The following is a 55906-nucleotide window of genomic DNA, read 5'->3' on the forward strand; positions in this document are numbered from 1 at the left end:
GGGCCCCACCCGCTACTTGCGAACCCCCAAACCCGCCTACCGGACCAGCGACCCCGCAGGTCACACCCTCATTTCACGACCTTGCCGGATCCCTGCCCCCTGCCCCCCGCAGAAACTGGCGAGAATTCCGCGCCCCCAGAGGCTCAAGGTGACCAGGGCGGGGACAGTGGTATGGATGCGGAGGGAGACGGTACCGGTGAGGGCGCAGCGAGCAAGCCCACACGGTTGGAAGGGCGTAGAGACTACGTCGTCGACGATCCGGCCGTGCCCGGTAGGACGATCACTGATATCGACTGCATCGAAGACGGGGTGCTGTGGGAAGAGAAAAGTGCGACCAACGCTGGCGACATCGAACGATGGGTGGCCAAGCACATTGACAAGAAGTTCTCATCTTATCTCGATGCGCGCCAGTACATGGTCGACTACGAACAAGCGCCCATCGGTTTTCGCTTCACCAGTCCCGGTGCCGATCCCTCATTTCGATCCGAGGTAGAATCGGCAGTCGAGAGGTTGCGTCAAGCGAATCCAAACGAACAGATCATGCTGGAGTGGTCATAATGGGTTACATCTTCGACATCGACGACGAGACCGTGTGGAGCCCATCACTGTGGGTCGGGCAACTGTATGTCAACCTTGCGGAAGCGATCGCCCGTACCCTAGAGCTTCCAACGGGCCTGGAGGCGGTTGCCGAAGATATGTACGACATCAACCCGTCTGTGTTTAGTGAATTTACGAGCGCCCTTGTGAAAAATTATTTTTCCACCCACCACGTCGTTGCTCAAGAGTTGCTGCGCGGTGTACTACTCACCTCCCTGGTGATGGTTCAACGAGGCGGCGTGGAGATCGCTCCCGACGGTGAGGAACAGACGTCCTTCTGGTCATCTATGCCAGAATTTGCACAAAGAATGCCGACCTGACTGCAAATGGGTGATGTCAGATCCTCTTGACGCTCCCTGTGCATCCGCCCCGTACCTCGGCGGTGCCCCGTCTCGCTGCCTCGGGGCGAGGCAGCAAGACGGGACGGACGGTGACGTGTGGCGGCCCGAGTTCCCCAGCCAGGGGCCGTGCAGCACCGCCGAGAATGAGGAACACTCTCCTAGCCCATTCCGTGGGGTCGTCCCTCCCGCGGCCTACCAGGTGCCGGGGAACATGCGGTGTCTGAGCAGGTCTTCGACCTGTTCGGCAGCGGCTTTGGTGTCGCCGCAGGGAGCCAGGTAGGCGCGCCGCCCGCGCTCGGCGTCGTGGTATCCCCATGCGCCGCCAGGAACGGCCAGGACGACCAACCCGAGCCCGACGTGATCGTCGGGGCCGCCGGCGTAGACCCATAGCAGAGGCACCGGGAACCCCTGCGGGCGGTAGAGCCGGACGAGGCGCCACCCCCGAGGCTCCAGAGCCACGGCCAACAGGCTCAGGAACGTTTCCGTCGTGGCGCGGCCCCGGTACGTCCGCCACCGCAGGACGTGCCGCTCAACCTGGACGTTCAGAGGGCGCAGATGGCCCATACGATCTTTCCGCCTTCCGTGATCGGTCGGGTTCCCCAGTCGTGCACGATCTGCGACATCAGCAGCAGGCCCCGCCCCGAGGTCGCCTCCAAGTCCTCCGGGCCGACCACCGGCAGCCCCGCTCCCTGGTCCCACACCTCGATCACCGCCAAGTCCGCGCGGACGTCGCGGAAGACACGAAGGATGATCTGACCCTCGCCGTGCCGGCACGCGTTGGTCACCAACTCGCACACCACCAGACGCGCCACGAAGTCGTCCGCGGAGCCCCACATCCGGAACTGCGCGGAAAGGAAATTCCTCGCCAACGCCGGCGCACTTTCGTTGGGGGCGAGAAGAAGAGTCGGGATTTCTGGGGCAGGTGCGGACATATCGCTACAACCTTCGGAACGTTGCCGGTTACTTCGGGTGTAAGGATGCTCGCTCTGAGCTACGCTCGCTACGTTCCGGAACCATCCGCAACAAACGGGAGAGGCCATGCTCGCGCGGGAGTCGCTCGACCCGTCAAGATCGATTTGGCACTTCATAGCGTGCCACCTGCGCCGCCACCGCAAAGCACACGGAATGTCCGGGCAGGCTCTCGGCGACCTGCTTGAGTGTGACCGTTCGACTGTTTCCCGCTACGAGTCCAACACGCTCAAGCTCAAGCGGGAACACGCGGAGATCATCGACCGTGTGTGGAACACCGACGGCATGTTCACGGCCCTGGTCGGGTTCGCCGAGCGTGCCGACGAGGGCAACTGGCTGCTGGAACTCGCCGAACTGGAGGCGCGCTCATCCAGGCTCAGGATGTGGGAGTCATCGGTCATCCCGGGGCTGTTCCAGACACCGGACTACGCGCGTGCCGCACTGAGCGCCGGAACAGCGGAGGATCTTCAAGCGACCCTTGAGCGGCGGCTGGCACGGCAGGCCACCGTATTCGGCAGGACGAAGCCACCACGAGTGACGGCCCTTCTCGGCTGGGCGGCAGTGTCACAAATCGTGGGCGGTCCGGACGTCATGCGCGGCCAACTCACTCGGCTGATCGAGCTGAGCGAGCTTCCCTTCATCAGCATCCGGATAGTGGAGAACAACGCGGGCGCGCATCCGGGCCTCGACGGCCCTTTCGTGCTCCTCACGGTCGGCGACCGGGACATCGCCTACACCGAAGCGGCGACGCGTGGCTGCTTCCTCATGGACCCGTTCGATGTGCAAGAAGTGGCAGTAAGGTACGACTTGATGAGCGACATAGCCGCCCCGGTCGGCCCAAGTCGGGCCTACCTGGAGGCCGAACTGGAGAAGTACACATGACCCAGTGGCGCAAGTCGAGCCGCAGCGGCACAGGCGGCCAGTCCAACTGCGTGGAGGTTGCGAATCTCTCTGGTGACGTCGGCGTACGCGACAGCAAGGACCCGAGCGGCCGCCACATCACCCTTCTGGCTGAGCGCTTCCGCCGACTGGCCGCCGACATCAAGCGCGGAGCACACGACCTCCCCTGACAGCCCATCATGCGATCACGACGAGAGCCCGTGAGTCGAGCGGTGCGGCGAGGGCTCTCTTACCGCAGACGGCCGAAACGTTCATGGTCGAGTTGCCCACTCGGTCATGGAGGGGCACGAAGCTGCCGGCTCATTTGGTGGGCAAGTTGGAGCCGACTAACGTCTACATCGATGTCGTCGCTCATACGGTCTGGGCAGTCCTGCAACACCGGCCCGCAATCGTCCATGACGAGCCCGGCATGCTCGGTCGGTTGCAGGATCGGGCGGCGCGGGTCCTGAACGGAGCCGCGATGTCCGTCCAGTCGCGACGGGAGTTGGAAGAGGTCCCTCTACGGTCTACGTATGGCGGACGGCCGTTAAGAGGAGGGTGAGCATGGCGAATGAGACGGAGCGGCTGGCGGGTTTCCTGTACGAGATCGGCCTTCTTAAGCGCTACAAGCGCACAGGCTGGCTCGTGGCAGGTGTGAAGGACCCCGAGAGCATCGCCGATCACTCGCTCCGTACGGCGGTCATCGCAAGCGTCCTGGCCGCGATGGAGGGCGCCAACCCCGAGCGCGCCGCGTTGCTCAGCCTCTTCCACGACACTCAGGAAACGCGCCTCACCGATATCCCTTATGTGGCCAAGCCGTACGTGAAGAAGGCACCCAACGAGCAGGTCACCGAGCGCCAGACACGCGGCCTGCCTGAGGTGGTCACGAGGATGATCTCGGGTGTAGTCGCGGAGTACGAGGGGAAGGCCAGCGCCGAAGCGATGTGCGCCCGCGACGCGGACAAGCTTGAGTGCCTCATTCAGGCCATCGAGTACCGGGAGCACGGCAATCAGAACACCGAGCCGTGGATAGACAGCTCACTTGCGCAGCTCCAGACTGCGTCTGCCAAGCGTCTCGCCGAGGAGGCGCAGAAGACCGGCTCTCTCGGCTGGTTCAAGCGAGCGTTGAACGGCGACGAGGGCGCGTAACAGCGTCCTCGTCCTGGGCATTCGATGGTGTTGCTGTACATCAGACATCCCGGGTTTGGTCGAACCTGGGAAGACCATCAGTCGAACGAGTACGGCTGCCCACCTCTTCGCAACCTACGACGGATGAAATCCCTCCCCTCGCCAGATCGACTGGACGAACCTGACACCGAGGACGTTCTCGGCGGTTCCTGTTCTTGCTGCGCAGACCGGGTAGTGGGTATTCCATCAGCAAGATGAACGGTGCGGTAGCGGCCGACAGTAAGCGTCAGAATCGGCTCGCCAATTGACATGAACTTGCCTTCGAGAACTGACGCATAATCAGGTCAATGCGGGATGCAAGATAGCTGGTAGAGCGCTACCTATTGTGGATAACTTCCGCTCGGAAGATCACACTGGCCAGGTGGGGACCGAGCGCGGTCCTTAAAGCCAGGAGCGGAGGTATATAACGACAGACAAGCGAGGCAACGGCAGGGCGGAGCCGCTGCAGCGTCGAGCGAAGCTCGGCGGTGGGCGGCGGCGAGAGCGGGAGCTGAGAATCCGTGTCAGCGACGTGGAGTATGAAGAGCTTCACGAAGCGGCGACGCGAGCCGGGCTCGCCTGCAGCGCTTTCGTCGTAAAGACCGTTCGCACTGCGATTCGCGAGCAGCGACCTGTGGACGGGGCGCTCGTGGCGTTGCATGCCGAGCTGCGGAATGCCAGCCGTCAGATCAACGCGGTCGGGGTGAACCTCAACCAGCTCGTGCGCCATGCCAATGCCTACGACGAGGTCCCGGAATCAGTGACGTGGTTGGCGGCGTACTGCTTTCAGGTGGTGCGGCGGGCGGAGGCCGTCGTCGTGGAACTCGGTAGGCGGCTGCCGTGATCGCGAAGGTCACTCGCGGCGCCGATGTCGGCAACCTCCTGCGCTACCTGTACGGGCCGGGCAAGGGCAACGAGCACGCCGACCCGCACATCGTTGCCGGGTACCCCACCCGGCCGCTTTGGAACCCACACGACGCGCGGACGGGAAGCGTGATCTCCGGCCGCTGGCCGAGGCGCTGCGCTCGCCCCTGGAGACGATGCGGCGGAGCCGGCCCGCTGAGCCGGTCTGGCAGTGCTCGCTCCGGACCGCCCCCACTGATCGTCCCCTGACCGATGAGGAGTGGGCCGACGTCGCCGAGGAGCTGATGCACCAGACCGGCATCGCACCACGCGGCGATCCCGAGGCGTGCCGGTGGATCGCCGTGCGTCACGCCGACGATCACATCCATGTCGTGGCCACACTCGCGCGAGAGGACGGCCGCAGACCCAACATCACCCGCGACTACCTCAAGGCCCGCACTGCGTGCCAGGTTGTCGAGCAGCGGTATGGGCTGTGCCGTACCGCGCCCGCGGATCGGACGGCGGCGCCGCGTCCTTCGCGTGCTGAGCTGGAACGGGCCCAGCGCGCTGGCTTGGAGGAGCCGCCGCGTGTTGCGTTGCGGCGGCACGTGGCCGCCGTTGCCGCATCGTCCGGCAGCGAGGAGGCGTTCTTCACCGGCCTGCGTGAGCGCGGGCTGGCGGTGCGGCTGAGGTTCAGCGTCCGGACGCCCGGTGAGGTGACCGGCTACGCCGTCGCGGTGCCCGACTACAACAACTCGGCGGGTGAACCGATCTTCTTCTCCGGCGGCAAGCTCGCCGCCGACCTCACCTTGCCCAAGCTGCGTCACCGATGGACGGACGGCGAGGCCCGCCGACCGACGGTCCGGTCGCGCAGGTGGACGCCGGGTTCGTCCGCCGACCACGAAGTGCGGGCCGCGGCCTACCGGGAGGCCGCCCGAGCGGCCGGGACGGCGGCCTGGCAGATGCGAACGCTCCATGATCCAAGGGCCCGCGCCGATCTCGCAGTGGCGACCGCTGACGTCCTGCACGTCACGGCGGACATCACCGGCAACCGCGAACTGGCCCGGGCCGCCGACGACTACGACCGCGCTGCCCGAGAACCGTTCGGTCGTCCGCCACCGGTCACTCCGTACGGAAGCGCCCTGCGTGCGGCAGCACGGACGCTTGCAATCGCCAACGTCGGCTGGGGAGATCGACGCGAGCAGAGAAGAGACCTCACCGTCGATCTGCTGTTCCTCATAGCGAACCTCGCCGACCTCATCGAGTCGGCGGCCGAACACCGTCTTGCCCAGCAGCGCCTCGCCCAAGCCGATGCCGCACGCCGGGCCGCAGAGAGGCTGAACGCCGTCCGACGGACGGAGCCCCGACCAGCTACCTCGGTGCCGCCGCACTCGATGCCTTCGGTCGCGCCATCCTCCACGCCCGCCACCAAGGCGCGGGATGCAGCGAGGCGGTCGACCAGGCCCGGAGCGCGATCAACCACGTTCACAGCAGCGGTCTGTCGCCCGGAGGCAGCGCAACACCGTCCCCCGCCCCCGTCGTCGAACCGGCACCTGCGGCCACGCTCCGACGAACCGAGCCACGAGCGAGACATCCCGAGAATGGGCGGCTGCGCACGAGATGGTTCGGCAACCCCCGGAGAGGGGCCGGAGCGTGAAGCAGATGAGCCAGGACGAGTTGCTTGCGCTCCCCATCACGGTCAGCGTCGAGACCGCAGCCCGTGCCATCGGGCTCGGGCGCACGCGCGCCTACCAGCTTGCCCGCCATGGACAGTTCCCCTGCAAGGTGATCCGCATCGGCGCCAGCTACCGCGTCGTGACAGTCGACCTACGGCGGCTCCTCGGCATCGAGCCGAACTAGCGAGCCGTCCAACGAACGAAGGTCCGGTTCCCGTCAGGGGGCCGGACCTTCCGTGTTGAGGGTGCCAGGTTCGTCGGCGTGCTGATCTCCGCCAGGGATGGTCAGACCATGATCACCGAGGTTCGTAGTTGAACCAGGATGCCGCCCAGACGTGCCAGATCCCAGTGAGGGTGACAAATGATCTTGAAAGAGGCACTCAAGATCGCCCCGCAGGGCTCTGACCTGGGGAAACGAGAGAGCGGGCGACGGGAATCGAACCCGCGTAGCCAGTTTGGAAGATATCGGTTCCCGATCTTGAAACCAGCCCTGATGCAGCTCGACAGCCACATCCCATGATCCGCAAGCGACCGTAGCACCCCCCTACCGACCACCCCAACGGGCACGATCAGGGCACGGCGTGGCACGTTGCGGCCACCCACTTTCGCCGAGGTGAGCGCAGTGCCACCGTTGGTGTTCTGGGGAGGTCATCATGTACGTCACCGCATGGAGCAACGGGGGAACGGGGTACGGCCTGGAGGTTCAGGAGAGCGATAGAGATCGCTACTTCGATCCCGCCTGGCAGAATGTGATTTTGGAGCTTTCCGGCCGTGGCCGAATAGACGTAAGAGTCTCGCCTTCCTTCTGGCGTGGGTGCCGTGAGCTACGGAGCGCTGAGATCGGTCGATGGCTCCATGCGCACAACCTCGCCCCCTGGCCACGGGGCCGGCGCCCTCGCGTCGTCATGGAGCATGTCACAGGCAATCAATTCGTCGTCCGCTCGCCGTCGAGTAAGTGAGGCGCAAGCACACGCGCACTTCCCTGAGCTTCCCGTCTGCCGTCGTCCCGCGCTCCGCGCTACCGGGGCTGGGCTAGGGGGCGAAGGTGGAGCGCCCCACTGGACGAACGACCTTCGCCCCCTAGCCCTGGTCTGGTAGATCTCCGATCGGGACGTCGGCAGACGGGAAGCTCAGGCTTCCTACCTCAACCCTCGGTGACCGTCACGGGCACGGCCGGGGCTTCCCAGAGTCAGAGTGCCCCCGCCGGAGGCAAAGAAGACCTCGGCCACGTGTGACGGGAGGACGGGCGGTGGCGCGACCCCGTGACCGCCGGTGGCTGGCGCACAGGGCGGGGGTGTCGCGATGCGCGGCCCGGCGCGGCCGTCCGGTGACCGGCGCCCACGCCGCACGCTCCGGGCGGCCTGGCGCGGGGCCGCGCAGCGGCCTGAGCGCTGCCGCCCCTTGATCTATAACAGCCCAATTCGGCAGAGCATCCAGTCCATAACTTGTCCTGTCCCGGACATGCTTGGTGCCTTGGTCATCAACTGCGTGACGCGTTATTGAGCTTCATTTCGGGGCAGCTCTTTACGGTAACCGTGTCCAAGTGGAGGATAAAAGTGCGACATACGCTAATTGCTTTGTCGGCAGTGGATGGCCCGAAGATTAAGGTCTCACCAATTAGACTGATGTCCATAGTCGACTTCAACTTCTTTCGAAGTTGCACGAGTTGAGTAGTTTTCCGAGCTTGAAGAGATGTCAGTCTCCCATTTCCATGTACGATCGCATTTCGGGCTTCGACTAGTGCCCTAAACTCCTGGGTCGCGCTGTCGCCTGCGATTTTAATCCCGAAACCCTTTTTGAGCCAATCTAGTCGCGTATCCCAAGTCCTAAGTATATCGTCATGCAGCTCGGCCATAAGTGCTGCACCAAGAGGGCTGGATCTTGCGTCGCTACGTGCGAGCAGCGAATCAATTAGTTGTACAACATGACTTTCAATGAGAGTCGCGCTAGAAGTCACTATCCATTCGATAGAGACGTTCTCTCTTTGTGCAACTTGCCGGGCGAGCTGGGCGAGCATGCTAAGACTGTTATCCCCGGATTCTGTCAGATAACTGAAGTCTATGGCTGTGCCCATGCTGCGGCCTCTCGATTCAAGGGATTGTCGTCCTCAATAGCGTTACGAATCTCCCTTGCCATGTTTACTTGGCGTGCGGCCGCCGCGCTGAGAGCTGGTTGGGTCATCGGTGAAGCTTTTCGGTAGAGCGACCCAAGTTCGCTGCTCGTAAGCTTGCTATCGATAGCGCGAATCCATGAAGCGTGAGCTCTCACCACCTCATGGCGGTCGGAGAGTTGAAGTGAGACCCATTCACTGATCTCAAGCGGTATATCACCCACCTTTGCGTTCAATTTCTCGATAGTATCAAGGAACCACAACTTCGCCCAGGGGCTTTGGCGTCCCATGTTGATTAGAGAGCGGAGGGTGCTCCAGTGATCCTCACTTGAACGCTCCGCTCGGCTAGCCACGTATCGACAGACATGTTCCAGTCGCTGGGGATTATGGAAAACGAAGTCCCTCAGCAATCTGTCGTCGAGGCGTTCGTCATAATTCATGCAAACAATCAGCGCTGTCAGTAGGGGGCCTTGAATAGGGTTGTTGACTTGTGTTTCTGGCTCCGACTTTTGAGCCTTCGACCACCAATCATGCAGTATCTTCCAGCAGGCCGCATGTAGTGCTTCTACGGCTCCGGGCTCAATCTCTTCCTCCTCCCATTCCGGCCCTTCATAAATTCCGCCGCCTACTGCAACGCGGATAATCTTAGTGAGTGCTCGTCTTGCATTGCGAAGATTTGCGTTTAGGAAATTAGCGTCAGCTTGCTGACGTGAGATGAGGGTTGCCTTCTTGTAAATCGCAGTCTTCTGTGATGAAAGGATCAGGCCGAGTTCTCTCGCGTACTCGGCTGCATCTTCTATTATTTGATTTGCCTGGCTCCAGCCTTCTGCGCAAACCCTAATGTCGTCAGCATAGCGAAACACTGATCGTCCGTCGCGGACCAATCGACGCTCAAGAACACTCAGGTATGCATCGGCCAAGCGATCGCTTGGATATTGCATTTGAGGCAACCCTCGCGGTCGTCCAAACAGTTCCTGTAGAAAAGCTACGGTGGCTTCGCATGTGTCCACCTTCATTGAGCGAAGTAGGAGTTCGTCCCGCAGATATGCGTGATCGATGTACTCATAGCAAGAAGCGATGTCTATCTCTGCAACGTAGTCTTGTTGGCCGTCAAGACCGAATGCCTGATATTGGTTGTACTTTGCGCCGCCACGTGAGGATTCAGGTAGGTCGTCTTCTAGATTCTTTACTAGGGCGCCGTATAGGGTCCGACTGGCCGCGGTCGTGAGAGTGACTGGGCGCGGGCCAAATCCCTTGCGAGGCATAGTTATCGTTTCGCTGATAATCGGACTTCCGGCGGCCAAAGAGGCTTTCGCGTACGAGACCAACTGCCCGGCGGCGTTCTCAAGGCACCGATCGGAGATGAGAAGGGGAAGATGATCTAAGGATGTTGTCGTCACTAGGCTGGCGCTGGTTGCAAGATCAATGTTCGCTAGCAGGCTCGGCTTAGCCTTCATCCTGGCCTCCGGTGAACGTAACCTGATCGACTTCCTCTATGGCCAAGTGCCAAGGAAAAGCATCTTTGTAGATACTGCCCATACCGGCGGGGTGGGGTTGGATCCCGTTGGGGCCCAGGAGGATGCGGACGCGCTCGGTGCGAAGTATATTAATGCTGCGTTGGAACGCGCTGCGGTCTGCTAGGGCCGTGTTGATAAAGGGAAGGACTGCAACGGGGATTCCTAGTCCTGGGGCTTCGGCGAGGATTCCTAGGGCGTAGGTGTCGCTGATGCCGTTGGCCCATTTGTTGATGGTGTTGTAGGTGGCGGGGGCCACGATGATGGCGTCTGCTTTTGGGGAGCGGGGCTCGCCTGGTTTGCGGTATTCGCTGCGGACGGGGCGGCCGGTTTGGGCTTCTAGGGCCTCGGCGTCGATGAAGTCTAGGGCTGAGGGTGTGGCGATGATCTGGACGTCCCAGCCCCGTTGGTGGGCGAGCGTGACGAGTTTTCCGACATCGCCGGCGGGGCCTGCTGCGCACACGATGACGTAGAGGACTTTGCGGCGGTCGGGCTCGTCGGTCACAGATGCACCCCGATCTCGGTGGTGAAGTCCCTGAGTTGGCGTTTGGTGCTGGGTGGGGCGGTGACCATGAGGTCGCGCAGCATGCGGTGTACGGCGGGGCGGGCCGAGATCTCTTCGGGGGCCAACTGGTGGGCGACGCGTAGGACTTCGTATGCCTTGTCGTGCTTGCCCCATTGGGTGAGGGCGCGTGAGGTGTCGATCAAGAGTGTTGCTTTGCGCTCGGTGAGGGGGATGCGGTCCAGGTCGACGGTTCGGGCTTCCTGGATGGCGGCTCCGGCGTCGCCCAGTTGGAGGGCGATGTTGACGCGGTGGAGCTGGACGTTGGTGGGGCCGAATGCCGTCCAGCGGTGGTTGAAGTCTCCGCCGAGTTCGCGGCCTGCGTCCTGGGCCTCGTCCAAGAGAGCGGCGGCGGTGTGGCGGTCGGTGCGGTGTCCGGCGGCTACGGCTCCGCGTAGGAGTAGTGCGCCGTAGACGGACAGGAAATCAGGGGTGCGCTGGTCGGTGTCGCGGCCGATGCGTTCGGCGTAAGTGCTGGCGGTCTGGGTGGCTGCGCCGTGGTGGCCGTCGTTCATCAGGGCGTGGGTGATGATGCGGGCGCTTGACCCGATGATCGTGAGGTCCTGGCTGTTGCGGGCGGCCTGCATGCTGCGATCGGCGGCGACCCATGCCAAGCCTTCCTCGTCGAGCTTGAGCAGGATGCTTGCGGCGACGTGGTGGGCCTCGGCCGAGAGTGCTTCGGCCTGGAGGCGGGTGTCTCCCTCGTGGGTGGCGCATGCGGCGCGCAAGTCTGCCAGGAGCCTGGGCAGGGAGTTGATGACGGTGGAGTATTGACAGTCTTGGTAGGTGCGTTTGGCGGCGGCTACGGCCTTGGTCAGGCGGGGCATGCTGAGCGCGGCCGGGCTGGGGTCGCTGCTGAGGGTGGGGTAGCCGGCGAGAGCGGCGGCGAATGCCTCGACGCCTTCGAGGGGTGCGCCGTCGTCGGGTAGGTCGGCGAGGATGGCGCTGAACAGGCTTGCCCCCGCCAGCTTGGTGAAGGTCCTGCGGCGCACGGGGTCCCCTTCCTCGACGTTGGGCTCTACGTCCAGGGAACCCAGGAATGAGGCCGGAACCAACCCCGCGGGCTCATCCCGCGGTGTGATGACCGTCGCGTTCGTGCTGGTCGGCGGGGTGAGGTTACGGGGTGCCAGACCGAGTGTCATACGGGCGGCGTCGGGCATCTGGAGGCCGTCGGCGATGCGCTCGAAGACTTCCAGGGTGAGGATCTGGCGGCCGCCCTTCTTCATGGTCTCGCTGACCTTGGCTTGGGTCATGCCGCATGCGATCGCTATTTGGGTCTGGCTGGCGCCTGTGTACTGGCGCAACAGGTGGAAGACGGTTCGGATGTCTCGGGTGGTCAGGGCCTGGGTCATCTGCGGGCGTTGCCACAGTGATTCCGGGATGACGATCGGGTCTGACGCCCGTCCCGACATCGGGTCTCCCTCCGCGTGACTCGTCCTTGCTGAGCGTATATCCCGTCGCGGGATACCGCCTGGGAATGGGTGCCGGACCGAAATTCTTCGATCGTGGTCGGCATGACGCAGCAGCAAGGAACAGGCAACGCGGACTGCTCCCGGTGTAACGGCCGGGGTTGGAAGTTCGTCCATCCTCGTCGGGCGGTGCTGGTGGGGATGCCGGGCGACTCCGGCCCCGAGGTGGAGCGTGCGCCGTGTCGTTGGTGTGTGCCGGTGCGTGGGGTGCGCGCGGCGTAACGGGCTGCGGGGCCGGTGGGTGTTGCGGCGGCCGGGGCGCGGTCGGTCTTGGCGTCCGGTGTTGATCGCGCCTCCGGGGGTGTGGGTCCTCCGGTGGCCGTCGCCCTACCGGCCCCGCTTTGTCTTCTCTGGGAGTGGTGATCGTGGGTCGTGTGGTGAATCGGGTTCCGCTGGGGGAGTCGTGGCGGGCTTCGGCGTTGGCGCTGGTGGCTGCGCTGGAGGCGCGCGGCCTGGTGGCCGAGGTGTGGGGCCATGGCGCGGTGCGGGCGCGCAACCCGGCCGGGGAACCCGACCCTGATGATCCGCGGGGCCAGGGGTTCGCTCCGGGGCTACGGCAAGAGGTGCTGTGCCGTCCCCGTGATGGCGGGTTGTGGTGGCTGTGGGTGTGGTCGGGGGTGACCCGTAGTTCTCCTGTGGAGTTGGAGCCGTTGTGCCCAATAGAGGAAACGACCATGGCGGCGGATCGGATCGCGCGGGTGCTGGCCGTTCCGTTCGCCGGCGCGGCGGGCTCGTCGGGCGGGTGCGGGTGATGGGTGTTTCGTGGGTGGCGGCGTCGGATCAGGCGGGCAGGTCGGTGGCGGCGCAGATTGAGCGGGAGTTCTCCGGCGTGGTGGCCTGGTACGGGCAGGCGACCGGGGCGTGGTGGGCGATGGTGCGGGTCCACCGTGATGTGCGGCTGGTGGAGGCGGTCGACCCGCGTGAACTGCGCGACGCGATCACGAACGCTCGGGGGTGGCCGTGGCCGAGGTGATCGGCGCAGATCACGACACACATCGGGCGGGGCATGAGGGGATCGGGCTGGAGTGCCCGGTCTCTTGCCTTGGAGTGCGGACAGTCGGTGACCTGCTGCGGTTGCTGGTGGCGGCGGGTCGGGTGTCGGAACTGGGCGCGGAGTTCGCTTCGACGGTGGCTGAGGTTCCGCATGAGCATGAGCGGGTGAGTGCGGGGTGCCCGGTGGAGTGCTTGGGGTTGTCGGCGCATGTGCTGAACGCGTTGCGCAACGATCGGGGCCGTACGGCGACGGTGGGGGATGTGCTGGGGTTGCTGCGGTCGCATGAGTTGGCCGAGGTGCGCAACATTGGTCCGCGGCGGGTCGGTGAGGTGCGCACGGCGTTGGTTGCGGCGGGCTTCCCGGTGCCGCGTTACCTGCTGTGAGACTTCTTGCGGGCGGCCGAATCCGCGTCGCCGTGGGGGTTGTGGCGGTGTCGGTGCTGCGTGTGGCGGTCGGGTAGGCGTGACGTGGGTGCATGTGGGCGCTACAGTGCCGTGAGATGCGCTTATGCGGTCAAGCGTCCTAGTAGTCAGGTGGTCGTCATGTCGAGCTTGGAGTTCGAGCCTCCGAAGTATGCGCGGGTGGTGCTGGAGGTGCGGCGCCGGATCGAGAACGGCGACTACCCGCCCGGCTCGCTGCTGCCCTCGGAATCACAGCTCGTCCGCGAGTTCGCCGTAGGCCGTACCACCGTGGTCCGCGCGTTGCAGATGCTCCAGCAGGACGGCTGGATCATCCGCGAACACGGGCGCGGCTCCTTCGTCAAGGGACGCCCCTCCTCGACGGCGCGGCCATCCCGTCCGGGCCTGACGGTGCTCGACCAACCCGAAACCTCCGACGGTGTGACGCTGGTCGACGCCGGGACGGTCGATGCCCCTGCGCCAGTGGCCGCGCTGCTGGGCCTGGACGGCGGCCGGCTGCTGGCAAGGCGCTGGGTGACCGCTCGGGACGGCATCGTCTCGGAGGTGGTGACGTGCTGGTTCCCGCAAGAGCTGACGTTCGGCACCGACCTGGACAAGGACTCGGCGCTTCCGGTCGGGCTGCGCGATCACCTGCGCACGGTCAAGGGCTTGCGCATCGACCACATCACCGAGCGGTTGACCGCGCGGCTTCCCGCCGGCGACGAACCTCGCCTGCTGGGGATCAAGAAGACTGAGCCGGTGCTGTCGACGGTGGCGAGTCTGCATGACGCCTCTGATGCGGTGCGGTTCGTGGCCGAGGTCGTGATGCCGGGGTCGCTGCATGAGCTGGAGGACGTGTACAGCGTCCCGGACTAACCCGCGCGTCCCCTGACCTGCCTCTCTTTCGAATGTGACGCACGTCACTCACATCATCGGTTGTCCGGTCGAGTGTGCGAAGTACTATCTAAGTATGCACTCGACCGGACAAGCGGACGGGTGAACATCTGGAGGTAGTCAGAGATGGCTGTGCAGGGTCCGTTCAAGGTCGCGTTCGGGGACGTGTTCCCCTACGGCGCGTACATCAAGGGCGGCGTCGAACCGGTGCGCGACTTCGACCGGTCGACCCGCGAGAACTTCGTGCAGGCGCGGGACAAGGATTCCGGGGAACTGGTCTGGGCGGTGGAGGTCTTGGACGCCGACCCGGAACAGAAGGGGACGTTCAAGGTCAAGCTGATGGCTCCGGTGCAGCCGATCATTCCGGAGGCTCCGGCGGGTTTCCCGTTCGTGCCGGTCGAGTTCGACGGCCTGGCGGTCACGCCGTACGTCAACTCCGGTACCGGGCGGCTGGCCTACAGCCTGAAGGCGGCGGCGGTGCGTCCGCCCAACTCCCGCGGCGCGGCCCGTACCTCGGGCAAGGACGGCGCGGCTGCCAAGGACGCTGCGTGATGGCGGGCGGGCGCATGTCGGCGCTGTCGCTGCCCATCGACGGCGCGGCCTCCACCGAGTTCCGCTCGTTCCGGGCGCGTACTCCGCTGTTCACCGTCTCGGCGGGTCGGGTGCTGGTCACCCTCACCCTTCCCGAACGACTGGGCGCCTCGGATGTGGAGTTCGCGCGGGGCCTGGCCGAGCAGGCGGCGGCGTACGCGGTGGAGGTGGAGCGGCTGTACCGCTCCGGACGTCGTCCCTCGTCGGGGCGTTCCTCGGGCAAGGGGAGGGCTGCGTGATGGGCACCTACAGCTACACCACGGTTGAGGTGGAGCAGGACGGGACGGCGGTCACGTCGGTGACCCTGCACCCGGACGAGCGGGTGTCGGTGCTGTGTCCGCGTGGCAAGAACCGGGCGCAGATCTCGATCTCGCACGCCTACGCCAACGTGCGCATCGTTCCGACCAACGCGACCGCACCGACCGCCGCGGACGTCCGGGTCGCGCGCAAGCTCGCCGAGTCGCTCGCGGCCTACGCGGCCGAGGTGGAGCGGCTCCACGCCCTTACCACCGGCCAGACCGGCGAAACGGGCGAGGACGCGGGGGAGTGTTTGGCATGAACGCGCTGCCCATGCTCGCCTTCGTGCTCGTCGTCCTGGCCGGTGTCGGCGGCGTGGGGCTGCGGGTGCTGCTGGACGCCTTCGAGCGTCGCCGGTCGGTGCGCTGGGCTCACACCCTGACCCGGTTCTGCGGTGACTCGGACTGCCGGGTGTGCCGCTCCCGGTCCCTGTCGGCACAGGTTCCGCGCGTTCGGACTGGCTGATTTAGGTGGGGCGGCTGGAGCTGGTACCTCCGGCCGCCCCGCTTCTCTCCCCTGAACAAAGAAGAGGTGACCCATCATGGCATGGGAGTTCCGCAAGCTCGGACCCGGCGAAAACGTCGCGGTCGAAACCCAACGAGACCCGTTCGCGGCCCCCAAGTGGGCGCCTCCGGTGTGGCACATGCCAGAGGGCCTGGTCCTGATCGTCAACGCCGTCCGCTTCCTCGTCCGCACGCTGGTGTTCCTGGTCCGCAACATCGTCCCCGTCTCGATCACGGCCGGGCTCGGCTGGCTCGGCTACCGGTTCGGGTGGACCGTCCCCGTCCTCGTCCTTGCCCTCGTCCTCGTCGGCCTGGCCCTGTGGGCGGGTGTGGACCGTCCGTCCTTCGTCCGGTACGCGGTTCGTCCCGTCCGGTCCTGGTGGCGGTTGGTGTTCGTCTACCGGCGGGACTGGCAACCCGTCCTGGTCACGGCCGGGCTCACCAAGACCCACAAAGGGCGGGAGTACCTGCCCTCCCTCGTCCGCGTCCGCTGCGGTCCAACCTCCGATCGGGTCCTGGTCCGCATGCTCAAAGGGCAGGCCCCCGACGCATGGGAGCGGGTGGCGGCCAACCTGGCGCACGGCTTCGGCGCAACCCTCGTCCGCGTCCGAGACGGGGACCGTCCAGGCCGTATCTGGCTGGAGTTCGTCCGCCGTGACGCCCTCGCCGTCCCGATACCGGCGCTGCCCGTCCCGGACGCCTCCGATGTCGACCTACGGGCATTGCCGGTCGGACGGGCCGAGGACGGCTCACCCTGGCGGCTGCGGCTCCTCGGTACGCACGTTCTGATCGCGGGGGCGACGGGGGCCGGTAAGGGCTCGGTCATCTGGTCGACCATTCGCGCGCTGCTGCCGCTCCTGCTGTCCGGGCTGGTGGAGGTGTGGGCGGTCGATCCCAAGCGCATGGAACTGTCGTTTGGGCGGGCGCTGTTCGAACGGTACGGGCGGTACTCCTCCGATCCGTCCGGCGGCATGGTCAAGCTCCTGGAATCCGCGGCTGAGGACATGAACGCCCGTGCCGAACGCTTCGCCGGTCTCACCCGGTCGTTCACGCCCTCGCGTGAGTTTCCGTTCCGGGTGATCGTGGTGGATGAGCTGGCGTTCCTGACCGCCTACTGCCCCGAACGCGACCTTCGCAAGCGGGCCGAGTCGGCCCTTGCGGTGCTCACCACACAGGGGCGGTCGGTGGGGTACTGCGTGATCGGTGCGCAGCAGGACGCGCGCAAAGAGGTCAACAACCTGCGCAACCTGTTCCCCGACCGGATCGCCCTCCGACTCGATGAAGACGACCAGGTCGACATGGTCCTTGGCGACGGTGCCCGTGACCGTGGCGCCCTAGCCGATCAAATCTCCTCCGTCCCGGAGATCGGCGCGGGGGTGGGGTTCGTCCGGCTGGAGACCTCGCCGGATCCGGTGCGGGTGCGGGCGGCGTTCGTCTCCGACGCCGATATCCGGTCGATGGTCGCCTACGGGCTGCCCGATCTCGACATCGAGGGGGCCGCGTGACGAGAACCCGCCCTCGCGTCACGCAACCCACCCTCGACGCCCCGGACGTCGACGCCTCCTCGCCCGAACCTGCCCCGGAAGCGGTGGTCAAGACGCTGCCTCCGCTGGCGCGCGGGGTGCTGGAATCGGTCGCGGTCGAGCACGGCGTCTGTATCCGGCCGGTGCCCATGCGGCGGGTCGACCTCACCTCGGGCGCGGCCGAGATGGTGTATGTCCCCTGCGGTCACACGCTGGCCTCGGTGTGCCCCTCGTGCGCCGAACGCAAGCGCAAACTCCGGGCCGTGCAATGCCGTCAAGGCTGGCATCTGGACACCGAACCCCAGATCACCCGCGCTGACCCCGATGACGAGCAACGCGCGTGGATGGAGCTGCGGGCCCAAGCCCAAGCAGCTCGGGATAAGGCGGCCGAGGACGGGACGGCGGACGGGGAAGACTCCGAGTTCTGGGATGCCGTGGTGGGTGACCTCGACCATGAACTCGAACGGTCGGGCGTGCGCGGTGCCCTCAAGACCGGTGACGAGAGCAAGAGCCGGCGAACCCGGTCGACCCGGCGGCGGCAGGATGCTCCGGACCTTCCTCGGCGGCCGGTCGACTCCCGCACGGTCGGCAAGGTGTTCCGCGGCCGTGACGGCAAGACCTTCCGGCCCTCGATCTTCCTCACCCTCACCCTCGACTCCTACGGGCGGGTGCGCTCGGACGGAACACCCGTCGACCCCGACACCTACGACTACACGCGGGCCGCGCGCGATGCCCTGCACTTCTCCAAGCTCATAGACCGCTTCGTGCAGAACCTGCGCCGCTTCGTCGGCCACGACGTGCAGTACTTCGCCGCCGTCGAACCACAACGGCGCCTGGCTCCCCATCTGCACATGGCCATTCGCGGCACGATTTCGCGGGCTGAGCTGCGTCAGGTCGTCGCGGCCACGTATCACCAGGTGTGGTGGCCCTCGACCGATCGCGTGGTCTTCGAGGGGGAGCGGCTGCCGGTCTGGGATGACGTGGCGGGCGAGAACGGCGGCTACCTCGACCCGGCAACCGGTGAGGTCCTGCCCACCTGGGATGAGGCCCTAGACGCCCTTGGGGAAGACGGGGATGCCGAACCGCTTCACGTGGTCAAGTTCGGGCGGCAGGTCGACGCACAAGGCGTCATGGCCGACTCCCCGGACTCTCGGCGCTGCATCGGCTACCTGACTAAGTACCTGGTCAAGGGCGTAGCCGAATGCCACAACGCCGAATCCAGCGCGCAGCGTGAGCACGTCGACCGGATGGCCGAGACCCTCCGCTACGAACCGTGCTCACCGACGTGCGCGAACTGGCTGCGCTACGGCGTCCAACCCAAGAACCCACGCAAGGGCATGATGCCCGGCTTCTGCAAGGGCAAGGCACATCGCCGTGAGCATCTCGGCTACGGCGGACGGCGGGTCCTGGTGTCGCGCAAGTGGTCGGGAAAGACCCTCGCCGATCACAAAGCCGACCGTAAGGCCTGGGTGCTCGCGCGGCTGGCTGAGGCCGGTGTGCCCGTCACCAACCCGACCGACCCGAACGCCGTCCACGTCTGGGAACGCGCCGGACCCGGCGACCCGGACGTGAAACCCGCAGAACAACGCCTCCTCCTGCTGATCAACGAACGCATCCAACGACGTCGGCAACTCGACCAAGCCACCCACAACCCCACCCCAGAACTTTCGGCAACCGCGGAGGCAGCGTGACCGGCAGAGGTAAGCAGATGGCGGCCTTCGACCCTGATGACCGGCTCCTGACCTACGACCAGGCGGCCGAGGTGCTCAATACGACTCCGCGGTTCCCCCGTCGCCTGGTGGAGGAACGGCGCATCCGCTTCGTCAAGGTCGGACGGTTCGTCCGAATCCCCGAATCCGCACTTCACGAGTTCATCGCGGCCGGTCTCGTCGAGCCGGTCACCCTGCGAGGCACAAGGAGGGCCGCGTAATGGCTGGCAAGCGACGCTTCGGGCGCGTTCGGCAACTCCCGTCCGGGCGCTTCCAAGCTCGTTACCTCGGGCCGGACGGGATCGAGCGTCCCGCGCCGAACACCTTCGGGACCAAGAAAGAGGCTGAGCGCTGGCTCGTCCTGAAAGAGGCCGAGATCACGCGCGGTGAGTGGGTGGACCCGGACGCGGGCAAGGTCGCCTTCGAGGTCTTCGCGAAACAGTGGATCGATGACCGCGTTCTCAAGCCTCGTACGGAGGGGCTTTATCGCGCCCTGCTGCGCAACCACCTCCTTCCAACTTTCGGAAAGTACAACGTCGCCGACATCCGTGAGGCCGACGTCCGGCGCTGGCGCAAAGAGCGGCTCGGCGCGGTCGGACAATCGACGGTCGCGAAGTCTTACCAGCTCCTCAAGTCGATCCTGAGCACGGCGGTCGATGACGAGTTGATCCGCCGCAACCCCTGCCGCATCAAGGGGGCCGGCGTGCCCGACACGCCAGAGCGGCAGATGATCCCGCTAACCAAGGTGGTGGAGATCCTGACCAAGATTCCCGACCGCTACCGGGCGCTCGTCCTGCTCGGCACGTTCGCAGGTCTGCGGTGGGGAGAGCTGGCCGGACTGCGGCGGCAACATCTCGACCTGGACGCGGGCGTCGTGCGCGTGGTCAGTTCCCTGGCCGAGTTGGACGGCGGTCAACTCCTGGAGGACACGCCCAAGTCCCGGGCCGGTCGCCGCGTGGTGTCGATCCCTCCGGAGATCGTCCCGGACCTGCAAGCGCACCTGGACGAGTTCGCCGAGGACGGTCCGAACGGCCGGGTCTTCGTCGGCCCTCGGGGCGGCCCTCTCCGGCGCTCCGGCTTCCGGCGCATCTGGAACAAGGTCCGGGCTGACGTCGGCCTCCCTGACCTCCACTTCCATGACCTTCGACACGTCGGCAACACCCTCGCAGCCTCGACCGGTGCAAGCCTCAAAGAGCTGATGTCCCGCATGGGGCACGCCTCGACGCGGGCGGCGCTGATCTACCAGCACGCCAGTCAGGACCGGGACAAGGTGATCGCGGCGGCCCTCGGCGATGCCTTCAAGTTGGCTCGGCAGGGTGACAAGAGTGACAAGGGCACGGCCAAGCCATCGGGCACGCAACGGGCACGAAAGCCTTAGCGATCATGGCGAAAAGCAAGGCCCAGGTGGGGAAACAGGGTTCCTGCCTGGGCCTTCTCAGTGGGAGCGGGCGACGGGAATCGAACCCGCGTAGCCAGTTTGGAAGACTGGGGCTCTACCATTGAGCTACGCCCGCGAGCGGAGGGTTTGCGGGCCCTCGATCGCCAACCCGTAGCGTACAGGGTTCCGGGGGCGGGCGTGCCCGGTGGTGCGGGCGCCGGGTTAGGAGCGGCGGCGGGGGCTGATCGGGTCTAGACTTCTCGCGTCATCGTGTGCGGGCTGTAGCGCAGTTTGGTAGCGCACCGGCTTTGGGTGCCGGGGGTCGTGGGTTCAAATCCCGCCAGCCCGACGGGACGTCCCGGGCCGCCGCTCGGTCGACGCCGTGAGGCGCGCTCGGGCGGCGGCCGGATGCGGGGACGCGTCCTACATTCCCGGGCCTTCGCGGCGGCCGGTGCCGGTGCGGGTCTCCGCGGTTCCGACCTTCGGCTTCTTGGTCTTCCTCATGCCCATCGCGCCGAGGAGACCCAGGAGGCCGAGCAAGCCCCACAGGCCCGCCTTGCCGCCGCCGTCGTCCTCGTTCTGCGCCTGCTGCACCTGCTGGACGGCCGGTGGCTTGGCCTGCTCCGCGAATGCGGGTGCCGCGGGACCGAACGCGACCAGGGCGGCCAGGCTCACCGCTCCGAGGAACTTGCGCATGCTCTTCCCCATTTCCCTAAGTAATGAGTGGCGGATCCAGTCGCTGCCAGGCAGTTCCCTGAAGGGTTGCCGCGTAACGCCTCATACCGGGCGATCACCGTTTGTTGACGCCCTGCTGAAGTGCGGGAAAGGGGTAAAGGAGATTATGAGGGACGTATAGGTGTTTCGGGGGGTGTGGTGGCAAGGGTGCCGGCGCGGACTTCGCCCAGGGCGGTCGCGACGGTACCGGCGACCTCGGGGGCCGCTTCGCGGAGGGCTTCGGCGGACGCGTGGTGGCTGCGGGCGTCCACGTGGGCGGCCTTCAGGAGGGGGAGGACGTCGGAGAGCCGGTGTTCGAGCCAGCCCATGGGGTCGGCGGTGAGGCCGGGCTCGAAGACGCGCCGGCCGGGCTCGTTGTCGAGCATGCCCGGGTGGTGGTGCATGCGGTCCTTGGAGCCTGGACCGCCGGTGACCGACTCCAGGAAGTCGGCCCGCCAGACGGCCTGGTCCACGACGACCTGTTGGGACGCGTTGGGGGAGCCGCGCCAGGAGGGTGTGCCGAGCAGCCGCAGTTCGACGCGGACGCCGCGTTCGTGTCCGCCGCGGTGGGGGTCCGGGTCGACCAGGTAGAGGTCCTCGACCGTGATCCCGAGGGTGTGGAAACAGAACACGCGCAGCACGTCAGGCTCCCCTCACTGTCCTTTTTGTACGATACGTGGAGAATTGGGCCAATCAAGGGTGAGAAATGCCTCGGGGCCGCCGCGCCGCGGGCCTCACGGTGTTTTGAGGGCCTCCGTCTCCGCGGTGCGGACGTCGTAGTCGGCGCGGGCGGCGTCGATCTCTTTAAGATGGGACTCCGCCCAGCTCACGAGGGTGTTGGCCGCGTCCATCAGCGTCGCGCCCATCGGGGTGAGCGAATAGTCCACGCGCGGCGGCATCACCGGGTACACGGTGCGCGTGACGATGCCGTCGCGTTCCAGGCCGCGCAGGGTGACGGTGAGCATCCGCTGGCTGATGCCGTCGATCTCGCGCTTGAGTTCGGTGAACCGCTTGGTGCGCTCGCCGAGCAGCGCGATCACCAGCAGCGACCATTTGTCGCCGACGCGGTCGAGGATCTCGCGGGCCCGGCACCCCGCGGGTGTGTGCTCCATGGTTATCTCCAGGTGACCAGGGCAGAAAAAAGTGCCTTCTTGTGCCGACTCCGAGGGTGTCCGCACCATAGAGGCGGTTCCCAAACAGAACCGCCTTACTTGTCGTAACCCTAGGAGACACGATGACGACCGAGCTTGTCGAGATCCCCGGCTACATCGCCGGCACCTGGACCATCGACCCCGTCCACTCCGACGTCGGCTTCACCATCAGGCACCTGATGGTCAGCAAGGTCCGCGGGCGCTTCGGGACGTTCGAGGGGACGGTCGTGACCGGCGAGGACCCCATCGGCTCGTCGGTGACCGCGACCATCGACCTGACCTCGATCGATACCGGCAACGCCCAGCGCGACGCGCACGTCAGGTCCGCCGACTACCTCGACGTCGAGAAGTACCCGGCGATGACGTACCGCTCCACCGGGGTGCGCCGCAACGGGGACGGCTTCATCCTGGACGGCGAACTGACGTTGCGCGGCCTCACCAAGCAGGTCCCCCTCGATCTGGAGCTGGGCGGGTTCGGCCCGGACCCGTTCCGGCAGGACGACCCGTTCAAGGGCGCTCGCGCCGGTTTCACCGCGACGGGCGAGATCAGCCGGCTGGAGTTCGGCGTCGGCGACGCCGGCAAGGTTCCGGGCGGCAACGGGCTCGGGCTGGGCGACAAGGTGCAGATCATCTTGGAGATCCAGGCGAGCCTCCAGACGTCCTGACCCGGACGTGCGCGGGCGGCACCGGGACACGGCCGGTGCCGCCCACGGGCGTCGTCCCATTGCCTGAGCCCCAGTTCCCGGGCCAGCGGGACGATCCGGGAGCGGCGCTGTGCGGCGAGGCCCGGCTCACCCGCGAGGTACCGGTCGATCGCCGCCTCGCTCAGTTCCGTCCAGCGGGGGACGAGCCACGCCGGGTCCGCGTCCGGGAACGAGCGGATGATCGCCTCGGCCGCCGCCCCCTCATGGTCGAGGAGCGTCCCGTCGAGGTCGAACAGCACGGCCGCGATCATGTGAGGAAGGCGGCGAGCGCGGCGGTCAGCTCGGCGGGCGCGTCCTCCTGCACCAGGTGTCCGGCCCCGTCGATCACCTGGAGGCCCGAACCGGGGACGAGGGCGGCGAGTTCGTGGCCCTTGGCGGCGGGGATCCAGGTGTCGGAGGCCCCGACCAGACGGAAGAACGGCGACCCCCACGGGGCGAGCGCGACGGGGTCGACAAGGGCGAGGGCGCGGTAGCGGGGTCCTGCCCGGCACTCATCTCAGACGTCCCGTACCCCGGCATGTCCCACACGTACACGCGGTGGGTCGTTGCCAGAGCACGCGCGACACCACGCCACACGTAGGACGAGAACGGCGTGCCGTGCAGCAGGACGACCGGGTCCGCGTGCTCGTCCCCATGCACGTCCCACCGAACCTCACCGGATCTGCTCCGGTACGTCTTGCCCAGCATCCGGTCGTGCAAGGGAGCTCCAAACGTCGTCGGGCGAACAACCGTCTCACCATCCTCGTATCTTCGCCGCAACGCATGGAACGGGCCCCTAACCGGCGTCCAAGGTGGTCAGGGGCCCGATGTCTCGGCTGCCTGAGGGGGCTGGGAGGTCCCCCGGGGTGAACGGCTCAGCCGAGACCGTTCTTGATCGCGGCGATCAGCTCACCGTTCGAGGTGTCGCCGCTGAGCTCCCAGAAGAAGGCGCCCGCCAGGCCCTCGTCCTGGGCGTAGGCCATCTTCCCGCCGATGGTGGACGGCGTGTCGTAGCTCCACCACTGGCTGCCGCACTTGGCGTAGGCGGTGCCGGCGACGGTGCCGGTGGCGGGACATCTGCCCTTGAGGACCTTGTAGTCCTCGATGCCGGCCTCGTAGGTGCCGGGTGCGGCGCCCGTCGCGGTCCCGCCCGGCTCGGACTCGGTGACGCCCGTCCAGCCGCGGCCATAGAAGCCGATGCCCAGCAGAAGCTTGCTCGACGGGATGCCCTTCGACTTCAGCTTGGCGATGGTGTCGGCGGAGTTGAAGCCCTGCTGCGGGATACCCGGGTAGGACGTCAGCGGCGAGTGCGGTGCCGTCGGTCCCTGGGCGGCCCAGGCGCCGAAGTAGTCGTAGGTCATGGGCATGTACCAGTCGACGTACTGGGCGGCGCCGGCGTAGTCGGTCGCGTCCATCTTTCCGCCCGGACTGGCGTCGGCGGTGATCGCGGCCGTCACGAGGTTGTTCGAGCCGAACTTGGAGCGCAGCGCCGACAGCAGGTTCTCCAGTGCCTCAGGGCCACTGGTGTCGCAGGTGAGGCCGCAGGCGTTCGGGTATTCCCAGTCGATGTCGATGCCGTCGAACACGTCCGCCCAGCGCGGGTCCTCGACCAGGTTGTAGCAGGACTCGGCGAACGCGGCCGGGTTCTGCGCGGCCTGGCCGAAGCCGCCGGACCACGTCCAGCCGCCGAACGACCAGATCACCTTCAGGTCCGGGTGCAGCTTCTTCAGCTTGCGGAGCTGGTTGAAGTTGCCGCGCAGCGGCTGGTCCCAGGTGTCGGCGACGCCGTCGACGCTCTGGTCGGCGGTGTAGGCCTTGTCGGTGGCGGCGTAGGCGTCGCCGATGGTGCACTTGCCGCCCTGGACGTTGCCGAACGCGTAGTTGATGTGGGTGAGCTTGTCGGCGGAGCCGCTCGTCTCGATGTTCTTGACGTGGTAGTTGCGCTGGTAGACGCCCCACTCGGCGAAGTATCCGATGACCTTCCCGCCGCCGTTCCCGGGGCCGCCGCCGCCCTCGTCGGTGGTGACCGAGACGGGGGCGGACGCGGGGGAGCTGTTCCCGGCGGCGTCGCGGGCCTTGACGGTGAAGCTGTAGCCGGTGCCGGCCGACAGCCCGCCGACGGTGGCGGTGGTGCCGGTCACCGAGGCGGCCTTCGTGGCGCCCCGGTAGACGTCGTAGCCGGTGACGCCGACGTTGTCGGTCGACGCGTTCCACGCCAGCGAGACGCTCGTGGCGGTCGCGCCGGTGGACCGCAGACCTGACGGGGCGGCGGGAGCCTCGCTGTCGTCGCCGGGTCCGCCGGAGCCGTCGCAGGCAGCGCCGTTGACCGTGCAGCCGGTGAACCAGCCGGGCCCGGTCCCGTTGAACCCGAAGCCGGCCGTGGCGCCCGCGGCGAGAGTCCCGTTCCAGCCGGCGTTGGTGAACGTGTAGTGGTCGCCGGAGACGCTCTTCGTCGCGTCCCACACCGAGGTCACGGCCGTCCCGGACGGCATGTCGGCCTCGATGGTCCAGCCGTTCAGGGACGCGTCCGTCCCGTTGGTGATCGTGCACGTGCCGCCGAAGCCCGTGCCCCAGTCCTGGGTCTTGGTACAGGTGGCGGTGACCGTCCCGGCCGACGACGCGGGTGGCGCCGTGAGCAGGGCGGTGGCCACCGCCAGTGATGTCGCGCCGGCGAGCGCCATGGCCCGCCGTCCGCCCGGTCCTGACATGATTCTCCGTTCGATCGGCCCCCGAGCAAACAGGAATCCCCGCATAATTCTTAGGAAAGTTTCCTAAGAATTGGCCAGATGGTAACCGGGTGGAACGGCGCGTTCAAGGGGTTCGGGACGGCCCGTGATCGAGGGAAACGGTGGTCTAAGCGGCTGCCTGGGCACATACGGGCGGACGTTCCGGAAAGAATCTTCAGGGCGTCCCGAACCAGCCGGGGAAGTCCAGCCGCCACAGGTCGGCGGGCGTGACCTGCCGGAGGTCGTCCTCCATCGCGCGGACCCGGTCGGCGCCCAGTCGCTGCGCCCAGTCGTCCCGGATCCGGTCGAAGATCCGCGCGGACCGGTCCAGGGAGTCCGTGCCCCGCGCCGTCAGCCGGACGATCTTGCGCCGGGCGTCGGACGGGTCGGCGGTGCGCTCGACATAGCCGATCCGCTCCAGCGACTCGATCATCTTGCCCGCGGCCTGCTTGGACACCCCGAGCCGGCGGCCGAGCTCCACCGCCGTCGTGCCGTCCGGGCCGATCGCCTGGAACACGAAGCCGTGCAGCGGGCGCATGTCGGGATGTCCCTGGGCGGCCAGTTCGGTGTGCAGCTCATCGATGATCACCCGGAAGGCGAGGAAGAGCCTCAGCGGCAGCTCGAACCCCGGGGCGTCGCCGTCACTTGACATAGAGGACAACCTCATTGACTATATAGACAACCACATTGTCTAATCTAGGGGATTGGGGCTCATGACGCTCGTCCACGACGCCGAAAGCCGCCGCACCGACACGCCCAACGGCACCATGACCACGTTCGCGACGCCCACCCAGGGCGGCACGCGGGGCCTCGCCGTCTGGCGCGTCGACATGGCGCCCGGCAGGACCGGCCCGCTGCACGCCTTCGACACCGAGCAGGTCTGGACGTTCCTGGAAGGCACCGCCACCATCGACCTGGACGGGCGCAAGCTGGAGGCGGGCCCCGGCGACACCGTCGTCCTGCCCGCCGACACGCCGCGCCAGATGACCTCGCCGCCCGACGCCGGGTTCACCGCCGTCGTCGCCGCCCACGCGGGCTGCCTCGCCTACGACCCGGACGAGGTCGTCGACGACTCCAAATGCGAGATCGCACCCCAGGGCGACGAGCGGCTCGTCCCGCCCTGGGCGCGGTGACCCGGCGGGCCCTGGCCGCTGGGGCAAGCCGTCAGGCGCCCAGGTAGGCGAGGACGGCGAGGACCCGCCGGTTGTCGTCCTCGGACTGCGGCAGACCGAGCTTGCCGAAGATGCCGTTGGTGTGCTTGCTGACCGCCTTCTCGGTGACGAACAGCTTCCCGGCGATCGCCGCGTTCGAGCGGCCCTCGGCCATCAGCCCGAGCACCTCGCGCTCGCGGGGGGTCAGCTGCTGCAGCGGCTCCTCGCGGGCATGCCGGGTCAGCAGCTGCGCCACGACGTCCGGGTCCAGGGCGGTGCCGCCGCCCGCGACCCGCCGCACCGCCTCCACGAAGACCTTGACGTCCGACACCCGGTCCTTCAGCAGGTAGCCGATGCCGCCCGTGCTGTCGGACAGCAGCTCCCGCGCGTACAACTGCTCCACGTGCTGCGACAGCACCAGCACCGGCAGCCCGGGGATCTCCCGGCGCGCCTCCAGCGCCGCCCTCAGGCCCTCGTCGGTGAACGTCGGCGGGAGCCGCACGTCCACGACCGCCACGTCCGGACGGTGCGTGGTGAGCGCCCGCAGCAGCGACGGGCCGTTGTCGACGGCCTCGACGACCTCGAACCCGAACGCCCCGAGAAGGCGGATCAGCCCGTCTCTGAGGAGGGCGAGATCTTCGGCGATGACAACGCGCACGGCAGCTCCATGGTCACGACGGTCGGCCCGCCGGGCGGGCTCGTCACGGCCATCGTCCCATCGAAGGCCGCGAGCCGGCGCTCGATGCCGCGCATGCCGGAGCCCCGCGCCGGATCGGCGCCGCCCGTCCCGTCGTCCCCGATGATCGTGAGCAGCCGGCCGTCCGAATGCTCGATCTGGAGCCACGCCCGCCGCGCGCCCGAATGCTTGACCACGTTGGCGAGCATCTCCGCGACCGCGAAGTACGCCGCCGACTCGACGGGGGCGTCCGGACGCCCCCGCAGGTCGATCCGGACGTCCACGGGCAGCGGCAGGGTCAGCGCCAGCGCCCGGACGGCACCGTCCAGACCGCGCTCGGCCAGGACCGGCGGATGGATGCCGCGGACCAGGTCGCGCAGCTCGGTGAGGGCCGTCCCGCTGGCGGCGCGGGCCTCGGCCAGCAGCTGCTGCGCGGTCTCCGGATCGTGCTTCATCATCTCTTCGGCGAGCCCGATGTTCATGCTCAGCGCGACCAGCCGGGCCTGCGCGCCGTCATGCAGGTCCCGCTCGATGCGGCGCAGCTCGGCGGCGGACGCGTCCACCGTCTCCGAACGCGTCTCGGTGAGCCGCTGGACGCGCTCGGTCAGCGCGCCCCGCGTCGGTGCGAGCAGCGCCCGGCCGAACAGCGCGTGCGCCTTCAGGAACACCGGCCCCAGCGGGACGGACGCCGCCACCATCCCGGCCCCGAGGACGATCGGGCCGGCGAAGCCGAGCAGCCCGTAGTCGTCCAGCGTCCAGAACGGGCCCCAGCCGAAGTTCCCGAACAACGCGATCCACGGCGCGACGAACACGCCCTCCAGCCCGTACACCGCCAGACCGCCCGCCAGGACCCCGAGGACGAGCGCGACCGGGATGTTCACGAACGTCCACAGGAGGTCGCGCCACGACGCCGGGTCCGCCAGCAGCCACCGCAGCCGCGCGAACGGGCCGAGCACGCCCGGCGGTTCCGGCCGGTACGGGACGGCGATCCGCACGCCCGACCATTCGGCCGCCCAGGCCCGCTGCCGGTCGGCGATCGTGCGGATCGCCTGGAACGCGACGGGTGTCAGCACGACTCCCACGCCCAGCGGGATGAACACCAGCGACAACACCGCGAGGATGAACAGCGGCAGGTTCACGGTGAACGCCAGCACGATCTGGACGACCCCGCGGATGAAGCTCGTGAGGACACGCCGCGCATACTCTGCGAGTAGCTCGACGACGTGCTGGCGTTCACTCACCTGGTCCTCCGTGGGCGTTCCATCCGGTAGATCCCGACTCCCTCATTGTGGTCTGCCCCGGTCCAGGGCTCGGTGGTGCTAGGCCCACTTTCGCGGGCGGATGCAGGGGGCTTAGACCTACCCTGCCCCCAGCGCACCCACGTGCTCGGCGGTCATCGAGCGGAAACAAGACAACGCGGTAACAAGACAACGCGGTGACAAGACAACGAGGCCCGTTCCCTGGACAATGCACGCTGACATCCAGGGGAGAAAGCGAATCCAAGCTGTGACAGCGACCACCAGCCAGACGTCCACCGGCCAGCAGGGCACCGAGCCCGCGGTCCGGCCCATCACCCAGCGCATCGCCGAGGAGATCGGCGTCGGCGAGGGACAGGTGCGGGTCGCGGTGGACCTGCTCGACGGCGGGGCGACCGTCCCGTTCATCGCCCGCTACCGCAAGGAGGCGACCGGCACCCTCGACGACGCGCAGCTGCGCGCGCTGGAGGAGCGGCTGCGCTACCTGCGCGAGCTGGACGAGCGCCGCGCCGCGATCCTGGATTCGATCGAGTCGCAGGGCAAGCTCGACGACGCGCTCAAAGCCCAGATCACGGCGGCCGACTCCAAGGCGCGGCTGGAGGACATCTACCTCCCGTACAAGCCGAAGCGGCGCACCAAGGCGCAGATCGCCCGTGAGGCCGGCCTCGAACCGCTCGCCGGCCTGCTGCTGGACGACCCGTCCCACGATCCGCAGGCCGCCGCCGGCGACTACGTGGACGCGGACAAGGGCATCGCCGACGCGGCCGCCGCGCTGGAGGGCGCGCGGGCCATCCTCGTCGAGCGTTTCGCGGAGGACGCCGACCTCATCGGCGCCCTCCGCGAACGCATGTGGAACCGGGGCCGGGTGGTCTCACGGGTCCGGGACGGCAAGCAGGAGGCGGGCGCGAAGTTCTCCGACTACTTCGAGTTCGCCGAGCCGTTCACGAGGCTGCCCTCGCACCGCGTCCTCGCACTGTTCCGCGGCGAGAAGGAAGAGGTCCTCGACCTCGACCTGGAGCCCGAGGAGGCCCCCCAGGAAGGCGCCCGCAGCTCCTACGAGGTGGAGATCGCGCGCCGGTTCCAGATCACCGACCAGGGCCGTCCGGCCGACAAGTGGCTGTCGGACGCCGTCCGCTGGGCGTGGCGCACCCGCATCCTCGTCCACCTCGGCATCGACATGCGCACCCGGCTCCGGCAGGAGGCGGAGGACGAGGCGGTCCGCGTGTTCGCCGCGAACCTGCGCGACCTGCTTCTCGCCGCGCCCGCCGGGACCCGCTCGACGATGGGCCTGGACCCCGGCCTGCGCACCGGCGTCAAGGTCGCCGTCGTCGACTCCACGGGCAAGGTCGTCGCCACCGACACGATCTATCCCCACGAACCGCGCCGGAAGTGGGACGAGTCGATCGAGACGCTCGCCCGCCTCGCCCGCGAGCACAAGGTCGACCTCGTCTCCATCGGCAACGGAACCGCGTCCCGGGAGACCGACAAGCTCGCCGCCGACCTCATCGCCCGGTACCCCGACCTCAAGCTCACCAAGATCATGGTGTCGGAGGCCGGCGCGTCGGTGTACTCGGCCTCCGAATACGCCGGCCGCGAACTGCCCGGCATGGACGTGTCGCTGCGCGGCGCCGTCTCCATCGCCCGCCGGCTCCAGGACCCGCTCGCCGAACTGGTCAAGATCGACCCGAAGTCGATCGGCGTCGGCCAGTACCAGCACGACATCTCCGAGGTGAAGCTGTCCCGGTCGCTCGACGCCGTCGTCGAGGACTGCGTGAACGCCGTCGGCGTCGACGTCAACACCGCGTCCGCGCCGCTGCTCACCCGCGTGTCGGGCATCGGCGACGGGCTCGCGGAGAACATCGTCGCCCACCGCGACGCCAACGGCCCGTTCCGGACCCGCGGCGGGCTGAAGGACGTCCCGCGGCTCGGCCCGAAGGCGTTCGAGCAGTGCGCGGGCTTCCTGCGCATCCCCGGCGGGGACGACCCGCTCGACGCCTCCAGCGTGCACCCGGAGTCGTACCCGGTCGTCCGCCGGATCCTGGACGCGGCGGGCAACGACATCAAGGCGCTCGTCGGCAACACCGCCGCGCTGCGCTCGCTGAAGCCCGCGGACTTCGTCGACGGCACGTTCGGGTTGCCGACCGTCACCGACATCTTCGCCGAACTGGAGAAGCCCGGCCGCGACCCGCGCCCGGCGTTCAAGACCGCCACGTTCAAGGAGGGCGTCGACAAGCTCGGAGACCTCGAGCCCGGCATGATCCTGGAGGGCGTCGTCACCAACGTCGCCGCGTTCGGCGCGTTCGTGGACGTCGGCGTCCACCAGGACGGGCTCGTCCACATCTCCGCGATGTCCGACAAGTTCGTGTCCGATCCGCGCGATGTCGCCAAGCCCGGCGACATCGTCCGCGTCAAGGTCCTGGACGTCGACCTGCAGCGCAAGCGCATCTCGCTCACGCTACGGCTGGACGACGAGCCCGGTGGTGACGGGCCCGGTGGTGACAGGCAAGGCGGCGACCGGCAGGGTCGTGACCGGCAGGGCGGCGGCGGACGCGGCGAGCAGCGCGACCGAGGCGGCCGCCAGAACCGCGGCGGCGGACGCGGCGGGCAAGGCGGTGGCCCACGCGGCGGGCAAGGCGGTGGCCAACGCGGCGGGCAAGGCGGTGGGCAGGGCGGCCAGCGCGGAGGTCAGGGCGGTGGACGCGGCGGGCAAGGCGGAGGCGGACGAGGCGGCCAGGGAGGCGGCGACGCCTCCGGCGGCGGTGCCATGGCCGACGCCCTCCGCCGCGCAGGGCTGGACAAGGGTCTCCCCGCCAAGGACCGCAAGAACCGTTGAGCTGCGGCGTGTCGCCCTCATCGGCCCACGAAAGGGCGACACGCCGCAAGCGAACGTCGGACGGGCGGGACCGGGGGCGCCGCCGGTCAGTTGCCGAAGCCGCGCCAGCGTCCGTCGGTACCCGTCTCCGTGGGGCTCTCCGGGCGGACGGGACGACGCGGCGGCCGCGGCTCCGCTCCCGGCGGCCGGTCGTAGGGGCCCTGGCCGAGCGGGTCCTGCGCGTACGGCGAACGCTGCGGCGGTGCCGACAGGAGCGGCGTCCCGTCCTCGGCCCGCTCCCTGAGGTGGGGGAACGGCTGGTCGGCATGTCCGGGGAACGGCTGGTCGGCATGGCGGAGCTGCGGCCCCCCGAGTGCCGGCCCGCCCTGCACGAAACCGCCGAACGGGTCGTGCGCGGAGGACAGGTCCTCCCGGGAGTCGCGGGGCTCACCTTCGACGGGCCTGTGCCGGGGGAACTGCAGGACGGCGATCGCGCCCAGCGTCAGCGCGCCCAGCCGCATCGCGGAGTAGGCCCCGTCCTGCGGCCAGGCCTCCTCGTACATGAACGTGCCCATCGCCAGCAGGTACGTCTTGGCGCTGACCGTCATCACGGTGGCCACGATCGACACCCGGCAGCGCTGGAACGCCATGACCATGATCCCGAACCCGATGGCCGCCGCGATCACCGTCAGATACGGCCACGGCGTCAGCGCGATCCGCAGGCTGGTGGCGTCCGCGTGGTCGCTCCACCCCTTGATCGCCAGCTCGGCGGTGCCGACCGGGAAGCCCGAGCCGAGCCCGTAGGCGATCCCGGTGACCGGGCGGGCGTGCCGGCCGTCCGGCCGGTAGTCGCCGAGCACCAGGATCAGCAGCGGCACGAGCACCGCCGGGGCGACCGCCACCGCGATCTTCCACAGCGGCGCGTCCGCCGAGCCGATCGGCTCGTCCCCGCTGAGCGACGCGGTGAGCAGCAGGATCGCCGCGCCGATCAGCACCACGCTCAGCCACTCGCGCGCGGTGAGCCGCTCTCCGAAGAACACCAGCGCGATCAGCAGCAGCGGGACCATGCCGGACATGAAGATCGGCACGGCGGTCGACAACGGCAGCATGCTCAGCGCGAGGATCTGCAGGCCGAGCCCGCCGAGCACGATCGTGAGAGCGATCAGGAAGATCCAGTTGGTGACGATCGTCCAGATCATGTGCATGATGCGGTTGCCCCGGAGAGGGGCCATCCGGTCCGCGGCCAATTTGAAGACGGCGAACCCGAGGTAGTAGAGCCCGGTGGCACTGAAGGCCGCAGCTATCCCGTTCATCCCGGACGAGTATGGGCCTTCCGATGCGTTATGTCACTGCCCGTGCGGGAACGTTGACGCGGGTTCGCCTGTCTTGCGGGCGTCCGATGTCCGCACACGGCTCCGCTACCCCATAGACTTGGCCGCGCGAAGGCGCGGAGCCGTATTCGGCGTGCCCGCGCCGCTGAGAGACTGACCGGCTGAGTGACGACGCAGACGGACCGGGTACCGGGCCCGTAGGCGTGCAGTCCGAGGACTCGCAGGCAACAAGCTCGCAGGCAGGAAGAAGTACGCGTCGAACGCCGCGGCCGAGACAGCGCCCGATCAAGGAGACCTACCCCAGTGAAGACCGATGTCGAGGAGCTGACCCCCACGAGGGTCAAGCTCACCGTCGAGGTTCCGTTCGACGAGCTCAAGCCGAACCTCGACAAGGCGTACAAGGAGATCTCGCAGCAGGTGCGGATCAAGGGCTTCCGGCCCGGCAAGGTCCCCGCCCCGCTGATCGACAAGTACGTCGGCCGGGGTGCGGTTCTGCAGGAGGCGGTCAACGACGCGCTTCCCGAGCTGTACGGCCGCGCCGTCGAGGAGTCCGAGATCTTCGTGCTCGGGCAGCCCGACGTCGAGGTGACCGAGCTGGAGGACGGCACCCAGTTCGCGTTCACCGCCGAGGTCGACATCCGGCCGAAGTTCGAGGTGCCCGACTACGACGGCCTCGAGGTCGTGGTGGACGACGCCGAGGTCACCGACGAGCAGGTCGACGAGACGATCGACAACCTGCGCGAGCGGTTCGCGTCCCTCACCAACGCCGAGCGGGCCGTCGAGGAGGGCGACTTCGCCACCGTCGACCTGGTCGCGAAGATCGACGGCGAGGAGATCGAGGACGCCTCGACCAGCGGCTACTCCTACGAGGTCGGCAGCAAGTCGGCCATCGAGGGCCTGGACGAGGCGCTCATCGGCCTGGCCGCCGGCGAGGACAAGACGTTCACGGGCACCCTGACCGGCGGTGAGCACGCCGGCGAGGAGGCCGAGATCACCGCCACCGTGCAGGGCGTCAAGGTGAAGAACCTGCCCGACCTGGACGACGAGTTCGCCCAGCTCGCCAGCGAGTTCGACACCATCGGCGAGCTCCGCGACGACGTCCGGACGCGGCTCGGCCGGCAGGTGAAGATGCAGCAGCTGTCCGAGGCGCGCGACAAGGCCCTCGAGGCGCTGCTGGAGAAGGTCGAGATCCCGCTTCCCGACAAGGTCGTGGAGGAGGAGATCGACCGCCGCAACCAGCAGCTGGAGCAGCAGCTGCAGATGGCGGGCATGACCAAGGACGACTACCTCTCCGGCGAGGAGAAGACCGCGGAGGAGTTCGACACCGAGGTCGCCGACGCCGCCCGGCTCGCGGTCAAGGGCGGGTTCGTGCTCGACCAGCTCGCCGTCCAGGAGGAGCTGACCGTCGAGAACGAGGAGCTCAGCGAGTACGTCGTCACCCAGGCGATGCAGATGGGCGTGCAGCCGCAGCAGCTCGCCGAGTACCTCACCCAGAACAACCAGCTTCCGGCGATCGTCTCCGAGGTGCTGCGCAGCAAGGCGCTGAACCTCGTCGTCGAGCACGTCGCCGTCAAGGACGAGTCCGGCAACGAGATCGACGTCGAGGCCGTGCAGCGGGAGCTGAACGGCGAGACGGGCGAGACCGTCCAGGCCGAGGACGCCGAGACGGCCGAGGACGCCCAGACGGCCGAGGACGCCGAGACCGTCGAGGACGCCGGGGAGGCGCCCGCGCAGACGGCTGAGGACGCTGCTGAGGAGGCTCCGGCCGCTGAGGCGAAGGACGCGCAGGACAAGGACTCCTAGCACCTCCTGGACGTTCTCTGAGCATCGGGCACGCCCCGCATCCGGTCACCGGGTGCGGGGCGTCCGCTTTGAGTGCGGAGAACCGGGGTGCGGGGCGGAGCGAAACGGGTGTGGGAGGCGTCCCCGGGGGGATGCCGCCTTCATGAAGATCGCCGGGAGTGTCGGGAGGCGTCCGGCGCCGCGCGGGTACGCCCCTGGCGAAAAGGCGGCCCCCCGGGCTTAAGCGGGCCCGTGCGCGCGTTAATGTCCAAACATCCGAACCGATTAAAAAGGACCGGAGGAACACCGGTGAGCATGCCTCCGACTTTCGACGAGTCGTCGCGGATCCAGGCGCGGGTCGCCGAGGCGCCCCTGTCGCCTCTGGGCGACCAGCTGTTCCAGCGGCTGCTGCGCGAGCGGATCGTCTTTCTCGGCCAGCAGGTCGACGACGATATCGCCAACCGCATCTGCGCCGAGCTCCTGCTGCTGTCGGCCGAGGACGGCCGGCGCGACATCACGCTCTACATCAACTCGCCCGGTGGTTCCGTCACCGCCGGCATGGCGATCTACGACATCATGAAGTACGTCCCGAACGACATCGTCACGGTGGGCATGGGCCTGGCCGCCTCGATGGGCCAGTTCCTGCTGTGCGCCGGGACGACGGGCAAGCGCTACGCCCTGCCGCACGCGCGCATCATGATGCACCAGCCGTCCGGCGGCATCGGCGGCACGGCCTCCGACATCAAGATCCAGGCAGAGCAGATGCTCTACGTCAAGAAGACGCTCGCCGAGAAGATCGCCGAACACACCGGCCAGTCGCTCGAGCAGATCGAGCGCGACTCCGACCGCGACCGCTGGTTCACCGCCGACGAGGCCAAGGACTACGGGCTGGTGGACCACGTGGTGCTCAGTGCCACCCAGGTGCCCTCCGAGGGCACCGTCTCCTGACGACCTGTTCACTTATCGGAGGCACACAGTGAGCGATCTCAACCGACCCGGCTTCAGCGATCTGGTCCGGCCCGGCGTCCAGGCGGGCGGCTCCCCGGCTCCGGCGCAGAGCCGCTACATCATTCCGTCGTTCGTCGAGCGCACCACGTACGGGGTCAAGGAGATGAACCCGTACAACAAGCTGTTCGAGGAGCGGATCATCTTCCTCGGCGTGCAGATCGACGACGCGTCCGCGAACGACGTGATGGCCCAGCTGATCACGCTGGAGTCGATCGACCCCGACCGCGACATCAGCATCTACATCAACTCGCCCGGCGGCTCGTTCACCGCCATGACGGCGATCTACGACACGATGCAGTTCGTCAAGCCCGACATCCAGACCGTCTGCATCGGCCAGGCCGCCTCGGCCGCCGCGGTGCTGCTCGCGGCCGGGACGCCGGGCAAGCGGGCCGCGCTGCCCAACTCGCGGATCCTGATCCACCAGCCCGCGACCGAGGGCACCTACGGCCAGTCCAGCGACATTGAGATCCAGGCGCGCGAGATCATGCGGATCCGCGAGCTGCTGGAGAGCATCCTTGCCGAGCACAGCGGCAGGAGCATGGACGAGGTCCGCAAGGACATCGAACGCGACAAGATCCTCACGGCGGACGAGGCGAAGGACTACGGTCTCATCGACGATGTCTTCGCCAGCAGGAAGCGCAAGGCCGAGGTAGTGTCGTCCTGAGACGACACGAGGATGCGGAGATCCCCGAGCCCGGCCGCCACACTTCCGGGCGAGGGGCTTTCCAAGTCCGTTGGAGGCGGTAACGTCGAGTCCAACGTCGAGAGCCTTCGGGACGCAACCGAGCTGCGCCGCATCCTCCAAGGCGGGCGGCCCCACGAAAAGGAGACAGTTGGGTGGCACGCATCGGCGACGGTGGTGATCTGCTGAAATGCTCGTTCTGCGGTAAGAGCCAGAAGCAGGTCAAAAAGCTCATCGCGGGTCCGGGCGTGTACATCTGCGACGAGTGCATCGATCTCTGCAACGAGATCATCGAGGAGGAGCTCTCCGAGACCTCCGACCTCAAGTGGGACAGCCTGCCCAAGCCGCGGGAGATCTACGAGTTCCTTGACTCCTACGTCATCGGGCAGGACACGGCGAAGAAGGCGCTGTCCGTCGCCGTGTACAACCACTACAAGCGGATCCAGTCGGGCGACACCGGCAGGGACGAACCGGTCGAGATCGGCAAGTCCAACATCCTGCTGCTGGGCCCCACCGGATCGGGCAAGACGCTCCTCGCGCAGACGCTCGCCAAGCTCCTCAACGTCCCGTTCGCCATCGCGGACGCCACGGCGTTGACGGAGGCCGGATATGTGGGGGAGGACGTCGAGAACATCCTCCTCAAGCTGATCCAGGCGGCCGACTATGACGTCAAGAAGGCCGAGACCGGGATCATCTACATCGACGAGGTCGACAAGGTCGCCCGCAAGAGCGAGAACCCCTCGATCACGCGGGACGTCTCGGGCGAGGGCGTCCAGCAGGCCCTGCTGAAGATCCTGGAGGGCACCACCGCGAGCGTCCCGCCGCAGGGCGGCCGCAAGCACCCGCACCAGGAGTTCATCCAGATCGACACCACCAACGTGCTGTTCATCTGCGGCGGCGCGTTCGCCGGCCTGGAGAAGATCGTCGAGTCCCGGGTCGGCAAGCAGGGCATGGGCTTCGGTGCACAGATCCGCTCCAAGTCCGACTTCGAGGAGTCGTCGGCGGTGTTCGGCGAGGTGATGCCCGAGGACCTGCTGAAGTTCGGGTTGATCCCGGAGTTCATCGGCCGGCTCCCGGTGATCACCTCGGTGCACAACCTCGACCGCGAGGCCCTGATCAACATCCTCACCGAGCCGAAGAACGCGCTGGTGCGCCAGTACCACCGCCTCTTCGAACTCGACGGCGTCGACCTCGAGTTCACCGACGACGCGCTGGAGGCGATCGCCGACCAGGCGATCCTGCGCGGTACCGGCGCGCGCGGCCTGCGCGCCATCATGGAGGAAGTGCTCCTGTCGGTGATGTACGAGGTGCCGAGCCGGCAGGACGTCGCCCGCGTCGTCATCACCCGCGAGGCGGTCCTGGAGCACGTCAACCCGACGCTCGTCCCCCGCGACCGCCCCAAGCGTGAGCCGCGGGAGAAGAGCGCCTGAACAGAGCACCCGAACGCCCCCGGCCGCGGGGGCGTTCGCGTGTTCCACGCCACGCCACGCGTCCACGCGTCACGCGTCCGCGGGGCGGCGAATACTTGGTGAAGCGGCCTCAGCCATGCACGCAAGCGCGGCGGGCCGTCACCGCGGTCAACGCGCGGATTCGCCGAGACCGGCCTCGCGCGCGACGACGATGGCCTGCGCGCGGTCCGCGACGTGCAGCTTCATGAAGATGTTCGAGACGTGGTTGCGGACGGTCTTGGGGCTGAGGAACAGCGTCCCGGCGATCTCGGTGTTGCTGCGGCCCTGCGCGATCAGTTCGAGGACCTCCCGTTCCCGCTCGGTCAGCTCCGGGAACGCGGCCTGACGCGGGTCGGGCATGTCGGTGAAGTAGGTCAGCACGCGGCGGGCGATCTCGGGCCCGTAGATGGCCTCGCCCGCCGCGACGGCCCGCACGGCGCGGGCGATCTCCTCGGCGCCCGACTCCTTCAGCAGGTAGCCGCGGGCGCCGGCGCGCATCGCCGCGAAGACCGAGTCGTCGTCGCGGAACATCGTCAGCACCAGCACGCCGATGCGCGGGCTGGTCCGGGTGATCGTCCGGGTGGCCTCGATGCCGTTGCCGCCCGGCATGTGCAGGTCCATCACGACGACGTCGGGCTGCAGTTCGGCGGAGAGCCGCACCGCCGCCGGCCCGTTCTCGGCCTCGCCGACGACCTCCACGCCCAGCGCCTGCAGCAGCCCCTTCAGGCCCTGCCTGAACACCGGGTGGTCGTCGGTGATGAGAACCCGGATGTTCTCCGTCATCTGCGTCCGCCTCTTCCGGTCGAAGGACGATGGTACCCGGCGGCGGTCTCCGCGGCGGCGAGCGGAAGCCGGACCGAGACGACGGTCCCGCCGCCGCTCCGGGACGTGATCGAGCAGCTGCCGCCGAGCTCCGCCGCCCATTCCTTCATCGCGGCCATGCCGCGGCGCGACCTCGGCTGGCCGCCGTTGCGGGCAAGGTCGGGCAGGCCCGGCCCGGTGTCGGCGACCACGAGCCGCAAGTCGGTGTCGCGGGACAGCCGGACCGTCGCGGTGCTGCCGGGGGCGTGCAGCCGGACGTTCGTCAGCGCCTCCTGGACGATCCGGTACGCCGCCACCTCCACCGCCGCCGGCAGTTCCAGATGCTCGCCGTCGAACCGCACGTCCACCCGTTCGCAGCAGCCTCCGGCGAACGACTCGATGGCGGCGACGAGCCCGAGGTCGTCCAGGGCGGGCGGGCGCAGCCCGTGCGCGAGGTCGCGGATCTCCCCGACGGCCGTCGCCAGCCGGTCCCGGACGTCGGACAGCAGCGGCTCCATCCGCTCCGGCTCTCCGGCCAGCGTGATGCGCGCCGCGTCCAGCGACATCGCGAGGCTGGCCAGTGTCGGCCCGAGCCCGTCGTGCAGGTCGTGCCGCAGCCGCCGCCGCTCCTCCTCCCGGCTGGCGAGGATCCGCTCCCGGGAGCGCTGCAGGTCGGCGGTGAGGCTGCGGAGGTGAGGGATGGTCGCGGCACGTGCCGCCACGGCCCCCGCGGTGAACGCGCCGGCAAGCACGGCGGCGCGTGCCAGGACCGCTCGCATCCCGTCCCTCTCCTTTCGCCCCGCCGTCGCGGGTGTTCACCGTCACCCTTTCCGGCGGGGCGACCCGGTGTCAGGTGACCTGTGTCCCGACCGCGGCGGGAAAACGCTCTCTGGGTGAGGCGCGTGGAAGGGGGCGTCCGGCGCCTCTCCGCACCGGTCAGTCCTCCACGTCCGCGCGCACGGCGCGCATCACGCGCTGGAGCCCGGAGACCTTGTACTCCCGTGGCTCGTTGCTCTTGGTGTAGTTGCCGGCCGGGACCACCAGTGCGAACGTCGTCCTGGTCGCCCACCCGCAGACCGAGGAGTACGCGTAGGTGCTCTTCGCCGCCGCGGTCACGCGCCCGCAGAACCCCGTTCCGTCCCCGCCCGGGTCGTCGATCTCCCAGAGCCTGGTGGTGACGCGGACGCTGGGCGTGCTGAGCGCGTGGCGCAGGTGGAAGTCCAGCTGGCTGATGACGTTGTCCCGGTCGTAGGAGCCGCTGAACCCGATGAACAGGAACGCCAGGTCGCCGTCCCGGTAGACGCCGTCCGCCCAGTCGGAGCCCGAGGGGCGCGTGGTGCTGCGGATCGCCCCGCGCAGGGTGTCGGCGAGGTCGTCCGCCCCCTTGTCATACCTGTTGTCGAGGGTCATTCCACCCGCCGTCCGCGGAGTGGAGAGTTCGTGGCTCGTGCCCGCGAGATAGACGGCGAACCCGCCGACGGCGAGCACCAGCACCAGCACGAACGCGCCGGCCAGCAGCCCGATCACGCAGCCGGGGCCGCGCTTGCGCCGCGGGGCGCCCGGCGGCCTGCCGGGCATGACCGGTCCCGCCCCGCCGTACGGCGGTGGTCCGGGCGGGCCGGGCGGTGGTCCGAACGGTCCCTGGGGTCCGGGCCCACCGGGCGGATGGGCGGGCGGGGGGTTCCAGCCACTCATGAGACTCCTCGTCCTGATGCCGTGAACGGACGGGTGGGAGCGTTCCCACCCACGATCGATTATGGGACGCGGGAGTGGCCCGGGGCGTTCTACCTTTCCGGTCCCCGTAGAATCGTCAGCCGTGACACAGCCCAGCACTGAGCGCGGCCAGGGGGCCGCCGCGGACGTCGACCTGCCCACCCAGTACCGACCGGCGGATGTTGAGGGCCGGCTCTACGAGCGGTGGGTATCGGAGGGGCTGTTCACCGCGGACCCGGGGCGCGCCCCGGACCGGCCCCCGTTCTCGATCGTGATCCCGCCGCCGAACGTCACCGGCTCCCTGCACATGGGGCACGCGCTCGACCACTCGATCCAGGACGCCCTCGTCCGGTGGCACCGGATGCGCGGCCACGAGACCCTGTGGCTCCCCGGCATGGACCACGCGGGCATCGCCACCCAGAACGTCGTGGAGCGTGAGCTGGCCAAGGAGGGCGTGTCGCGGCACGACCTCGGGCGCGAGGCGTTCATCGAGCGGGTGTGGGAGTGGAAGGCGGAGTCCGGCGGCCGGATCCTCGGCCAGATGCGCCGGCTCGGCGACGGCGTCGACTGGACGCGCGAGGCGTTCACGATGGACGCCGCACGCGCCGAATCCGTCCGGACGATCTTCAAGCGGCTGTTCGACGACGGGCTGATCTACCGCGCCGAGCGCATCATCAACTGGTGCCCGCGCTGCCTGACGGCCCTGTCCGACATCGAGGTCGAGCACGAGAACGTCGATGGGGAGCTGGTGTCGATCCGGTACGGCTCCGGCGAGGACGAGATCGTCGTCGCGACCACGCGGGCGGAGACGATGCTCGGCGACACCGCCGTCGCCGTCCACCCGGGGGACGCCCGGTACGCGCACCTCATCGGCCGGGAGATCGAGCTTCCGCTGACCGGCCGCCGCATCCCGGTCGTCGCCGACGAGCACGTCGATCCCGAGTTCGGGACGGGCGCGGTGAAGGTGACCCCGGCGCACGACCCCAACGACTTCGAGATCGGCCGGCGGCACTCCCTGCCGTCGCTGTCGGTCATGGACGAGCGCGGCGTCGTCACCGCGTCCGGCCCGTTCGAGGGCCTCGACCGGTTCGAGGCGCGCCCGGCGGTCGTGGCGGCGTTGCGCGAGGAGGGCCGGATCGTCAAGGAGGTCCGCCCCTACGAGCACTCGGTCGGGCACTGCCAGCGCTGTGCCACGGTCGTCGAGCCGCGTGTGTCGCTGCAGTGGTTCGTGAAGGTCGAGTCGCTGGCGCGCGCCGCCGGCGACGCCGTCCGCGACGGCCGCGTCACGATCCACCCGCCGGAGATGGCGGCCCGCTACTTCGAGTGGGTCGACAACATGCACGACTGGTGCATCAGCCGGCAGCTGTGGTGGGGGCACCGCATCCCCGTCTGGTACGGGCCGGACGGGGAGGTCGTCTGCCCGGGGCCCGGCGAGGAGCCGCCCGCCGGCTGGACGCAGGACACCGACGTCCTCGACACGTGGTTCTCCTCGGCGCTGTGGCCGTTCTCCACGCTGGGCTGGCCCGACGAGACCGCCGATCTGAAGCGGTTCTACCCGACGTCGGTGCTGGTGACCGGCTACGACATCCTGTTCTTCTGGGTCGCCCGGATGATGATGTTCGGCCTGTACGCGATGGACGGCGTCCAGCCGTTCGACACGATCGCCCTGCACGGGATGGTCCGCGACCAGTACGGCAAGAAGATGTCCAAGTCGTTCGGGAACGTCATCGACCCGCTCGACTGGATCGACGCGTACGGCGCCGACGCGACCCGCTTCACGCTGCTGCGCGGCGCGAACCCGGGCGGCGACGTCCCGGTGGCGGAGCAGTGGGCGCAGGGTTCGCGCAACTTCTGCAACAAGCTGTGGAACGCGACGCGGTTCGCGCTCATCAACGGCGCGCACGTCCGCGGTGACATGCCCGCCGAGGTGTCCACCGTGGACGCCTGGATCCTGTCGCGGCTCCAGTCCGTCATCGCCGAGGTGAACGGCTACCTGGAGGGCTACGACTTCGCGAAGGCGTGCGAGACGCTGTACCACTTCGCCTGGGACGAGGTCTGCGACTGGTACGTGGAGCTGGCGAAGGTCCAGCTGGCCGACGAGCGGGCCGAAGGCACGCGCCGCGTCCTGGGCGAGGTCCTCGACAAGCTCCTGCGGCTGCTGCACCCGGTGATCCCGTTCGTCACCGAAGAGCTGTGGACGTCCCTGACCGGGGCCGGCACCGTCGTCACCGCTCCGTGGCCGTCCGCCGATCCCGCCCGCGGCGACCGGGAGGCCGAGACCGTCATCGAGTCGCTGCAGCGCCTCGTCACGGAGGTCCGCCGGTTCCGCGCCGACCAGGGCCTCAAACCGGGCCAGAAGGTCGCCGCGACGCTGGAGTGGGGCGCCTCGCCGCTGTCCGCGCACGAGGAGGGCGTCCGCGCGCTGCTGCGCCTGACCGAGCCGGGCGCCGGCTTCTCCGCCACCGCGTCCCTGCCGGCCGAGGGCGTCACCGTCCGGCTCGACACCGCCGGGGCCATCGATGTGGCCGCGGAGCGCAAGCGGCTGGAGAAGGACCTGGCCGCCGCCCGCAAGGAGGTCGATCAGGCGACCCGCAAGCTCGGCAACGAGGCGTTCATGGCGAAGGCGCCCGAGCCCGTCGTCGCCAAGAACCGGGAGCGTCTCGCGCAGGCCGAGGCCGACATCAGCCGGCTGGAGTCGCAGCTGACCGCCCTTCCGGCGGGCTGACAGGGGAGCTGACCCGGCGAACGGTCGGCGTGCGCCGCCCGTCGCGGCTACGATCCGTGGGTGTGCCCCCGAGGCTTGCCGGCAGCCGAACGATCAGGAGCGCAATGGCCGAATCACCCCCTCGGTCCGACACGCAGGACTCCGCGTCCGGCGATGACCTGAACGCGCCTCAGGTCGTCGAGGACGGGGGCCCGCCCTGGCGGGCCGGCGCCGAGCCGGCACCCTGGGGCGGTTCACGTCCGTGGTGGTCGGCCGACTCCGGCGACGGGACGGGCCCGCATGCGATGGCGGGCCCGGCGAACGGGTCGGGTGCGCATCCGATCCCCGGCGGGACGGGCCCGCACGGCGTCCTGCGGGACGGCACCGGCCCGCAGGTCGTGATCTCGGACGGTACCGGCGGCCACCCCCTCGTGGCGGGCGGGTCCGGCGCGCATCCGGTGGTCCCCGGCGGCACCGGCCCGCTCCCGATGGCTCCGGGCCATGCGCCGCCGGGCGCGCCGGCTCCGGCCAGGAGACGGCGGCTTCCCAGGTTCCTGCTGGTCACCGGCGCCGCCACGGTCGCGGCCGGCGTGCTGATGGTGGGCGTGCTGGCGTTCGGGATGGAGGGCGCCGGCACCGCCGGCGGCGAGAAGGACGCCCGCACCATCGGCGTCCCGGCGTCCGGCAAGGTGATCGTCGCGGGGGCGATGGCCGGCGGGCTGCGCAAGGACGCCCTGACCGCACCCCAGGCGAGCGCCGCGTACCCGTTCGTCGCGGGAGCGGTCGAGGCGGCGGGGATCCCCGTCGTGAAGGGCGGCCAGGCCGTCTACACCGAGGAGCCCGCCGGGCCGGTCGACGTCCTGTTCATGGGCGGGACGGGCCCGGTCGGCGATCCCGAGGCCTTCCTGCAGAAGGTGCAGCCCACCACGTTCATCGCCGGGCAGGACGCCGACCCCGGCCGCAAGGGCGGGAAGGCCGCGTGCGGGACGTTCGCCGTCCTCGCCGACACCCACACGTTCTGCGCGTGGGCGACGCGGGACTCCTTCGGGGTCGTCGCCTCCAACCGTCCCGCGCTGAGCCCGCAGTTCCCGCTGATGGCCGACGTCATGCGCCGGATCAGGAACGACGTCGAGAAGCCGCGGTGAGGAACAGCCGCTCGGTGTCGGCGTCCACCACGCCGAGGACGAGCCCGGTGAAGTAGCCGGTGCCGAGGACGGCCACGCGGTGCCCGAGGGTGGCCAGGGATTCGGGTGTGATGGCGCCGGGGCCGACGACGTCCCAGCCGGACGGCAGCGGACGGGTGAAGCGCAGGTGCGGCAGCGGCAGCCGGACGAACGTCACGGGCAGCCCGCCGAGCTCGGCGGCGGCCCCGTCCAGGTCCTTGTGGTCGGGGAGGCAGACGACGGCGTGGTCGATCGTCCCCCAGGCGCGCCGCGCGGCCGCGAGGGCGGCGGCGACGCCCGTCCGGTCGATGGCGGAGTCGACGAGCAGCCGGGTCGCCGACCCGGGCACGTCGTGCCACGAGAGCCGCCCCGGCAGGACGACCGAGGACAGCACGTCCCTGAGCGGCCCGGCCGGGGGCTCGCTCACCCCCGGGAGCCGCCGGGCCGCGGCGACTCCCACTTCGGCGTTGCCGCGGCCCAGTCCGGCGGGCAGCAGGTCCGCCGGGAGCCCGCTGCCGCCTGACTCCACCCGTTCCACCGCCCCGAGCACCGCGGCGACCTCGGGGGACTGCGGCGCCGACACGACGACCGTGTCCGGGCCGGCGACGCCGCGCTTCTCTTCGGCGATCTCCGCCGGGGTGTCTCCGAGGACGCCGGCGTGCTCGCGGAAGACCGGTGTGATCGCGGCGACGGCCGGCGGGAAGAGGGCGACCTCGTCCGACCGCCCGCCCATCCCCGCCTCCAGGACGATCGCGTCCGCGCCGGCGCGCCGCGCGTGCAGGACGCCCGCGAGGGTGAACAGCCCGGCCGGCGACAGATAGCCGTCCGAGGGCGGCGGGAGCGTGCTGATCGCCTCGTCGAGCGCGTCCGCGAGAGAGGCCAGTTCCGCTTCGGTGACGGCGCGGCCGTCCACCCTGATCCGGTCGCGGTCGGTGCGCAGGCCGGGACTCGTGACGGTGCACACGCGAAGGCCGGCGGCCGCGAGGAAGGCCGAGGCGTAGAGCGCCGCGGTCCCCTTCCCCTTGGATCCCACGACGGTCAGGACGGGCGGGGCCGGCGCGAGGACGTCCAGGGCGCTCGCCAGGGCACGGGCCCGTCCGACGTCGCGGGTCTCGCCCGGGGTGCGACGTTCCCATTCGCGGAAGAACACGTCCATATCTCCAGTGTGGGCCCGGACGGGACCACCGGCACCGCCGAGTAGGCTCTGTGACCGTGAGCCAGCCATCCGAGCCGTCCGGCTATCAGCGCACCATCGGCGCGATCATGGCCCGCGGGGTCGAGTGGGAGATCGATCCCACCCTCGACCGGATCCGGGATCTGGTCGACGTCCTGGGCGAGCCGCACCGCGCGTATCCGGTGATCCACATCGCCGGGACGAACGGCAAGACCAGCACCGCCCGGCTCGTCGAGTCGCTGCTGCGCGAGCGCGGGCTGCGCACCGGGCTGTTCACCAGCCCCGAGATGACCACGCTGCGGGAGCGGATCGCGATCGACGGGGAGCCGCTCAGCGAGGAACGGTTCACCGAGGCGTTCGAGGACGTGCTGCCCTTCGTCCAGCTGATCGACGGCAAGCACCCGGCGGGCCTGTCGTTCTTCGAGGTCCTCACGGCGATGGCGTTCGCGGCGTTCGCCGACGCGCCGGTCGACGTGGCGGTGGTCGAGGCCGGCATGGGCGGCGTGTGGGACGCCACGAACGTGGCGGACGGCGTCGTCGCGGTGATCACCCCGATCGGGCTGGACCACACCCGCTACCTGGGCGACACGCTGGAGGCGATCGCCGGGGAGAAGGCGGGCATCATCAAGCCGGAGTCGGTCGCGGTGCTGGCGCAGCAGCCGGTCGAGGCGGCCGAGGTGCTGCTGCGGCGGGTCGTGGAGATCGGCGCCGCGGCGGCGCGCGAGGGCATCGAGTACGGGGTGCTCGAGCGGGACGTCGCCGTGGGCGGCCAGATGCTGCGCCTGAGGGGCCTGCACGGCGTCTATGACGAGATCTACCTCCCGCTGTTCGGCGATCATCAGGCGGGCAACGCCGCGACGGCCCTCGCCGCCGTCGAGGCGTTCGCGAGCGGAGCGCCGACCAGGGGAGAGGCGAACCTGGAGGCCGCGACCCGGATCGCGCCCGGGGAGTCCTTCATCGGCGGCGAGGAGGGGCAGCTCGACCCGGCGCTGGTGCGCAGCGGCTTCGCCAAGTCGGCGTCCCCGGGACGCCTCGAAGTGGCCCGCACCGGCCCGACCGTCCTGCTGGATTCGACGCACAACCCGGCGGGGATGGCCGCGACCGTCGCCACCATCACCGAGTCGTTCGGCTTCACCCGGCTCGCCGGAGTCCTCGCCATCTCCGCCGACAAGGACGTCGCGGGAGTCCTCGACCAGCTCGAACCCGTCCTGGCCGAGCTGGTGGTGACCCGCAACTCCTCGCCGCGCTCGATGCCGCCCGAGGAGCTGGCCGAGCTGGCCGGGAGCGTCTTCGGGCCCGAGCGGGTCCATCTCGAGCCGCGCCTGGACGACGCGATCGACCGGGCGATCGGCATCGCCGAGGAGACCGGCGAGTACCGGGGCGCCGGCGTGCTGATCACCGGCTCGGTCGTCACCGCCGGCGAGGCCAGGACGCTGCTGCGCGTCGCGGAAGGACGGTGACCGGCATGAACGCCGAGAGAACGGCGAACCCGGCGCGGAGGCTGTTCGCCGCGATCCTGGCCAGCGAGGCCATCGTCATCGCGCTCGCGATCCCGGTCGCGGTGACCGTGCTGGACGTGGACGGCGGCACCGCCGGGGCGGTGTGCGGCGGGCTGGCCGTCGCCTGCCTGCTGATGGCGGGCCTGCTGCGCTTCCCGTGGGCGGTCGCGGCCGGGAGCGTCCTGCAGGTGCTGATCATCGCGACCGGGTTCATGGTGCCGGCCATGTTCTTCCTCGGTGCCGTGTTCGGGGCGCTTTGGGCCACGGCGATTTGGATGGGACGCAAGGCGGCGGCGGTTCAGGCGCGCTAAATTCGCGAGGGAACGGCAAGCCTTTTCATCCGCCGATCCGACAATTCGGGTTAGTGCATTAATTCCGACATTCTTCCCTTTTGGGAAATGTGCGTCCGGTGGATGACGTCGACTCTGCGAAGGAGCAGGCCGTGTCCCCGCACGCCCCCGAACACCGGCTCGCGGTTCCCGGCGCGCTGCTGCTGACGTTCACCGCGCTGCCCGCCGCCGTCCTGGTGGTCCCCGACGCCGCCTTCCACGTCGTCCCCGCCGCGGCACGCGCCCTCGGACTCGGCGACACCGAGATCGCCGGGCTGCTCCGCGCCACGGGGTACTCCCTGCCCGCGCTGCTGCTCGCGGTCCCGCTCGCCGCCGTGGCCGCGCGCCGGTTCCCCGCGTGGCGCGTCCTCGTCACCGGCGTGGCCGTCCTGCTGGCCGGCCTCGGCGCCGCCCGGTTCGCCGACTCGGTGCCCCTGGTCGCGGTGGTCCGCGCGGCGCAGGGCGCGGGCGCGGGCATCGTGCTCCCCGCCTCCCTCGTCCTGGTGTGGGAGCGCGGAAGCCGGGTGCTCGCCGCCGCCTGGGCCGGTGCGCTCGCGGGCACGCTGATCTTCGCCATGCCCCTCGCGCTGAAGGCCGTCCCGATGCCCGCAGAGGGCACCGCCGTCCCCGACTGGCGCGTCGCGCTCGCGCCCTTCCCGTGGCCCGCCGTTGCCGCCGCCGTCGCCGCGCCCGCCTACCCGTTGCTGCGCGGGCGCGGGCCCTGGTCGCTGCCCGTCGCCCGGCACGCCGAACGGGGCCAGTTGCTCCTCCCGTTCGTCCCCGCGGCGGGCTTCGCGTTCCTCGCCGTCGTCGCCGCGCAGGACTGGTCGCCCGGTGCACGGCTCGTCGTGGCGGGGCTCGCCCTCGCCGCCCTGCTCGGCCTCGCCGTCGCCGCCGGCCGGGACGCGACGGCCGGCAGCCCGTTCGGCTGCGCGCTCGTCATGATCGCCGTCGGCCTGCTCTGCCATCCGGTCGCCGGGCCGCTGGCCGGGCTCGCCTCCGTCACCGCCCGGGCGCGAGGGGACGCCGCGGGCGTGCCGCTGCTCCCGTCCGCCGTGGCCGCGGCGGCCGCGCTCGCCGGTGCGCTCGCCTCGACCCGCCTGAGTGCGCGCCTCGCCGTCCCGGCCGGGTACTGCCTGATGACCGCGGCCGTGCTGCTCGGCCTCGCCGCCGACCCCCACGACCGCTGGGCGCCGCTCCTCCCGCTCGTGCCGCTCGCCGCCGGCGCCGGCCTGGCCCTCGCCGCCTCCCTGCGGGACGCGGGAGTCGGCGCGGCGCTGTTCGGCCTGTCGCTGTGCTTCCCGGCGCTGCTGGCCGGGCAGCTCCTCGTCCTGTCCCTGCAGGCGTCCCGGCTGGAACGGCTGCGGCCGGCGACAGAGACGCAGCAGGCCGCCGTGCTGCTCGACGCGTACCACGTCTGGCTCGTGATCGCGGCGGCCGCCACCGTCCTCCTCGCCGCCGCCACCGCCCGCGTGAGCGCGCGACGCGCCGGGACGAGAAGTGCGACTCACACCGGTAAGGCGGCCGCGAGGTCGCGAGCCGGGTAGGATTCGCGCGCTGCACCATCCGAATTCTTCGAGGAGAACCACCCGTGTCCGAGCGCACTCTCGTCCTTGTCAAGCCCGACGGCGTCCGCCGCGGCGTCATCGGTGAGGTCATCTCCCGCATCGAGCGCAAGGGCCTGACGCTCGCCGCGATGGAACTCCGCACCCTGGCCCGGGAAACGGCCGAGGCCCACTACGAGGAGCACGCCAGCAAGCCGTTCTTCGGCGAGCTGGTCGAATTCATCACCGGCGGCCCCCTCGTCGCCATGGTCGTCGAGGGCCCCCGCGCCATCGAGGCGTTCCGCTCCCTGGCCGGCGCCACCGACCCGGTGAGCGCCTCGCCCGGCACCATCCGGGGCGACTTCGCCCTGGAGATCGGCGAGAACATCGTCCACGGCTCGGACTCCACCTACTCCGCCGACCGCGAGATCAAGCTGTTCTTCCCCGACCTGGGCTGAGCTCGTTCCGGCCCGGGGGAAACCGGCCCCGGGCCAGACTTCTTCTTGGTCGCCCGAGCAGGTCAGGGGTCCTTTTTTGGGCGACGCGCGGCGGCTGGGTTACTGCCCGCGGACACGTGTTCACGTTACGATGGACGCGCCGCTATACACGCCCGTCAATCGTGAAGGGCTCCCTTTCTTCATGGGTAACAAGTTGTCGTTCCTTGGCCGCGACATGGCGGTCGACCTCGGTACTGCCAACACCCTGGTGTATGTGCGCGGGCGTGGCATCGTCCTCAATGAACCGTCCGTGGTGGCGATCAACACCAACACCGGGAAGATCGTCGCGGTCGGCATCGAGGCGAAGCGGATGATCGGCCGCACACCGGGCAACATCGTCGCGGTCCGCCCGCTCAAGGACGGCGTCATCGCCGACTTCGACGTCACCGAACGGATGCTGCGCTACTTCATCCAGAAGGTCCACAAGCGCCGGCACTTCGCCAAACCGCGGATCGTGGTGGCGGTGCCGAGCGGGATCACCGGGGTGGAGCAGCGCGCGGTGAAGGAGGCCGGCTACCAGGCCGGCGCCCGCCGCGTCTACATCATCGAGGAGCCGATGGCCGCCGCGATCGGCGCCGGGCTGCCCGTCTACGAGCCGACCGGCAACATGGTCGTCGACATAGGAGGCGGCACCACCGAGGTCGCGATCATCTCCCTCGGCGGCATCGTCACCAGCCAGTCGGTCCGCGTCGGCGGCGACGAACTCGACCAGGCGGTGATCTCCTTCTCCAAGAAGGAGTACTCCCTGATGCTCGGGGAACGTACCGCCGAGGAGATCAAGATGGCGATCGGTTCGGCCTATCCCGGCGGCGAGGAGGAACCGCACGCCGAGATCCGGGGCCGCGACCTCGTGAGCGGGCTGCCGAAGACCGTCGTGATCTCCGCCGAGGAGGTACGGCGGGCCATCGAAGAGCCGGTCAACGCCGTGGTGGACGCGGTGAAGACCACGCTCGACAAATGCCCGCCCGAGCTGTCCGGCGACATCATGGACCGCGGGATAGCGCTCACCGGCGGCGGCGCGCTGCTGAAGAACCTCGACGAGCGCCTCCGCGAGGAGACCGGGATGCCGATCCACCTCGTGGACAACCCGCTCGACTCGGTCGTGCTCGGCACCGGCAAGTGCGTCGAGGACTTCGAGGAGCTCCGGCAGGTCCTCGTGCCGGAGCCGCGGCACTGAACACCCCCCGACGGACTGGGACCGAACGGACTGGGAAACGGGAGGTCGGTGGGTGAAGGACACCCGGCGCACCCGCGTGGTCCTCGCCGCGCTGCTCGTGGTGGCGCTCGCGATGATCACCATTGACCATCGCGGCGGGGACGATTCCCCGCTGCGCGGCCTGCGCAGCATCGGCGCGACCGTGTTCGGCCCCGTGGAGCGGGTGTCGGCGTCGGTCGTGCGGCCGGTGAGCAACACCTTCGAGTCGATCACCGACGCGCCGGGACAGCGGCGGCGCGCGGAGCGGCTCGAACGCCAGAACCAGAAGCTGCGCGAGAAACTGCGCGCCTCGGGCCTCGACCGGGACCGGTCGGCGCAGCTCCAGCGGCTGCTCGGCACCGCCGGGATGGGCGGCTACAAGATCCTCGCCGCGCGGGTGATCTCCGCGGGTCAGGGATTCGAGGACACCGTCACCATCGACGTCGGCGGCGGCGACGGCATCAAGCGCGACATGACCGTGATGAGCGCGGACGGGCTCGTCGGCCGCGTCACCCGCGTCGGGCCCGCGACGTCGACCGTCCTGCTCGCCACCGACCAGACGTCGTCGGTCGGGTCCCGCCTCGAGGACTCCAAGGAGATCGGGATCGTTCAGGGCCTCGGGCGCCGCGGCCTCGGCGGGCACGGCGAGACGCCGCTGCGCTTCCAGCTCCTGGACGCCGCCGCGCCGATCCGCGTCGGCCAGCGGATCGTGACGCTCGGGTCGCAGGGCCAGCGTCCGTACGTCCCGGGCGTCCCGATCGGCGTGGTCGAGCGGATCGAGAACTCCAACGGCCTCACCCGTACCGCCCACGTCCGGCCGTTCGTGCGTTTCACGAGCCTGGACGTCGTCGCGGTCGTGGTCGCCCCGCCCAAGAAGAACCCCCGGGACACGGTGCTGCCGCCGAAGCCGAAGCCGCCGCCGTCCGCCACACCGAGCGCGAGCCCATCCGCGAGCCCGTCCGCGAGCCCGTCGCCGGGCGGTGACCCGGACGATCGGCCGCGCGGCACGCGAGGCCTGTCCACAGAACCGAACTCGGGGGACTGACGTGCTGAACCCGCCCGAGCCGTCGCCGGCCGGCCGCACCGCGATGAGCGCGGTGGTGATCGCGGTGACACTGATCCTGCAGGTGTCGGTGGCCAACCGGCTGCCGCTGCCCGGCGGCGTCCAGCCCGATCTGGTGCTGCTGGCCGTCGTGGCGTTGGCGCTCGTCGCCGGGTCGATGACCGGGATGGTCACCGGCTTCCTGGCCGGCCTCGCCGCCGACATCATCCCGCCCGCCGACCACACCCTCGGCCGCTACGCGCTCGTCTACTGCCTGATCGGCTTCCTGTGCGGCGTTGCGTCCGCCGAGATGGACCGGCAGTCGGCCGTGCCGTTCTTCGCCGTCGCCGCCGGGGCCCTCGCCGGGACCGTCCTGTACGCGGGGACCGGGATGATGCTCGACGACCCGCGCGCCGGGTGGGACACCGTGTCGAGCATGGTGCCGCTGCAGGTCCTGTACGACGTCATCGCGAGCCCGTTCGTCGTGTGGGCGGTTCTGCGCGCCACCCGGCGGTACGAACGCGGCGAACGATCCCGGGGAGACGGCCTCTCGGTGCCCGCCGCCCGCTACCGCGCGATGTCCGGCCGGGGCGGGAACCTGTGAACCCGCGCACGCACTTCCGCATCCTCGTCCTGTACGTGATGGTCGGCGTGCTGCTGTTCGTCCTGGTGGCGCGCATGTGGACGCTGCAGGTCCTGGAGGGCGAGCGCTACGAGCGGATCGCCGCCGAGAACCGCACCCGCGACATCGTCGTCCCGGCCCTGCGCGGCATGATCCTGGACGACCGGGGGCGGCCCCTCGCGCGCAACACCAGCTCTCTCGTCGTGTCCGTCGACAGCACCACGCTGGCGCGGCTTGAGGACGGCGGCGAGGCCGTCCTCAAACGGCTGGCGGGTGCCCTCGGGACGAGCCACGAGGAGATCTCCAAGCGGGTCCGGCTGTGCAGCCCCACTGTCAAGCGGCCCTGCTGGTCGGGCTCGCCCTACCAGCCGATTCCCGTCGAGGACGACGCCGACCCCCAGCGCGCCCTGCAGATCATGGAGCGCCAGGAGGACTTCCCCGGCGTCACGGCGCGGATCCAGCCCGTCCGCGCCTACCCGGAGCCGCACGGCGCCAGTGCCGTACAGACCCTCGGCTACCTGCAGCCGATCACGCAGGAGGAGCTGGAGAAGCGCGAGAGCATCAAGGTCACCGGCTACAGCGGCGTCGACCTCGTCGGACGCGCCGGGCTGGAGGCCCAGTACGACCGCGACCTGCGCGGCGACGCCGGGTACCGCCGGGTGCTGGTCGACAGCCACGGCCGCGTCACCGGCGTCGCCGACGAGGAGAAGCCGGTCCCCGGCAGCAACCTCGTGACCAGCCTCGACGCCGAGGTGCAGGGCGCGGCCGAGAAGGCGCTGGAAGAGGGGATCAAGGCCGCGCGCAAGGGCGGCAGTCCCGCCGACTCCGGCGGCGCGGTGGTCATGGACGTCCGCACCGGCCGGTTGGTCGCGATGGCGAGCTACCCGACCTACGACCCGGCCGTCTGGACCGGCGGCATCTCCCAGAAGAAGTACGACGCGCTTCTGGGCGAGAAGAACGAGCATCCGCTGATCTCCCGGGTGACGCAGGGGCTGGGCCCGCCCGGCTCCACCTTCAAGGTGTCGTCCCTGGCCGCCGCGGTGAAGGACGGCTACGACCTGCACGGCACCTACAACTGCCCCGGCTCGTACATGGTCGGCAGCCGCGCGTTCAACAACTTCCAGAGCGCCAACCTCGGCTCCATGAACCTGCACACCGCCCTCGTGAAGTCCTGCGACACGATCTTCTACAAGTTCGCGCACGAGATGTGGCTGCACAACGGCGGCAAGAACGCCCCGCCGGACGCGAAGAACCCGATGGTGCAGATGGCCCGCGGCTTCGGTTTCGGCTCCCGCACGGGGGTCGACCTGCCCAGCGAGAGCGCCGGCCGGATCCCCGACCGGCGGTGGAAGCGGGAGTACTGGGAGTCGACCAGGGAGGGGAGCTGCCGGGGCGCCAAGGAGGGCTACCCGAAGGTCGCCAAGACGGATCCCGCCCGCGCCGCCTACCTCAAGGCCGTCGCCAACGAGAACTGCAAAGAGGGCTTCGTGTGGCGCGCCGGTGACGCCGCGAACCTGTCGATCGGGCAGGGCAACGTGATGGTGACGCCGCTGCAGCTCGTCCGTACCTACGCGGCGGTGGCCAACGGCGGCACGCTGCACACGCCGCGCATCGGCGTCGCGGTCGTCCGGCCCGACGGCACCGTCGTCCGCAAGATCGACGCGCCCGAGCCGAAGCGGGTGCCGGTGGACGACAAGGTCCTGGCCTACATGCGCAAGGCGCTCGCCGAAGTGCCGAAGGAGGGCACCGCCGCCGGGGCCTTCGCCGGGTTCGACCTCAAGCGCGTCGCGGTGGGCGGCAAGACCGGAACCGCCGAGCGGTACGGCAGCGAGGACATGTCCTGGTTCGCATCCTTCGGCCCGGTGAAGGAGCCGCGCTACGCCATCGTCGCGATGGTGTCGCAGGGAGGCTACGGCGCGCAGACGTCCGCGCCCATCGTCCGGAAGATCTGGGAGGCGATGTACGGGACGAAGGACCGCAAGCCCATCCTCAAGGACGGCAGGCTCCCCACCGGCATCCCCAAGATGCCCGGCTCAGGGACCGCCCCGTGATCACCGGCAGCAGCGTCGGGAGCGTCGAGGGGTACGGCGGGCGGCGGACGTGGAAGGGCCGCCTCGCCGGCCTGCGGCGTCTCGACTGGCCGCTGGTCCTGGCAGTGCTGGCGCTGTCGGTGGTGGGCGCGCTGCTGGTGCGGTCGGCGACGTTCCAGGGGCTGGCCGAGCAGGGCAAGGACCCGGAGGGCTTCCTCAAGCGGCACATCCTGAACATGAGCATCGGGTTCGTGCTCGGTGGCGTCGTCACCCTCCTGGACTACCGGCTGCTGCGCGCCTACGTCCCCATCCTGTACGGGCTGGCGTGCGTGGGGCTGGTCGCCGTCCTCAGCCCGCTCGGCGAGACGATCAACGGGTCGCACTCGTGGATCGTGATCGGCGGCGGTTTCCAGGTGCAGCCGTCGGAGTTCGCCAAGGTCGGCCTCGTGGTGCTGCTCGCGATGATCCTCGGGGAGCCGCGCGACGGCGAGATCGGCCCCGGCGTCCGCGACGTGCTCCTCGCGCTGGTGCTGGCCGGGGTGCCCGCGGTGCTCATCATCCTGCAGCCCGACCTCGGCACCACGCTGGTCTTCATCGCGGTGGTGGTCGGGATGCTGGCGATCTCCGGCGTGCAGAAGCGCTGGCTCGCCGGCCTCGTCGGCACGGGCGCGCTCACGGTGGCCGCGGTGTGGGCCTTCGGCCTGCTGGAGGACTACCAGGTCGACCGGTTCACGGCGTTCATGAACCCGGACGCCGACCCGCGCGGCGCCGGCTACAACGCCCGGCAGGCGCGGATCGCGGTCGGGTCGGGCGGCCTGTTCGGCAAGGGCCTGTTCCAGGGCGAGCAGACCGGCGGCCACTTCGTCCCCGAGCAGCAGACCGACTTCATCTTCACGGTGGCGGGGGAGGAACTCGGTTTCGTCGGCGGTGCCGTGATCGTCGCGCTGCTCGGCGTGGTGCTGTGGCGCGGGCTGCGGATCGCGACCCAGGCCGCCGACCTGTTCGGGACGCTGGTCGCGACCGGCGTCGTGTGCTGGCTGGGGTTCCAGACGTTCCAGAACGTGGGGATGTCGATCGGCATCATGCCGATCACCGGGCTGCCGCTGCCGTTCACGTCCTACGGCGGTTCCGCCACGTTCGCGAACATGATCGCCTTCGGGCTGCTGCAGGCCGTGCACGTGCGTCGCCGCGCATTCGACTGAGCGGAGTTCCGACTGAGCGGCGGTAGGCTGGACGTTTGTCCCACGTTTCCTGCACGGAGGGTTCCGTCATGCCGGTCGAGTCGCTCTTCCCACGCCTGGAGCCGCTGCTCCCGAGCGTGCAGAAGCCGATTCAGTACGTTGGCGGCGAGCTGAACTCCCAGCTCAAGAACTGGGACGAGGCCGAGGTCCGGTGGGCGCTGATGTACCCGGACGCCTACGAGGTCGGGCTGCCCAACCAGGGCGTCCAGATCCTTTACGAGATCCTGAACGAGCGCGACGGCGTGCTGGCCGAGCGGACGTACTCGGTGTGGCCCGACATGGAGGCCGTCATGCGCGACAACGGCATCCCGCAGTTCACCGTGGACGCCCATCGCCCGGTCGCCGCGTTCGACGTGTTCGGCGTGTCGTTCTCCACCGAACTCGGCTACACGAACCTGCTGACGGCGCTCGACCTCGCGGGCATCCCGCTGGACGCCGCCGACCGCACCGACGACCATCCGATCGTCATCGCGGGCGGGCACGCCGCGTTCAACCCCGAGCCGATCGCCGGCTTCGTC

General features: G+C 69.1%; 56 protein-coding genes, 2 tRNA genes and 1 pseudogene (1 of these 59 cut by a window edge). 40 read left to right on the forward strand and 19 right to left on the reverse strand.

What is annotated here, in order from left to right; genetic code table 11:
• Positions 1–171 precede the first annotated feature (171 nt).
• Together ACGFIS_RS33450 and ACGFIS_RS33455 are read left to right on the forward strand one after the other, a co-directional pair.
• Positions 172–558: a hypothetical protein gene (locus tag ACGFIS_RS33450; RefSeq protein WP_392973614.1), complete on the forward strand. Its 387-nt coding sequence runs from the start codon at positions 172–174 to the stop codon at positions 556–558.
• Complete coding sequence (locus tag ACGFIS_RS33455) at positions 558–917, forward strand: DUF6086 family protein (RefSeq protein WP_392906076.1); 360 nt, start codon at positions 558–560, stop codon at positions 915–917. Before ACGFIS_RS33450 ends, ACGFIS_RS33455 begins: the two co-directional genes overlap by 1 nt.
• A 213-nt stretch (positions 918–1130) precedes the next feature.
• Here ACGFIS_RS33455 and ACGFIS_RS33460 read toward each other — a convergent pair whose 3' ends face one another.
• Both ACGFIS_RS33460 and ACGFIS_RS33465 read right to left on the reverse strand, forming a co-directional pair.
• On the reverse strand, positions 1131–1397 hold the full coding sequence (locus ACGFIS_RS33460; RefSeq protein ID WP_392906075.1) for a hypothetical protein: 267 nt from the start codon (positions 1395–1397) through the stop codon (positions 1131–1133).
• Between the two features lie 83 nt (positions 1398–1480).
• Entirely contained in the window at positions 1481–1870 is a 390-nt protein-coding gene (locus ACGFIS_RS33465; protein ID WP_392906073.1) for an ATP-binding protein, read from the reverse strand.
• A gap of 106 nt (positions 1871–1976) precedes the next feature.
• Here ACGFIS_RS33465 and ACGFIS_RS33470 point away from each other — a divergent pair, with 106 nt between their 5' ends.
• The 6 genes and pseudogenes from ACGFIS_RS33470 to ACGFIS_RS33495 all read left to right on the forward strand — a co-directional run bounded on the left by ACGFIS_RS33470 (position 1977) and on the right by ACGFIS_RS33495 (position 6656).
• Positions 1977–2789, forward strand: a complete 813-nt coding sequence (locus ACGFIS_RS33470) for a helix-turn-helix domain-containing protein (protein WP_392906071.1) — start codon at positions 1977–1979, stop codon at positions 2787–2789.
• On the forward strand, positions 2786–2977 hold the full coding sequence (locus ACGFIS_RS33475; RefSeq protein WP_392906070.1) for a DUF397 domain-containing protein: 192 nt from the start codon (positions 2786–2788) through the stop codon (positions 2975–2977). The genes ACGFIS_RS33470 and ACGFIS_RS33475 overlap by 4 nt, the downstream gene beginning before the upstream one ends.
• Positions 2978–3350: 373 nt before the next feature.
• Entirely contained in the window at positions 3351–3935 is a 585-nt protein-coding gene (locus tag ACGFIS_RS33480; RefSeq protein WP_392906069.1) for an HD family hydrolase, read from the forward strand.
• A gap of 481 nt (positions 3936–4416) precedes the next feature.
• Positions 4417–4797, forward strand: a complete 381-nt coding sequence (locus ACGFIS_RS33485; protein WP_392973671.1) for a plasmid mobilization protein — start codon at positions 4417–4419, stop codon at positions 4795–4797.
• Between the two features lie 196 nt (positions 4798–4993).
• A pseudogene (locus tag ACGFIS_RS33490) lies at positions 4994–5230 on the forward strand (relaxase/mobilization nuclease domain-containing protein); the annotation flags it as partial.
• Between the two features lie 1228 nt (positions 5231–6458).
• Positions 6459–6656, forward strand: coding sequence for a DNA-binding protein (locus ACGFIS_RS33495; RefSeq protein ID WP_392906068.1), 198 nt, complete (start codon positions 6459–6461; stop codon positions 6654–6656).
• Between the two features lie 1874 nt (positions 6657–8530).
• On the opposite strand, the gene ACGFIS_RS33500 is transcribed toward ACGFIS_RS33495, so the two are convergent.
• From ACGFIS_RS33500 to ACGFIS_RS33510, 3 genes are read right to left on the reverse strand one after another with little or no spacing between them, the layout of a single operon-like run.
• Complete coding sequence (locus ACGFIS_RS33500) at positions 8531–10039, reverse strand: RNA-directed DNA polymerase (RefSeq protein WP_392973616.1); 1509 nt, start codon at positions 10037–10039, stop codon at positions 8531–8533.
• Positions 10029–10601 (reverse strand): flavoprotein, encoded by a 573-nt coding sequence (locus ACGFIS_RS33505; protein ID WP_392973618.1) that lies wholly within the window; start codon positions 10599–10601, stop codon positions 10029–10031. The genes ACGFIS_RS33500 and ACGFIS_RS33505 overlap by 11 nt, the downstream gene beginning before the upstream one ends.
• Complete coding sequence (locus tag ACGFIS_RS33510; RefSeq protein ID WP_392973620.1) at positions 10598–12070, reverse strand: helix-turn-helix domain-containing protein; 1473 nt, start codon at positions 12068–12070, stop codon at positions 10598–10600. The genes ACGFIS_RS33505 and ACGFIS_RS33510 overlap by 4 nt, the downstream gene beginning before the upstream one ends.
• A gap of 431 nt (positions 12071–12501) precedes the next feature.
• Between ACGFIS_RS33510 and ACGFIS_RS33515 the strand changes: the two genes are divergently transcribed.
• The 12 genes from ACGFIS_RS33515 to ACGFIS_RS33570 all read left to right on the forward strand — a co-directional run bounded on the left by ACGFIS_RS33515 (position 12502) and on the right by ACGFIS_RS33570 (position 20414).
• Positions 12502–12879 (forward strand): hypothetical protein, encoded by a 378-nt coding sequence (locus tag ACGFIS_RS33515; protein WP_392973622.1) that lies wholly within the window; start codon positions 12502–12504, stop codon positions 12877–12879.
• A complete protein-coding gene (locus tag ACGFIS_RS33520; RefSeq protein WP_392973624.1) occupies positions 12879–13100 on the forward strand; it encodes a hypothetical protein in 222 nt (73 codons plus the stop codon). Before ACGFIS_RS33515 ends, ACGFIS_RS33520 begins: the two co-directional genes overlap by 1 nt.
• Entirely contained in the window at positions 13088–13504 is a 417-nt protein-coding gene (locus ACGFIS_RS33525; RefSeq protein ID WP_392973626.1) for a hypothetical protein, read from the forward strand. The genes ACGFIS_RS33520 and ACGFIS_RS33525 overlap by 13 nt, the downstream gene beginning before the upstream one ends.
• A 159-nt stretch (positions 13505–13663) precedes the next feature.
• Complete coding sequence (locus ACGFIS_RS33530; protein ID WP_392973627.1) at positions 13664–14395, forward strand: GntR family transcriptional regulator; 732 nt, start codon at positions 13664–13666, stop codon at positions 14393–14395.
• A 144-nt stretch (positions 14396–14539) separates the two neighbouring features.
• Complete coding sequence (locus tag ACGFIS_RS33535; protein WP_392973629.1) at positions 14540–14965, forward strand: plasmid replication, integration and excision activator; 426 nt, start codon at positions 14540–14542, stop codon at positions 14963–14965.
• Positions 14965–15243 carry a hypothetical protein gene (locus tag ACGFIS_RS33540; RefSeq protein ID WP_392973631.1) on the forward strand — a complete coding sequence of 93 codons (279 nt, stop codon included), beginning with the start codon at positions 14965–14967 and terminating at the stop codon, positions 15241–15243. Before ACGFIS_RS33535 ends, ACGFIS_RS33540 begins: the two co-directional genes overlap by 1 nt.
• A complete protein-coding gene (locus ACGFIS_RS33545; protein ID WP_392973633.1) occupies positions 15243–15563 on the forward strand; it encodes a hypothetical protein in 321 nt (106 codons plus the stop codon). The genes ACGFIS_RS33540 and ACGFIS_RS33545 overlap by 1 nt, the downstream gene beginning before the upstream one ends.
• Entirely contained in the window at positions 15560–15766 is a 207-nt protein-coding gene (locus ACGFIS_RS33550; RefSeq protein ID WP_392973635.1) for a hypothetical protein, read from the forward strand. Before ACGFIS_RS33545 ends, ACGFIS_RS33550 begins: the two co-directional genes overlap by 4 nt.
• Before the next feature lie 76 nt (positions 15767–15842).
• A complete protein-coding gene (locus tag ACGFIS_RS33555) occupies positions 15843–17309 on the forward strand; it encodes an FtsK/SpoIIIE domain-containing protein (protein WP_392973637.1) in 1467 nt (488 codons plus the stop codon).
• Positions 17310–17392: 83 nt separating this feature from the next.
• Complete coding sequence (locus ACGFIS_RS33560; protein ID WP_392973673.1) at positions 17393–19018, forward strand: replication initiator; 1626 nt, start codon at positions 17393–17395, stop codon at positions 19016–19018.
• Positions 19015–19257 (forward strand): helix-turn-helix domain-containing protein, encoded by a 243-nt coding sequence (locus ACGFIS_RS33565; RefSeq protein ID WP_392973639.1) that lies wholly within the window; start codon positions 19015–19017, stop codon positions 19255–19257. Before ACGFIS_RS33560 ends, ACGFIS_RS33565 begins: the two co-directional genes overlap by 4 nt.
• Entirely contained in the window at positions 19257–20414 is a 1158-nt protein-coding gene (locus tag ACGFIS_RS33570) for a tyrosine-type recombinase/integrase (RefSeq protein ID WP_392973641.1), read from the forward strand. Before ACGFIS_RS33565 ends, ACGFIS_RS33570 begins: the two co-directional genes overlap by 1 nt.
• A gap of 65 nt (positions 20415–20479) precedes the next feature.
• Here the strand turns inward: ACGFIS_RS33570 and ACGFIS_RS33575 are convergent.
• Positions 20480–20550: transfer RNA gene (locus tag ACGFIS_RS33575), tRNA-Gly, on the reverse strand.
• 139 nt (positions 20551–20689) lie between these two features.
• On the opposite strand from ACGFIS_RS33575, the gene ACGFIS_RS33580 reads away from it, so the two are divergent.
• Positions 20690–20763: transfer RNA gene (locus ACGFIS_RS33580), tRNA-Pro, on the forward strand.
• Between the two features lie 74 nt (positions 20764–20837).
• Here the strand turns inward: ACGFIS_RS33580 and ACGFIS_RS33585 are convergent.
• The 3 genes from ACGFIS_RS33585 to ACGFIS_RS33595 form a co-directional block, all read right to left on the reverse strand.
• Positions 20838–21110, reverse strand: a complete 273-nt coding sequence (locus ACGFIS_RS33585; RefSeq protein ID WP_392973643.1) for a WGxxGxxG family protein — start codon at positions 21108–21110, stop codon at positions 20838–20840.
• A gap of 143 nt (positions 21111–21253) precedes the next feature.
• Positions 21254–21769: a hypothetical protein gene (locus tag ACGFIS_RS33590; protein WP_392973645.1), complete on the reverse strand. Its 516-nt coding sequence runs from the start codon at positions 21767–21769 to the stop codon at positions 21254–21256.
• Between the two features lie 93 nt (positions 21770–21862).
• The gene (locus ACGFIS_RS33595; protein WP_392906062.1) at positions 21863–22240 is read right to left on the reverse strand and encodes a winged helix-turn-helix transcriptional regulator; all 378 of its coding nucleotides are present in this window, start codon (positions 22238–22240) and stop codon (positions 21863–21865) included.
• 122 nt (positions 22241–22362) lie between these two features.
• Between ACGFIS_RS33595 and ACGFIS_RS33600 the strand changes: the two genes are divergently transcribed.
• The gene (locus tag ACGFIS_RS33600; protein ID WP_392906061.1) at positions 22363–22944 is read left to right on the forward strand and encodes a YceI family protein; all 582 of its coding nucleotides are present in this window, start codon (positions 22363–22365) and stop codon (positions 22942–22944) included.
• Between the two features lie 363 nt (positions 22945–23307).
• Here ACGFIS_RS33600 and ACGFIS_RS33605 read toward each other — a convergent pair whose 3' ends face one another.
• From ACGFIS_RS33605 to ACGFIS_RS33615, 3 genes are all read right to left on the reverse strand, one after another.
• Positions 23308–23670: an alpha/beta fold hydrolase gene (locus ACGFIS_RS33605; RefSeq protein WP_392973675.1), complete on the reverse strand. Its 363-nt coding sequence runs from the start codon at positions 23668–23670 to the stop codon at positions 23308–23310.
• 167 nt (positions 23671–23837) lie between these two features.
• A complete protein-coding gene (locus ACGFIS_RS33610; protein WP_392973647.1) occupies positions 23838–25670 on the reverse strand; it encodes a glycosyl hydrolase family 18 protein in 1833 nt (610 codons plus the stop codon).
• A gap of 193 nt (positions 25671–25863) precedes the next feature.
• Positions 25864–26340 carry a MarR family winged helix-turn-helix transcriptional regulator gene (locus ACGFIS_RS33615; RefSeq protein WP_392973649.1) on the reverse strand — a complete coding sequence of 159 codons (477 nt, stop codon included), beginning with the start codon at positions 26338–26340 and terminating at the stop codon, positions 25864–25866.
• A gap of 61 nt (positions 26341–26401) precedes the next feature.
• On the opposite strand from ACGFIS_RS33615, the gene ACGFIS_RS33620 reads away from it, so the two are divergent.
• The gene (locus ACGFIS_RS33620; protein WP_392973651.1) at positions 26402–26821 is read left to right on the forward strand and encodes a cupin domain-containing protein; all 420 of its coding nucleotides are present in this window, start codon (positions 26402–26404) and stop codon (positions 26819–26821) included.
• A 31-nt stretch (positions 26822–26852) separates the two neighbouring features.
• On the opposite strand, the gene ACGFIS_RS33625 is transcribed toward ACGFIS_RS33620, so the two are convergent.
• Together ACGFIS_RS33625 and ACGFIS_RS33630 are read right to left on the reverse strand one after the other, a co-directional pair.
• Positions 26853–27497: a response regulator gene (locus ACGFIS_RS33625; RefSeq protein ID WP_392973653.1), complete on the reverse strand. Its 645-nt coding sequence runs from the start codon at positions 27495–27497 to the stop codon at positions 26853–26855.
• The gene (locus ACGFIS_RS33630; protein ID WP_392906053.1) at positions 27449–28756 is read right to left on the reverse strand and encodes a sensor histidine kinase; all 1308 of its coding nucleotides are present in this window, start codon (positions 28754–28756) and stop codon (positions 27449–27451) included. The genes ACGFIS_RS33625 and ACGFIS_RS33630 overlap by 49 nt, the downstream gene beginning before the upstream one ends.
• Before the next feature lie 265 nt (positions 28757–29021).
• On the opposite strand from ACGFIS_RS33630, the gene ACGFIS_RS33635 reads away from it, so the two are divergent.
• The gene (locus tag ACGFIS_RS33635; protein ID WP_392973655.1) at positions 29022–31604 is read left to right on the forward strand and encodes a Tex family protein; all 2583 of its coding nucleotides are present in this window, start codon (positions 29022–29024) and stop codon (positions 31602–31604) included.
• Between the two features lie 86 nt (positions 31605–31690).
• Here the strand turns inward: ACGFIS_RS33635 and ACGFIS_RS33640 are convergent, their stop codons facing one another.
• Positions 31691–32896, reverse strand: a complete 1206-nt coding sequence (locus ACGFIS_RS33640; RefSeq protein WP_392906050.1) for a hypothetical protein — start codon at positions 32894–32896, stop codon at positions 31691–31693.
• Positions 32897–33217: 321 nt separating this feature from the next.
• On the opposite strand from ACGFIS_RS33640, the gene tig reads away from it, so the two are divergent.
• From tig to clpX, 4 genes are all read left to right on the forward strand, one after another.
• On the forward strand, positions 33218–34717 hold the full coding sequence (gene tig / locus ACGFIS_RS33645; RefSeq protein WP_392906049.1) for a trigger factor: 1500 nt from the start codon (positions 33218–33220) through the stop codon (positions 34715–34717).
• 294 nt (positions 34718–35011) lie between these two features.
• Entirely contained in the window at positions 35012–35644 is a 633-nt protein-coding gene (locus tag ACGFIS_RS33650) for a ClpP family protease (protein ID WP_239067243.1), read from the forward strand.
• 61 nt (positions 35645–35705) lie between these two features.
• Positions 35706–36368 (forward strand): ATP-dependent Clp protease proteolytic subunit, encoded by a 663-nt coding sequence (locus ACGFIS_RS33655; RefSeq protein WP_392906507.1) that lies wholly within the window; start codon positions 35706–35708, stop codon positions 36366–36368.
• Positions 36369–36541: 173 nt separating this feature from the next.
• The gene (gene clpX, locus ACGFIS_RS33660) at positions 36542–37816 is read left to right on the forward strand and encodes an ATP-dependent Clp protease ATP-binding subunit ClpX (protein WP_392906047.1); all 1275 of its coding nucleotides are present in this window, start codon (positions 36542–36544) and stop codon (positions 37814–37816) included.
• Positions 37817–37963: 147 nt separating this feature from the next.
• Here the strand turns inward: clpX and ACGFIS_RS33665 are convergent, their stop codons facing one another.
• The 3 genes from ACGFIS_RS33665 to ACGFIS_RS33675 all read right to left on the reverse strand — a co-directional run bounded on the left by ACGFIS_RS33665 (position 37964) and on the right by ACGFIS_RS33675 (position 40213).
• Positions 37964–38617, reverse strand: a complete 654-nt coding sequence (locus ACGFIS_RS33665) for a response regulator (protein WP_392906046.1) — start codon at positions 38615–38617, stop codon at positions 37964–37966.
• Positions 38614–39414, reverse strand: coding sequence for a sensor histidine kinase (locus tag ACGFIS_RS33670; RefSeq protein ID WP_392973657.1), 801 nt, complete (start codon positions 39412–39414; stop codon positions 38614–38616). Before ACGFIS_RS33670 ends, ACGFIS_RS33665 begins: the two co-directional genes overlap by 4 nt.
• A 157-nt stretch (positions 39415–39571) precedes the next feature.
• Positions 39572–40213 carry a hypothetical protein gene (locus tag ACGFIS_RS33675; RefSeq protein WP_392906044.1) on the reverse strand — a complete coding sequence of 214 codons (642 nt, stop codon included), beginning with the start codon at positions 40211–40213 and terminating at the stop codon, positions 39572–39574.
• Between the two features lie 178 nt (positions 40214–40391).
• On the opposite strand from ACGFIS_RS33675, the gene ACGFIS_RS33680 reads away from it, so the two are divergent.
• Positions 40392–43073 carry a valine--tRNA ligase gene (locus ACGFIS_RS33680; RefSeq protein ID WP_392906043.1) on the forward strand — a complete coding sequence of 894 codons (2682 nt, stop codon included), beginning with the start codon at positions 40392–40394 and terminating at the stop codon, positions 43071–43073.
• A gap of 104 nt (positions 43074–43177) precedes the next feature.
• The gene (locus ACGFIS_RS33685; protein WP_392906042.1) at positions 43178–44197 is read left to right on the forward strand and encodes a hypothetical protein; all 1020 of its coding nucleotides are present in this window, start codon (positions 43178–43180) and stop codon (positions 44195–44197) included.
• Here the strand turns inward: ACGFIS_RS33685 and ACGFIS_RS33690 are convergent.
• Positions 44169–45371, reverse strand: coding sequence for a hypothetical protein (locus tag ACGFIS_RS33690; protein WP_392906041.1), 1203 nt, complete (start codon positions 45369–45371; stop codon positions 44169–44171). The genes ACGFIS_RS33685 and ACGFIS_RS33690 overlap by 29 nt on opposite strands.
• A 107-nt stretch (positions 45372–45478) precedes the next feature.
• On the opposite strand from ACGFIS_RS33690, the gene ACGFIS_RS33695 reads away from it, so the two are divergent.
• From ACGFIS_RS33695 to ACGFIS_RS33740, 10 genes are all read left to right on the forward strand, one after another.
• Positions 45479–46849: a bifunctional folylpolyglutamate synthase/dihydrofolate synthase gene (locus ACGFIS_RS33695; RefSeq protein ID WP_392906506.1), complete on the forward strand. Its 1371-nt coding sequence runs from the start codon at positions 45479–45481 to the stop codon at positions 46847–46849.
• Between the two features lie 5 nt (positions 46850–46854).
• Positions 46855–47199: a DUF4233 domain-containing protein gene (locus ACGFIS_RS33700; protein WP_392906040.1), complete on the forward strand. Its 345-nt coding sequence runs from the start codon at positions 46855–46857 to the stop codon at positions 47197–47199.
• 98 nt (positions 47200–47297) lie between these two features.
• Complete coding sequence (locus tag ACGFIS_RS33705; protein ID WP_392906039.1) at positions 47298–48764, forward strand: hypothetical protein; 1467 nt, start codon at positions 47298–47300, stop codon at positions 48762–48764.
• A 44-nt stretch (positions 48765–48808) separates the two neighbouring features.
• The gene (ndk, locus tag ACGFIS_RS33710; RefSeq protein WP_392906038.1) at positions 48809–49219 is read left to right on the forward strand and encodes a nucleoside-diphosphate kinase; all 411 of its coding nucleotides are present in this window, start codon (positions 48809–48811) and stop codon (positions 49217–49219) included.
• 181 nt (positions 49220–49400) lie between these two features.
• Entirely contained in the window at positions 49401–50435 is a 1035-nt protein-coding gene (locus ACGFIS_RS33715; protein ID WP_132152770.1) for a rod shape-determining protein, read from the forward strand.
• A 52-nt stretch (positions 50436–50487) separates the two neighbouring features.
• The gene (mreC, locus tag ACGFIS_RS33720; RefSeq protein ID WP_392973659.1) at positions 50488–51498 is read left to right on the forward strand and encodes a rod shape-determining protein MreC; all 1011 of its coding nucleotides are present in this window, start codon (positions 50488–50490) and stop codon (positions 51496–51498) included.
• Position 51499: 1 nt separating this feature from the next.
• Entirely contained in the window at positions 51500–52099 is a 600-nt protein-coding gene (mreD, locus tag ACGFIS_RS33725; protein WP_392906036.1) for a rod shape-determining protein MreD, read from the forward strand.
• Entirely contained in the window at positions 52096–54168 is a 2073-nt protein-coding gene (mrdA, locus tag ACGFIS_RS33730) for a penicillin-binding protein 2 (RefSeq protein WP_392906034.1), read from the forward strand. The genes mreD and mrdA overlap by 4 nt, the downstream gene beginning before the upstream one ends.
• A complete protein-coding gene (gene rodA, locus ACGFIS_RS33735; protein WP_392906033.1) occupies positions 54165–55349 on the forward strand; it encodes a rod shape-determining protein RodA in 1185 nt (394 codons plus the stop codon). The genes mrdA and rodA overlap by 4 nt, the downstream gene beginning before the upstream one ends.
• A gap of 68 nt (positions 55350–55417) precedes the next feature.
• A protein-coding gene (locus ACGFIS_RS33740) for a TIGR03960 family B12-binding radical SAM protein (protein ID WP_392906032.1) crosses the window boundary here: on the forward strand, positions 55418–55906 show its start. 1434 nt of this gene lie beyond the right edge of the window; 489 of the gene's 1923 nt are visible here — the first part of the coding sequence; the start codon lies at positions 55418–55420; its stop codon lies off the right edge, out of view.

The organism is Spirillospora sp. NPDC048824 (assembly GCF_043198455.1).
Taxonomy (GTDB): Bacteria; Actinomycetota; Actinomycetes; order Streptosporangiales; family Streptosporangiaceae; genus Spirillospora.

Excerpts from the sequence above, each read along its gene's own strand:
- ACGFIS_RS33450 (WP_392973614.1), top strand. The coding sequence starts at position 172 with ATGGATGCGGAGGGAGACGGTACCGGTGAGGGCGCAGCGAGCAAGCCC.
- ACGFIS_RS33455 (WP_392906076.1), top strand. The coding sequence starts at position 558 with ATGGGTTACATCTTCGACATCGACGACGAGACCGTGTGGAGCCCATCA.
- ACGFIS_RS33465 (WP_392906073.1), bottom strand. The coding sequence starts at position 1,870 with ATGTCCGCACCTGCCCCAGAAATCCCGACTCTTCTTCTCGCCCCCAAC.
- ACGFIS_RS33470 (WP_392906071.1), top strand. The coding sequence starts at position 1,977 with ATGCTCGCGCGGGAGTCGCTCGACCCGTCAAGATCGATTTGGCACTTC.
- ACGFIS_RS33475 (WP_392906070.1), top strand. The coding sequence starts at position 2,786 with ATGACCCAGTGGCGCAAGTCGAGCCGCAGCGGCACAGGCGGCCAGTCC.
- ACGFIS_RS33480 (WP_392906069.1), top strand. The coding sequence starts at position 3,351 with ATGGCGAATGAGACGGAGCGGCTGGCGGGTTTCCTGTACGAGATCGGC.
- ACGFIS_RS33495 (WP_392906068.1), top strand. The coding sequence starts at position 6,459 with ATGAGCCAGGACGAGTTGCTTGCGCTCCCCATCACGGTCAGCGTCGAG.
- ACGFIS_RS33500 (WP_392973616.1), bottom strand. The coding sequence starts at position 10,039 with ATGAAGGCTAAGCCGAGCCTGCTAGCGAACATTGATCTTGCAACCAGC.
- ACGFIS_RS33510 (WP_392973620.1), bottom strand. The coding sequence starts at position 12,070 with ATGTCGGGACGGGCGTCAGACCCGATCGTCATCCCGGAATCACTGTGG.
- ACGFIS_RS33520 (WP_392973624.1), top strand. The coding sequence starts at position 12,879 with ATGGGTGTTTCGTGGGTGGCGGCGTCGGATCAGGCGGGCAGGTCGGTG.
- ACGFIS_RS33530 (WP_392973627.1), top strand. The coding sequence starts at position 13,664 with ATGTCGAGCTTGGAGTTCGAGCCTCCGAAGTATGCGCGGGTGGTGCTG.
- ACGFIS_RS33535 (WP_392973629.1), top strand. The coding sequence starts at position 14,540 with ATGGCTGTGCAGGGTCCGTTCAAGGTCGCGTTCGGGGACGTGTTCCCC.
- ACGFIS_RS33540 (WP_392973631.1), top strand. The coding sequence starts at position 14,965 with ATGGCGGGCGGGCGCATGTCGGCGCTGTCGCTGCCCATCGACGGCGCG.
- ACGFIS_RS33545 (WP_392973633.1), top strand. The coding sequence starts at position 15,243 with ATGGGCACCTACAGCTACACCACGGTTGAGGTGGAGCAGGACGGGACG.
- ACGFIS_RS33550 (WP_392973635.1), top strand. The coding sequence starts at position 15,560 with ATGAACGCGCTGCCCATGCTCGCCTTCGTGCTCGTCGTCCTGGCCGGT.
- ACGFIS_RS33555 (WP_392973637.1), top strand. The coding sequence starts at position 15,843 with ATGGCATGGGAGTTCCGCAAGCTCGGACCCGGCGAAAACGTCGCGGTC.
- ACGFIS_RS33570 (WP_392973641.1), top strand. The coding sequence starts at position 19,257 with ATGGCTGGCAAGCGACGCTTCGGGCGCGTTCGGCAACTCCCGTCCGGG.
- ACGFIS_RS33585 (WP_392973643.1), bottom strand. The coding sequence starts at position 21,110 with ATGCGCAAGTTCCTCGGAGCGGTGAGCCTGGCCGCCCTGGTCGCGTTC.
- ACGFIS_RS33595 (WP_392906062.1), bottom strand. The coding sequence starts at position 22,240 with ATGGAGCACACACCCGCGGGGTGCCGGGCCCGCGAGATCCTCGACCGC.
- ACGFIS_RS33600 (WP_392906061.1), top strand. The coding sequence starts at position 22,363 with ATGACGACCGAGCTTGTCGAGATCCCCGGCTACATCGCCGGCACCTGG.
- ACGFIS_RS33605 (WP_392973675.1), bottom strand. The coding sequence starts at position 23,670 with ATGCTGGGCAAGACGTACCGGAGCAGATCCGGTGAGGTTCGGTGGGAC.
- ACGFIS_RS33610 (WP_392973647.1), bottom strand. The coding sequence starts at position 25,670 with ATGTCAGGACCGGGCGGACGGCGGGCCATGGCGCTCGCCGGCGCGACA.
- ACGFIS_RS33615 (WP_392973649.1), bottom strand. The coding sequence starts at position 26,340 with ATGTCAAGTGACGGCGACGCCCCGGGGTTCGAGCTGCCGCTGAGGCTC.
- ACGFIS_RS33620 (WP_392973651.1), top strand. The coding sequence starts at position 26,402 with ATGACGCTCGTCCACGACGCCGAAAGCCGCCGCACCGACACGCCCAAC.
- ACGFIS_RS33640 (WP_392906050.1), bottom strand. The coding sequence starts at position 32,896 with ATGAACGGGATAGCTGCGGCCTTCAGTGCCACCGGGCTCTACTACCTC.
- ACGFIS_RS33650 (WP_239067243.1), top strand. The coding sequence starts at position 35,012 with ATGCCTCCGACTTTCGACGAGTCGTCGCGGATCCAGGCGCGGGTCGCC.
- ACGFIS_RS33665 (WP_392906046.1), bottom strand. The coding sequence starts at position 38,617 with ATGACGGAGAACATCCGGGTTCTCATCACCGACGACCACCCGGTGTTC.
- ACGFIS_RS33670 (WP_392973657.1), bottom strand. The coding sequence starts at position 39,414 with ATGCGAGCGGTCCTGGCACGCGCCGCCGTGCTTGCCGGCGCGTTCACC.
- ACGFIS_RS33675 (WP_392906044.1), bottom strand. The coding sequence starts at position 40,213 with ATGCCCGGCAGGCCGCCGGGCGCCCCGCGGCGCAAGCGCGGCCCCGGC.
- ACGFIS_RS33680 (WP_392906043.1), top strand. The coding sequence starts at position 40,392 with ATGGGACGCGGGAGTGGCCCGGGGCGTTCTACCTTTCCGGTCCCCGTA.
- ACGFIS_RS33685 (WP_392906042.1), top strand. The coding sequence starts at position 43,178 with ATGGCCGAATCACCCCCTCGGTCCGACACGCAGGACTCCGCGTCCGGC.
- ACGFIS_RS33690 (WP_392906041.1), bottom strand. The coding sequence starts at position 45,371 with ATGGACGTGTTCTTCCGCGAATGGGAACGTCGCACCCCGGGCGAGACC.
- ACGFIS_RS33695 (WP_392906506.1), top strand. The coding sequence starts at position 45,479 with ATGGCCCGCGGGGTCGAGTGGGAGATCGATCCCACCCTCGACCGGATC.
- ACGFIS_RS33700 (WP_392906040.1), top strand. The coding sequence starts at position 46,855 with ATGAACGCCGAGAGAACGGCGAACCCGGCGCGGAGGCTGTTCGCCGCG.
- ACGFIS_RS33715 (WP_132152770.1), top strand. The coding sequence starts at position 49,401 with ATGGGTAACAAGTTGTCGTTCCTTGGCCGCGACATGGCGGTCGACCTC.